This window comes from Streptomyces lycii (assembly GCF_009735685.1).
Lineage (GTDB): Bacteria > Actinomycetota > Actinomycetes > Streptomycetales > Streptomycetaceae > Streptomyces > Streptomyces lycii.
In genome coordinates this window covers 1-57308 of the sequence record NZ_WHPN01000275.1, presented here as the reverse complement: position 1 = coordinate 57308, position 57308 = coordinate 1, and the positions used below count along the sequence as shown (strand labels likewise).

General features: G+C 73.7%; 47 protein-coding genes, 3 pseudogenes and 1 riboswitch. Of the genes and pseudogenes, 36 read left to right on the top strand and 14 right to left on the bottom strand.

Annotated features, from left to right (window positions below; genetic code table 11):
• Positions 1–836: 836 nt before the first annotated feature.
• Together GCU69_RS34735 and GCU69_RS14375 are read left to right on the top strand one after the other, a co-directional pair.
• Positions 837–1466 carry a sensor histidine kinase gene (locus GCU69_RS34735; RefSeq protein ID WP_408055803.1) on the top strand — a complete coding sequence of 210 codons (630 nt, stop codon included), beginning with the start codon at positions 837–839 and terminating at the stop codon, positions 1464–1466.
• Positions 1457–2101 carry a response regulator transcription factor gene (locus GCU69_RS14375; protein WP_170315850.1) on the top strand — a complete coding sequence of 215 codons (645 nt, stop codon included), beginning with the start codon at positions 1457–1459 and terminating at the stop codon, positions 2099–2101. The genes GCU69_RS34735 and GCU69_RS14375 overlap by 10 nt, the downstream gene beginning before the upstream one ends.
• A 436-nt stretch (positions 2102–2537) precedes the next feature.
• Here the strand turns inward: GCU69_RS14375 and GCU69_RS14365 are convergent, their stop codons facing one another.
• Entirely contained in the window at positions 2538–3446 is a 909-nt protein-coding gene (locus GCU69_RS14365; RefSeq protein ID WP_235978475.1) for an aminoglycoside phosphotransferase family protein, read from the bottom strand.
• Positions 3447–3651: 205 nt separating this feature from the next.
• Here GCU69_RS14365 and GCU69_RS14360 point away from each other — a divergent pair, with 205 nt between their 5' ends.
• The 4 genes and pseudogenes from GCU69_RS14360 to GCU69_RS33715 all read left to right on the top strand — a co-directional run.
• On the top strand, positions 3652–4818 hold the full coding sequence (locus GCU69_RS14360) for a 2-deoxy-scyllo-inosose synthase (protein WP_098749658.1): 1167 nt from the start codon (positions 3652–3654) through the stop codon (positions 4816–4818).
• On the top strand, positions 4818–5558 hold the full coding sequence (locus tag GCU69_RS14355; protein ID WP_156206274.1) for a cupin domain-containing protein: 741 nt from the start codon (positions 4818–4820) through the stop codon (positions 5556–5558). Before GCU69_RS14360 ends, GCU69_RS14355 begins: the two co-directional genes overlap by 1 nt.
• A complete protein-coding gene (locus tag GCU69_RS14350) occupies positions 5555–6355 on the top strand; it encodes an SDR family NAD(P)-dependent oxidoreductase (RefSeq protein ID WP_098749660.1) in 801 nt (266 codons plus the stop codon). The genes GCU69_RS14355 and GCU69_RS14350 overlap by 4 nt, the downstream gene beginning before the upstream one ends.
• A 252-nt stretch (positions 6356–6607) precedes the next feature.
• Positions 6608–7006: pseudogene (locus GCU69_RS33715) on the top strand (DegT/DnrJ/EryC1/StrS family aminotransferase); the annotation flags it as partial.
• On the opposite strand, the gene GCU69_RS33710 reads toward GCU69_RS33715, so the two are convergent.
• Together GCU69_RS33710 and GCU69_RS33705 are read right to left on the bottom strand one after the other, a co-directional pair.
• A complete protein-coding gene (locus GCU69_RS33710) occupies positions 6910–7530 on the bottom strand; it encodes a hypothetical protein (protein ID WP_235978474.1) in 621 nt (206 codons plus the stop codon). The pseudogene GCU69_RS33715 and the gene GCU69_RS33710 overlap by 97 nt on opposite strands.
• Positions 7530–8744 carry a hypothetical protein gene (locus GCU69_RS33705; protein ID WP_235978473.1) on the bottom strand — a complete coding sequence of 405 codons (1215 nt, stop codon included), beginning with the start codon at positions 8742–8744 and terminating at the stop codon, positions 7530–7532. The genes GCU69_RS33710 and GCU69_RS33705 overlap by 1 nt, the downstream gene beginning before the upstream one ends.
• A gap of 154 nt (positions 8745–8898) precedes the next feature.
• On the opposite strand from GCU69_RS33705, the gene murC reads away from it, so the two are divergent.
• On the top strand, positions 8899–10449 hold the full coding sequence (murC, locus tag GCU69_RS14335) for a UDP-N-acetylmuramate--L-alanine ligase (RefSeq protein WP_098749661.1): 1551 nt from the start codon (positions 8899–8901) through the stop codon (positions 10447–10449).
• On the top strand, positions 10439–11737 hold the full coding sequence (locus GCU69_RS14330; RefSeq protein WP_156206272.1) for an MFS transporter: 1299 nt from the start codon (positions 10439–10441) through the stop codon (positions 11735–11737). The genes murC and GCU69_RS14330 overlap by 11 nt, the downstream gene beginning before the upstream one ends.
• 29 nt (positions 11738–11766) lie before the next feature.
• Here the strand turns inward: GCU69_RS14330 and GCU69_RS14325 are convergent, their stop codons facing one another.
• Positions 11767–12678: an alpha/beta fold hydrolase gene (locus GCU69_RS14325; protein WP_156206271.1), complete on the bottom strand. Its 912-nt coding sequence runs from the start codon at positions 12676–12678 to the stop codon at positions 11767–11769.
• 134 nt (positions 12679–12812) lie between these two features.
• Here GCU69_RS14325 and GCU69_RS14320 point away from each other — a divergent pair, with 134 nt between their 5' ends.
• The 3 genes from GCU69_RS14320 (at position 12813) to GCU69_RS14310 (ending at position 15129) form a co-directional block, all read left to right on the top strand.
• Complete coding sequence (locus tag GCU69_RS14320) at positions 12813–13421, top strand: TetR/AcrR family transcriptional regulator (protein ID WP_098749694.1); 609 nt, start codon at positions 12813–12815, stop codon at positions 13419–13421.
• A gap of 395 nt (positions 13422–13816) precedes the next feature.
• Positions 13817–14911: a baeRF2 domain-containing protein gene (locus tag GCU69_RS14315; protein WP_098749695.1), complete on the top strand. Its 1095-nt coding sequence runs from the start codon at positions 13817–13819 to the stop codon at positions 14909–14911.
• A gap of 14 nt (positions 14912–14925) precedes the next feature.
• Complete coding sequence (locus GCU69_RS14310; protein ID WP_098749664.1) at positions 14926–15129, top strand: hypothetical protein; 204 nt, start codon at positions 14926–14928, stop codon at positions 15127–15129.
• Positions 15130–15401: 272 nt separating this feature from the next.
• On the opposite strand, the gene GCU69_RS14305 is transcribed toward GCU69_RS14310, so the two are convergent.
• The 6 genes and pseudogenes from GCU69_RS14305 to gcvT form a co-directional block, all read right to left on the bottom strand.
• Complete coding sequence (locus GCU69_RS14305) at positions 15402–16538, bottom strand: zinc metalloprotease (protein WP_143671052.1); 1137 nt, start codon at positions 16536–16538, stop codon at positions 15402–15404.
• A gap of 351 nt (positions 16539–16889) precedes the next feature.
• Positions 16890–17783 (bottom strand): annotated as a pseudogene (locus tag GCU69_RS34560) (L-serine ammonia-lyase); the annotation flags it as partial.
• Between the two features lie 195 nt (positions 17784–17978).
• Positions 17979–18470: pseudogene (locus GCU69_RS34555) on the bottom strand (serine dehydratase beta chain); the annotation flags it as partial.
• Between the two features lie 177 nt (positions 18471–18647).
• On the bottom strand, positions 18648–19910 hold the full coding sequence (gene glyA, locus GCU69_RS14290) for a serine hydroxymethyltransferase (protein ID WP_098749666.1): 1263 nt from the start codon (positions 19908–19910) through the stop codon (positions 18648–18650).
• A 49-nt stretch (positions 19911–19959) separates the two neighbouring features.
• The gene (gene gcvH, locus GCU69_RS14285; RefSeq protein ID WP_098749667.1) at positions 19960–20343 is read right to left on the bottom strand and encodes a glycine cleavage system protein GcvH; all 384 of its coding nucleotides are present in this window, start codon (positions 20341–20343) and stop codon (positions 19960–19962) included.
• 153 nt (positions 20344–20496) lie between these two features.
• Positions 20497–21627 (bottom strand): glycine cleavage system aminomethyltransferase GcvT, encoded by a 1131-nt coding sequence (gene gcvT, locus GCU69_RS14280; protein ID WP_156206270.1) that lies wholly within the window; start codon positions 21625–21627, stop codon positions 20497–20499.
• Positions 21628–21788: 161 nt separating this feature from the next.
• Positions 21789–21897: riboswitch (glycine riboswitch) on the bottom strand.
• A 159-nt stretch (positions 21898–22056) separates the two neighbouring features.
• On the opposite strand from gcvT, the gene GCU69_RS14275 reads away from it, so the two are divergent.
• The 11 genes from GCU69_RS14275 to GCU69_RS14225 all read left to right on the top strand — a co-directional run bounded on the left by GCU69_RS14275 (position 22057) and on the right by GCU69_RS14225 (position 34118).
• Entirely contained in the window at positions 22057–22812 is a 756-nt protein-coding gene (locus GCU69_RS14275) for an AAA family ATPase (RefSeq protein ID WP_408055804.1), read from the top strand.
• A 134-nt stretch (positions 22813–22946) separates the two neighbouring features.
• Entirely contained in the window at positions 22947–23765 is an 819-nt protein-coding gene (locus GCU69_RS14270) for an enhanced serine sensitivity protein SseB (protein WP_098749669.1), read from the top strand.
• 188 nt (positions 23766–23953) lie between these two features.
• Positions 23954–24760, top strand: a complete 807-nt coding sequence (locus GCU69_RS14265) for an enhanced serine sensitivity protein SseB C-terminal domain-containing protein (protein ID WP_235978470.1) — start codon at positions 23954–23956, stop codon at positions 24758–24760.
• A gap of 196 nt (positions 24761–24956) precedes the next feature.
• Positions 24957–26624 carry an ABC transporter substrate-binding protein gene (locus GCU69_RS14260; protein WP_098749670.1) on the top strand — a complete coding sequence of 556 codons (1668 nt, stop codon included), beginning with the start codon at positions 24957–24959 and terminating at the stop codon, positions 26622–26624.
• A 133-nt stretch (positions 26625–26757) separates the two neighbouring features.
• The gene (locus GCU69_RS14255) at positions 26758–27762 is read left to right on the top strand and encodes an ABC transporter permease (RefSeq protein WP_098749671.1); all 1005 of its coding nucleotides are present in this window, start codon (positions 26758–26760) and stop codon (positions 27760–27762) included.
• Complete coding sequence (locus tag GCU69_RS14250) at positions 27762–28715, top strand: ABC transporter permease (RefSeq protein ID WP_098749672.1); 954 nt, start codon at positions 27762–27764, stop codon at positions 28713–28715. Before GCU69_RS14255 ends, GCU69_RS14250 begins: the two co-directional genes overlap by 1 nt.
• Before the next feature lie 4 nt (positions 28716–28719).
• Positions 28720–29769, top strand: a complete 1050-nt coding sequence (locus tag GCU69_RS14245; RefSeq protein WP_156206269.1) for an ABC transporter ATP-binding protein — start codon at positions 28720–28722, stop codon at positions 29767–29769.
• A complete protein-coding gene (locus tag GCU69_RS14240; RefSeq protein WP_156206268.1) occupies positions 29766–31196 on the top strand; it encodes an ABC transporter ATP-binding protein in 1431 nt (476 codons plus the stop codon). The genes GCU69_RS14245 and GCU69_RS14240 overlap by 4 nt, the downstream gene beginning before the upstream one ends.
• Before the next feature lie 73 nt (positions 31197–31269).
• Positions 31270–31929: a trimeric intracellular cation channel family protein gene (locus GCU69_RS14235; protein WP_098749675.1), complete on the top strand. Its 660-nt coding sequence runs from the start codon at positions 31270–31272 to the stop codon at positions 31927–31929.
• A gap of 59 nt (positions 31930–31988) precedes the next feature.
• Positions 31989–32855 carry a thioesterase family protein gene (locus GCU69_RS14230; protein ID WP_098749676.1) on the top strand — a complete coding sequence of 289 codons (867 nt, stop codon included), beginning with the start codon at positions 31989–31991 and terminating at the stop codon, positions 32853–32855.
• 93 nt (positions 32856–32948) lie between these two features.
• A complete protein-coding gene (locus GCU69_RS14225; RefSeq protein ID WP_098749677.1) occupies positions 32949–34118 on the top strand; it encodes a cysteine desulfurase family protein in 1170 nt (389 codons plus the stop codon).
• 9 nt (positions 34119–34127) lie between these two features.
• Here the strand turns inward: GCU69_RS14225 and GCU69_RS14220 are convergent, their stop codons facing one another.
• On the bottom strand, positions 34128–34871 hold the full coding sequence (locus GCU69_RS14220) for an N-acetylmuramoyl-L-alanine amidase (RefSeq protein WP_098749678.1): 744 nt from the start codon (positions 34869–34871) through the stop codon (positions 34128–34130).
• Between the two features lie 245 nt (positions 34872–35116).
• Here GCU69_RS14220 and mnmA point away from each other — a divergent pair, with 245 nt between their 5' ends.
• Positions 35117–36286, top strand: a complete 1170-nt coding sequence (mnmA, locus tag GCU69_RS14215; RefSeq protein ID WP_098749679.1) for a tRNA 2-thiouridine(34) synthase MnmA — start codon at positions 35117–35119, stop codon at positions 36284–36286.
• Between the two features lie 239 nt (positions 36287–36525).
• Here the strand turns inward: mnmA and GCU69_RS14210 are convergent, their stop codons facing one another.
• Positions 36526–37008, bottom strand: a complete 483-nt coding sequence (locus GCU69_RS14210; protein ID WP_156206267.1) for a VOC family protein — start codon at positions 37006–37008, stop codon at positions 36526–36528.
• A 112-nt stretch (positions 37009–37120) separates the two neighbouring features.
• Between GCU69_RS14210 and GCU69_RS14205 the strand changes: the two genes are divergently transcribed.
• Together GCU69_RS14205 and GCU69_RS14200 are read left to right on the top strand one after the other, a co-directional pair.
• Positions 37121–37660, top strand: coding sequence for an LOG family protein (locus GCU69_RS14205; protein WP_098749681.1), 540 nt, complete (start codon positions 37121–37123; stop codon positions 37658–37660).
• A gap of 115 nt (positions 37661–37775) precedes the next feature.
• A complete protein-coding gene (locus tag GCU69_RS14200; protein WP_098749682.1) occupies positions 37776–38468 on the top strand; it encodes an SDR family oxidoreductase in 693 nt (230 codons plus the stop codon).
• A gap of 39 nt (positions 38469–38507) precedes the next feature.
• On the opposite strand, the gene GCU69_RS14195 is transcribed toward GCU69_RS14200, so the two are convergent.
• Together GCU69_RS14195 and GCU69_RS14190 are read right to left on the bottom strand one after the other, a co-directional pair.
• Positions 38508–38711, bottom strand: a complete 204-nt coding sequence (locus GCU69_RS14195) for a DUF397 domain-containing protein (RefSeq protein WP_156206266.1) — start codon at positions 38709–38711, stop codon at positions 38508–38510.
• 11 nt (positions 38712–38722) lie between these two features.
• A complete protein-coding gene (locus tag GCU69_RS14190; RefSeq protein WP_156206265.1) occupies positions 38723–39574 on the bottom strand; it encodes a helix-turn-helix domain-containing protein in 852 nt (283 codons plus the stop codon).
• 327 nt (positions 39575–39901) lie between these two features.
• Here GCU69_RS14190 and GCU69_RS14185 point away from each other — a divergent pair, with 327 nt between their 5' ends.
• The 11 genes from GCU69_RS14185 to GCU69_RS14135 all read left to right on the top strand — a co-directional run.
• Positions 39902–40447: an ATP-binding protein gene (locus GCU69_RS14185; RefSeq protein ID WP_235978469.1), complete on the top strand. Its 546-nt coding sequence runs from the start codon at positions 39902–39904 to the stop codon at positions 40445–40447.
• Positions 40448–40767: 320 nt separating this feature from the next.
• Complete coding sequence (locus GCU69_RS14180; RefSeq protein WP_156206283.1) at positions 40768–41724, top strand: methionine synthase; 957 nt, start codon at positions 40768–40770, stop codon at positions 41722–41724.
• 21 nt (positions 41725–41745) lie between these two features.
• Entirely contained in the window at positions 41746–43941 is a 2196-nt protein-coding gene (gene ligA, locus GCU69_RS14175) for an NAD-dependent DNA ligase LigA (RefSeq protein ID WP_156206264.1), read from the top strand.
• 258 nt (positions 43942–44199) lie between these two features.
• Entirely contained in the window at positions 44200–46434 is a 2235-nt protein-coding gene (locus GCU69_RS14170) for a putative bifunctional diguanylate cyclase/phosphodiesterase (RefSeq protein ID WP_156206263.1), read from the top strand.
• A 514-nt stretch (positions 46435–46948) separates the two neighbouring features.
• Positions 46949–47245, top strand: coding sequence for an Asp-tRNA(Asn)/Glu-tRNA(Gln) amidotransferase subunit GatC (gene gatC / locus GCU69_RS14165; RefSeq protein ID WP_098749699.1), 297 nt, complete (start codon positions 46949–46951; stop codon positions 47243–47245).
• 1 nt (position 47246) lies between these two features.
• Positions 47247–48743 (top strand): Asp-tRNA(Asn)/Glu-tRNA(Gln) amidotransferase subunit GatA, encoded by a 1497-nt coding sequence (gatA, locus tag GCU69_RS14160; RefSeq protein WP_098749700.1) that lies wholly within the window; start codon positions 47247–47249, stop codon positions 48741–48743.
• Positions 48740–48979 (top strand): hypothetical protein, encoded by a 240-nt coding sequence (locus GCU69_RS14155; protein WP_098749701.1) that lies wholly within the window; start codon positions 48740–48742, stop codon positions 48977–48979. The genes gatA and GCU69_RS14155 overlap by 4 nt, the downstream gene beginning before the upstream one ends.
• A gap of 14 nt (positions 48980–48993) precedes the next feature.
• Complete coding sequence (gene gatB, locus GCU69_RS14150; protein WP_098749702.1) at positions 48994–50502, top strand: Asp-tRNA(Asn)/Glu-tRNA(Gln) amidotransferase subunit GatB; 1509 nt, start codon at positions 48994–48996, stop codon at positions 50500–50502.
• A 551-nt stretch (positions 50503–51053) separates the two neighbouring features.
• Positions 51054–53480: an MMPL family transporter gene (locus GCU69_RS14145; RefSeq protein WP_156206262.1), complete on the top strand. Its 2427-nt coding sequence runs from the start codon at positions 51054–51056 to the stop codon at positions 53478–53480.
• Positions 53481–54132: 652 nt separating this feature from the next.
• Positions 54133–54336, top strand: a complete 204-nt coding sequence (locus GCU69_RS14140; RefSeq protein WP_156206261.1) for a hypothetical protein — start codon at positions 54133–54135, stop codon at positions 54334–54336.
• A gap of 268 nt (positions 54337–54604) precedes the next feature.
• A partial coding sequence (locus GCU69_RS14135; protein ID WP_235978468.1) for an ATP-binding protein occupies positions 54605–57308 on the top strand: 2704 nt, incomplete at its 3' end.

Here is a 57308-nt window from a genome sequence, read left to right as displayed (position 1 = left end):
CGCGATCCGGGCCGCGATCCGGGCCGCGCGCCGGGTGGCGGGGCCGGGCGCAGGCCGGGCCGGAGGTCGGCGCGTCACCGGGGCCGTTCGTGAGCGGTGCCGCGTCCCCGGCGCGCCCCGCGTCCCCAGCCGGGCCCGCCACCGGCCCGGCCGCGCGCCGGGCCGCCGGGGTGCTCGCCGGAATCGGCACCGGCCTCGCCTCGCTGCTGTACCTCGCGGTCGCCGGCGGCGCGCTGGGCCTGTTCCTGCTGTGGCCGCGCACCCGGGCCGCCGCGCTGCGGCTGCTGACCGCGGGGGCCCGCCGGCTGGTCGCGCTGGAACTCCGGCGCCGCGCCGCGTTCTTCGGCGACCGCTTCCCGCACGAGCGTGACGTGCCGCACGGGTCAGCTTCCCCGTACGGGCCCGCCTTCCCGTACGGCCCGGGCGCTCCGCACGACGGGGCTTCCCCGGACGCCCGCGCCCTCCGGCACGCCCGCGCCTTCCCGTACGAGCCCGCCTCCCCGTACGGGCCCGCCTCCTCCCACGACCGCGGCTCCCCGTACGACCGCGGCTCCCCGTACGACCGCGCCGCGGGCACCCGGCTTCTCGCCCATCTCGCCGCGCGGGCGGGCACCGGCGTGCTGACCGGTGTGGTCGCCGGTCTGCTGGTCCTCGGCGCCGTGCTGGCCGGGGTGCTGGTGGCGGGACTGCTGCTGGGCAGCGTGAGCTGGGCGGAGCTGCTGGGCCAGACGGTGCTCGGCGGCGTACTGCTGTTCCTCGACGTACAGGGGCTGATCGCCCTCGCCGCCCTCGACGACCGGCTGGCCCGGATGCACTTCGGCCCCTCCGAGCGGGAGTTGCTGGAGCGCCGTATCGACGAGCTGGCCGCGAGCCGTGCCGGAATCCTCGAAGCCGTCGACGCCGAACGCCGCCGGATCGAGCGGGACGTTCACGACGGGGTGCAGCAGCGGCTGGTGGCGCTGGCCATGCTGCTCGGCCGGGCCCGCCGCAGCAAGGACCCGGAGCACGGCGCGGAACTGCTCCGGCAGGCGCACGAGGCCTCCCGCGAGGTCCTCGGCGAACTGCGCGAGGTCATCTGGCGGGTGTACCCGACGGCGCTGGACAGCCTCGGCCTGAAGGAAGCCCTGGCCGGGGTCGCCGAGCGGTGCTCGCTGCCGCTGCGGATGGACTGTTCCGTACCGCCCGGGCTGCCGGGACCCGTCGAGACCGCCGCCTACTTCGTCGTCTCCGAGTCGGTCACCAATGCCGCCAAGCACTCCGGCGCCCGCCGGGTCACCGTCACCGTCGGGCAGCACGGCGCCGTGCTGCGGGTGACGGTCGAGGACGACGGGACCGGCGGCGCTGACCCGTCCGGCAGCGGCCTCTCCGGGCTCCGGCAGCGGGTCGCCGCGCTGGACGGGGCCTTCACCGTCAGCAGCCCGCCCGGCGGGCCCACCACGATCACCGCGGAGTTGCCGTGCGCGTAATCCTCGCCGAGGACTCGACCCTGCTGCGGGAGGGACTCGTCCGGCTGCTGGCCGAGGAGGGCCACGAGGTGCTCGCGGCGGTCGGCGACGGCACGGCGCTGGTACGGGAGACCGAACGGCACCGGCCGGATCTGATCGTCGTGGACATCCGGATGCCGCCCACCCACACCGACGAGGGCCTGCGGGCCGCGCTGGACATCCGTGAACGCCTGCCGGAGACCGGTGTGCTCGTGCTGTCCCAGCATGTCGAGAAGGACTATGCCGTGCGGCTGCTCACCGCCGACACCGCCCGGATCGGCTATCTGCTGAAGGACCGGGTCGCCGAGGTCGACGAATTCCTGGACGCCCTGGAGCGGGTGCACGCGGGCGGCACGGCCATCGACCCGGAAGTCGTACGACAGCTGCTCGCCCGCACCACCCACACCGACCCGCTCGCCCGGCTGACGCCACGGGAGCGGACGGTGCTGGACGCGATGGCGCAGGGCCACACCAACACCGGCATCGCGGAGAAGCTGCACATCTCCCGGAGCGCGGTGGAGAAGAACGTCAACGCGGTGTTCGACAAGCTCGAACTGCCCCACACCGCGGCGTACAGCCGCCGGGTGCTGGCCGTGCTCCGCTATCTGGAGACCTGACCGTCCGGACCCCGGGGGCGACGGCCCCGGGGTCCGGCACCCGACTCCCGGCTCCCGGCTCCCGGCTCCCGGCTCCCGGCTCCCGGCTCCCGGCTCCCGGCTCCCGGCACCCGACTCCCGGCACCCGGCACCCGACTCCTGGCTCCCGGCACCGACTCAAGGCTCCGACTCCGACTCCGGCATCGACTCAAGGCTCCGACTCCGACTCCGGCTACGACTCCGACTCAAGGCTCCGGCTCCGGCTTCGGGTTCCTGCTTCGGAACGCCCGGCTCCCGGCCCGGGGCTGCGGGTTCCGGGGTCCCGAGCCGTCGGCTCCCGGGGACGGCCGCGCTCCCGGGCCGGCCTGATCCCGGACGTCCGCGCCCCCGGACCGGCCTGCCCCCGGCCACCCGTGCTGCCGGCCGCCCGCGCAGTCCGCGCGGCCCGCCTCCCGGGCTATCCCGCCAGTGCCTGGTTGATCTGCCGGGTGGTCTGTTCGGCGATCCGGGCGTCGACGTCCGCGTAGGCGGTGTAGGCGGTGAGACCCGTGGTCAGCGCCCAGCCGCGGCCGCGCAGCCAGGTGGCGTCGTCGCTTCCCAGGGCGCTGCGGAAGACGTCCCTGCTGGCGGGCGTCATCAGCGTGTACGCGATCTCCAGGTCGCCGGCCGGGTCGCCGATCGCCAGGCCGCCGAAGTCGATGACGGCGCTGAGCCGGCCGTCGCGGGTCAGCAGATTGCCGGTGTGGAAGTCCCCGTGGATCCACACCGGGGGACGGTCCCAGGCGGGAGCGCCGAGGGCCGCGTCCCACAGCCGGGTCATGGCCGCGCCGTCGAACACGCCGTCGACTCGCGCGATGGCCGCGCGCGTCACCTCGTCCCGGTCGGCGAGGGTGCCGGGGACCAGGTCCTCGGGGAAGCCGCCCGCGGACAGGGCCGTCGGCTCCTCCGGTTCGTAGCGCTGGAGGGCCAGCAGGAACCGCGCCAGTTCGCGCGCGACCGCGGGCGAGTCGCCCAGCGCCTCGGCGGTCGCCACCTCCCCGTCGATCCAGCGGGCCACCGCCCACCGCCAGGGGTAACCGAAGCCGGGCTCGCCCACCGCCACCGGCACCGGGACGGTGAGGGGGAGATGCGGGGCCAGCCGGGGAAGCCACTCGTACTCCTTCCTGGCCTGGCCGATCGCCCCGGCGTGCCGGGGCAGCCGCACGGAGAGCCGGTCCCCCAGCCGGTGGATGACGTGGTCCGAGCCGGCGGGGTCGACGAGCGTCAGGGGCAGTCCGGCCCACTGCGGGAACTGGCTGTCGACCAGGCGCCGGACCAGAGCGGTGTCGATGGCGGGCCTGGTGTCCTCGGTGTACCCGGTCGTCAAGAGCTGCTCCTGGAGTCGGTCGGGAGGGCGGCCGGACAGCCGTCGGCGGTTGCCGGCCGCGTCAGCATAGCACCCAGGAGGCAAGTTTGTTGGCATGATCGGAGCTGTCCGTGAAGTCAAGACTTTTGCCTCATTGAGGCAAAGTATTGCCAGGTGCTCCGCGGGTCGACTACGTTGCTCCCGCCCCCGACTCCCTGGAGTAGACGTGACCACCTCGGCAAGAAGCACTGCCGGACTCGACCGCACGGTCCGTTTCGGCGACGTCAGCTACGACTTCCACGTGCGGCACGGCCACGGCGCGTGGCACGACATGGGCCAGCGGTTCGCCCGGCTCGACGCCGACCGCTTCGTCGTGGTCGCCGACACCGGCGTTCCGGCCGGCCTGGTCGCCGAGACGGAGGCGCACCTCTCCGCGCTGGCCCCGGTCCACCTGCTGCCCGTACAGGCCGCGGAGACCGAGAAGAACCTCGTCGCGCTCGACCGGATCGCCGAACGCGCCCTGCGCGGCGGCATCACCCGCCGCTCCGTCGTCGTCGCGCTGGGCGGCGGCCTCGTCGGCAATCTCGCCGGGCTGCTGGCCGCGCTCGTCTTCCGCGGCGTCCGCCTGGTCCACATGCCCACCACCCTGCTGGCCATGAGCGATTCGGTGCTGTCCCTGAAGCAGGCCGTCAACTCCCGCTGCGGCAAGAACCACCTGGGCACCTTCCACGCCCCCGCCCTGGTCTGGAACCACCTCGACTTCCTCAAGTCGCTGCCCGCCGACGAGATCCGCTCCGCGCTCTGCGAGCTGGTCAAGAACGTCCTCGGGATCGTCCCCGAGCGCTTCGACGAGACCGCCCGGCTGCTCCGCCCCGACGCCCGCTACACACCGGACGCCCTGATCTCCTTCATCGAGCTGTGCCTGGACGCCAAGACCTCCGTGATGCGGGAGGACGCCACCGAGAAGCAGCAGGCCCTGGTGCTGGAGTACGGGCACACCGTCGGCCACGCCGCCGAACTCCTCAGCGAGGGACGCCTGCGGCACGGGTACGCCATCGGGCTCGGCATGCTGGCCGCCGCCCGCGTCTCGGGCGAACTCGGACTGCTGGACCGCTCCGACGAGGCGGCACACCACGTGCTGCTCACCCGCAACGGCGCGCCGACGACCCTGCCCGACGGCCTCGACCCCGACGCCCTGCTCGGCATCGTCCGCCTGGACAACAAGCGCGGCTACGTCGCGGCCCGCCCCGGCAGCTGCGACCTGATCCTGCTGGAGGGCCTGGGCCGCCCGCACCGCCCCGGCGGCGGCATGATCACACAGGTGGACGAGGACGTCCTGCGCACCGGGATCGAGTCCGTGCTCGCCGCCCGCCCCGCCCTGGTGCGTGCGTGATGGCCACCGTCGTGCGCGGCGAGCGCCGCCCCTTCGGGCCGATAGCGAACGACACGTCCGGCGCGGCGGTCACCTACCGCCAGGTCGGGGGCGAGGGCGTGTGCCGCTGGAAGACGCTGATGAACGGCATGCACCTGGAAGGCATGTGGAACTGCGTGGAGTACGTGGTGATCGAGCCCGGCGCCTGGGTGGGCGAGCACGTCCACCTGCGCACCGAGGAGATCTACCACATCGTCTCCGGGCGCGCCGTCGTCACCATGGACGGTGTGGAGTCCGAGGCCGTCGCGGGCGACCTCGTCACCACGCCGATCGGTTCCTCGCACTCCATCGCCAACCGCGGGACGAGTGACATGCACTTCTTCGTCACCGAGGTCTTCCCCGGCGAGGGACCGGCCGCCGCGCCCGCGCAGCTCCACGTGCCGGACCTGCTGACCGCCGGCGCGGAGCCCGGGCACCGCAGCGCCGAGGTGGACCTGACCCCGCACTTCACCGGCGACTGGCGGTGCTTCCGGCTGGTCGAGGTCCCGGCCGGGGGCGCGCTCCGGGAGCGGGTGCCCGCCGGCCGCAGCATCGTCCTGCATGTGCTGGAGGGCCGCGCGGTGGTCGCCGTCGACGGAACCGAGCACAGCGGGGAGCCCGGCCTGTCCGTGGCCGTACCGCCCGGTTACGCCTACGAGCTGAGCGGTCCCGCGGACGGCGGGCCGGTCCGGTTCGTCGTCACGGAGGTGGGGGTGGCATGAAACTCGGCCTTGCGGAACGCAGTGCCCTGGTCACCGGTGCCGCGAGCGGGATCGGGGCCGAGACCGCGCGCGTGCTCGCCGCGGAGGGCGTCCGGCTGGGGCTCGTGGACCGCGACGAGGAGGAACTCGCCCGGCTGGCCAAGGAACTGTCGGCGGTCACCGAGGTGACGGCGGTCACCGCGGACCTCGGCGACGGCCCCGGCGTGGCCCGGGGCGTCACCGCCGTGCTCGACGCCTTCGGCGGGCACACGGACGTGCTCGTCAACAACGTCGGGCAGTGCCGGGCCCGTGCCTTCGGCGAGCTGTCCGACGAGGACTGGCTGCACACCTTCGAGGTCAACTTCCTCAGCGCCGTCCGCGCGGTACGGCTCGTGCTCCCCGGCATGCGCGACCGCGGCCGCGGCAGCATCGTCACCAACGCCTCCGACCTGGCCCGGCAGCCGGAGGCGGGACCGGCCGACTACCAGGTCTCCAAGGTCGCCCTGCTCAGCCTGACCAAGAGCCTGGCGCTGTCCGAGGGGCCCGCGGTACGGGTCAACGCCGTGGCCCCCGGCCCGGTGTGGACCCCGCTGTGGACCCGCCCCGGCGGCTTCGCCGAGACCCTGGGGGACGTCCACGGCAGGGACGCCAGGGAGGCGGTGGAGTACGAGATGAGCAAGCGCCAGCTGCCGCTCGGGCGGATGGGCGCGCCCGAGGAGGTGGCCCGCGTCATCGCGTTCCTGGCCTCCGACGCGGCGTCCTTCGTCACGGGATCGGTCTGGGGCGTCGACGGCGGAACCATCCGCGGTCTGCTCTAGGGGGTTCGACGGGCACCGCACTCGCCCTGCACGGCGGCACCCCGGTCCGCGCCGGCCGGCCCTGGCCCCGCTGGCCGCGCCCCGCTCCGGGCGCGGCCGCCGCGCTGACCGAGGTGCTGCACGCGGGCCGGTGGTCCGTGGCCGCCCCGTACACCGGCGGGCCGGCGCGGGACCGGCGGTTCGCGGAGTGCTTCGCCGCGTATCTCGGCGTGCGGCACTGCGTACCGACGGCCAGTGGCACCGCGGCCGGTGATGACGGCCCTGGAGGCGTGCGGTGTCGGCGCGGGCGACGAGGTCGTGGTGCCCGCCCTGTCCTGGTCCGCGGCCGCGTCCACCGTGCCCGGCGTCAACGCGGTGCCGGTCTTCGCCGACGTCGACCCGCGCACGCTGTGTCTCGACCCGGCCGCGGCCGAGGCGGCGATCACGCCCGCGACGAGGGCCCTGGTGGTGGTGCACCTGTACTCGGCGCCGGCCGATCTCGATGCGCTGCGGGCGGTCGCGGACCGGCACGGACTGCCGTTGATCGAGGACAGCGCGCAGGCCCACGGCGCCGGCTACCGCGGCAGGGCGGCGGGCACGACCGGCGACGTCGGGACGTTCAGCATGCACCACACCAAGGTGCTCAGCAGCGGTGAGGGCGGGGCGGCCGTCACCGACGACGCGTACCTGGCCCGGCGCATCGAGCAGCTGCGCGCGGACGGCCGCTGCCGCGCGGAGAGCCCGCCCGAGTCCGGCGTGCCGGAACTCGTGGAGACCGGCGAGCTGATGGGCAGCAACCGCTGCCTGTCGGAGCGGCTCTGGGGCTGCGCCCCCAGGAGACCTCGGAGGGCACCACCGGCCGGACGTACTTCGGGTACGCCGTCGCCCTGCCCGAGGAGGAGTTCGCGGGCGTCCCACCGGAGGCCGTGGCCCGCGCGCTCACCGCCGAACTCGGGCCAGCCGTGCGGCAGATCTACCGGCCGCTGTACGACAGCCCGCTCCACGTCGCGGCGTTCCGGCGCCGTTTCGACCCGGCGCCCGGTCATCTGGAGCGGCTCGACCCGGGCCGGTACGACCTTCCCGTCAGCCACCGGGCCGCCCGGTTCTTCCTCACCTTCCACCACGCGGCGCTGCTGGGCTGCGAGGACGACATGCGCGACATCGCCGAGGCGTTCCGGCGGGTCCGCGACGCCCATCACCGGCTGGTCGGCCGACCGGCCGGGGAGCCTCCGGCGGCCTCCGGGGCCTCCCGGCCCTCCGCGGACGCCGCCACGGAGGCCGCCGGAGGCACCGCCTCCGTCACTCCGGTCCCCGTCACTCCGGTCCCCGTCACTCCGGTCTCCGTCACTCCGGTCTCCGTCGCTGGGGTCTCCGTCGGTCCGGCCTTTGCAGCTCCCCCATCCGCCGCGGCACCCGCGGGGGCGGCCGCCGCGCACAGCCTGCGGAGGGAGCGGACCGCTGACCGGATCTCCAGCAGGAAGTCGGCCGCCGCCGGAGGCCGGGCCAGCGCGGCCGGCGCGGCGTCGGGCGGGCTGCCGACCGTGTCGACCTCGGCGCCGTGCGGCAGGGTGAGCATCCGCACCGCGGCGGCGTGCTGCGCGGGCACGTTGACGGCGCTGGTCACCGCGAGCACCCGGTCGCCCGGGCCCAGCTCCGCCAGGTGCCGGGCGAAGAAGGCGTACGTGTCGGCCGTATGGGCGCGCCGCCGGCCGGGCTCGCCGGACGGTGCCGCCGCGACGCGGACGGGTGTTCCCCGGGCGGTCCGGTAGTGCCGCACCCCCCAGGTGCCGCCGACGAGCGGCGAGCGTTCGCCCTCCACCCGGGCCGCCGCGCCGGCGCCGCCCAGCCGGAAGGCGGAGCGGGTGACGAAGTCCAGTGCCGCGTACTCCTCGTCGAGGTGCGGGGCGCCCACCGCCGCGGCCACCTCCCGTTCGTCACCGCTGAACGGCCGGTGGCCGCCCAGCGCGGTGACGCGGTCCGCGGTCACCCGCCCGGAGTCCAGCAGCCGGGCCGCGTGGGCGGTGCGCAGCAGGCAGCCGCGGACGGTGCCGCCGAGAATCAGCAGGTGGTCGTAGCGGCCGTGCCGGGGGCCCGTTCCGCCGCAGAGGCCCAGCGCGCGGGCGGCGGCCAGGGCCAGCCGCTCCTGCTCCCCGGTCAGCGTCAGCGGTAGGGCCTGGTGCCGCTCCCGACCCCGCCGGGTGTCCCAGCGGTCCGTGAACGCGTCGAGCCGTGCCAGGCGTGCCGTCACGCCGCCCGAGCGCCGTTCCAGGTCGCGGACCAGCGCGTGGTCCGCCGCGTCCCGGGCGAAGGCCGCGACGAGCGCCGGCAGCGCCGGGGTGGCCAGCCAGCTCCCGGCGTCCGCCACGGCGCTCGCGGCCCTGCTCGCCGCGGCTTTCGCGTCCCGATCCACGCTGTCCCCTTCTTGCCTCGGATGACCCGGCCCCGTAGCGGTACGGGCACATGGAGACCGTATCGTTCGCAGCTTCTATTGCCAATGATGGGCAATATATGGCAACGTCGGTCTCCCCCGGCACGGATCCGCTTCACGGAAGGCCCGGAGCAGCATGACGAAGCCTCAGTCCCCGGCACGTCCCACCGGCACCGGGCCGCTGCCCGGTTCCCCGGCCGCCCTCGCACGGGCGGCGGTCTCCCGTCCCCGCCCGGCCTCCGCCGGGGAGGCCGGGTTCGCGCGGGCCCACTTCGTCGGCATCGGCGGCGCCGGCATGAGCGGCGTCGCCCGCATCCTGCTGGCCGCCGGTGTGCCCGTCTCCGGCAGTGACACCAAGGAGTCCCGCAACGTGGAGGCGCTGCGCTCGCTCGGGGCGGTGGTGCACATCGGCCACGATGCGGCGCACGTGCGGGGCGCGAGCCGGGTCGTCACGTCCAACGCCCTGCGCGACGACAACCCCGAGGTGCGCGCGGCCCGGGAGCTGGGCCTCCCGGTGGTGCACCGCGCCGGGGCCCTCGCGGCCGTGATGGCCGGCGGGCACCGCGTCGCCGTCGCCGGGACGGCGGGCAAGACCTCCACCACCGGCATGCTGACCGTGATCGCCCGTCAGTGCGGGACCGACCCGTCCTTCGCCGCCGGCGCGAACCTCGGCGGCGCCGGGACCAATGCCCACCGCGGGAACAGCCCCCTGTTCATCGCCGAGTCCGACGAGAGCGACAGCTCCTTCCTGCTGCTCGAGCCGGACACGGCCATCGTCACCAATGTCGGCGACGACGACCACATCGACCTGCACGGAACCGCCGAGGACTACGCCCGCGCCTTCGAGCGCTTCGTGGAGAGGCTCCCCGCGGACGGGCTGCTCGTCGCGGGCGTGGACGACCCCGGGGCCGCCCGCCTGGCCGACCACGCCCGCGGCCGGGTGCGGGTCCGCACCTACGGCGAGTCGCCCGGCGCCGATCTGCGGCTGTCCGGCCTCACCGTCGGCCCCGAGGGCACGGTCTGGGATGCCGCGCTCGACGGCGTACCGCTGCCGCCCGTACGGCTGCGGGTCCCCGGCCGGCACATGGCGCTGAACTCGGCCGCGGCCCTGCTCACCGCCGTCGAACTGGGCTTCTCCGCCCGGGACGCGATCGGCGGGCTGGCGGCCTACCAGGGGGTCGCGCGGCGCTTCGAGTTCAAGGGCGAGGCCGCCGGTGTCCGGGTGTACGACGACTACGCCCACAACCCCACCAAGGTCCGCGAACAGCTGCGCGCCGCGCGTTTCGTGGCGGGGGAGGGGCGCCTGGTCGTCGCGTTCCAGCCGCCGCTGTTCACCACCACCCGGCGCTTCCCCGCGGAGTTCGGCGCCGCGCTGGGGCTGGCCGACGAGGTGGTCGTCTCGGACGTCTCGCGGGCCCGGGAGGAGCCGCTGCCCGGCGTCACCGGGGAACTGATCGCCCGCCGGATACCGCTGCCGGGCGGCCACGTGACCTACTGCCCCGAGGCGGAGCGGTTCCTGCCCGTGCTGCGGGACCTGGTCCGGCCCGGGGATCTCGTGCTGACCATGGGCACCGGTGACATCACCACGGTGGGGCCGCGGCTCCTCGACGAACTGGCCCGCCGCGGGCCGGCCGTCGCTGAGGCCGCGCGGATCCCGGCCCCCGCGGCGGCCGGTGATGGCGGCTGACCCCGTAGCGGACACGGACCGGGAGCGGCGGCCCGCCGGCCGCCGGCCGCCGGAGGAACCGCCCGGCGAGGCGCGGGAGGCGGCGGGAGGGGCGGGCCGGCACGCGCTCTGGAACCGGGACTTCGGGCTGTTCTTCGGCGCCCGTACGATCGCCAAGTTCGGCGACGGCATGGTGCCCGTGGCCCTGGCGACCGGACTGGTGGGGGCCGGGGAGGGCACCTTCGCGGTGTCGTTCGCCCTCGGGGCCTGGACCGCCTGCTTCGCCGGCTTCGTCCTCTTCGGCGGTGTGCTCGCCGACCGCTTCTCCGCCCGGCGCATGATGGTGCTGGCCGACCTGCTCCGGCTCGTCGTCACCACGGCGCTCGTGTTCGTCTTCGCGGCGGGGCAGCCGGTCCTGTGGCTGGTCTACGTGCTCAGCGCGGTCAACGGCGTCGGCACCGGTCTCTTCCAGCCCGGCATCGCCAGTACGATCCCCGCCGTCACGACCGAGGTGCAGCGCGCCAACGCCGTGGTCCGCGTCTCCGAGTCGCTGATGGCCATGGCCGGCCCGGCGGCGGCCGGCGTACTGGCGGGCCTCGGCGGAGCCTCCGCGCTCTTCGCCGTCAACGCCGCGACCTTCGGCGTCAGCGGGGTGTGCCTGTTCCTCATGCGGCGCGCGCCGGCCGCCCACGGCGACGGGCGGTCCATGCTGCGGGATCTCGTGGACGGCTGGCGGGGCTTCCGCTCCCGGACCTGGCTGTGGTCCGTCATCGCCGTCTGGACGGCCTACTCCCTGGTCGTCCTCGGCCCCATGCTGCCCCTCCAGGCCGTCCTCATCACCCGGGACCACGGGGCGTCCGCGCTGGGCACCATGCTGGCCGTGCAGGGGGCGGGCAACGCCGCGGGCGGTCTGCTCGCCATGCGGCTCCGCCCCCGGAAACCCCTGGCGGCCGGGGCGCTCGCCCTGCTCGGCCTCACCGCCAACGTCGCGGCTCTCGCCCTGGGCGCGCCGCTGCCGCTCCTCGGTGCGGCCTTCTTCGCCGGCGGGGCGGGACTGGCGTTCTGGGTCGTCATGTGGTCGACCGCGGTCCAGACGCATGTCCCGGCGCACGAGCTGAACCGGGTGCACGCGTACGACGTCGCCGGGTCCGTGGCCATGCTCGCCGCCGGGCGCGCCCTGGCCACCCCGGCGGCGCACTGGCTCGGCGCCCGCGAACTCCTGCTGGGCGCCGCCGCGCTCAACGTCGGGGTGGTCGCGGTGCTGCTGCTGGTCCCGGCCGTCCGCGGGCTCCGCCGGGCGGACGGCTGAGCCTGCGGACGGCGGGACCTGCCGGGCCGTCAGCCGACGGAGTCCATGAAGTCCAGCATCCGGCGGTTGACCTCCGCCGCGTGGTCGATCTGCGGTCCGTGGCCGGTGTCCGAGACGATCTCCGCCCGGGCGCCCGGCACCAGACGCGGAACGCGCTCCGCCTGCCGCCGCGGGTGCACGAGGAGGCTGCGCCTGCCGAGCACCAGATAGAGCGGGGTGCGGATGCCGGCCAGCTCCTCCTCGGACAGCGGGAGAGGGGCCGGGCGCCGGACGCGGTGGGCGCGGACGCCCTCCCGGATCATCGTGCGCAGCTCCGGCATGACGAGCACCGGCTGCTCCAGCCAGGCCGCCAGCCGCGGGCGCAGCGCCCGCGGGGCGAAGGTGGCGAAGTAACCGGCGAAGATCCACACGAAGAAGCGCAGTCCCACCTTCTCCAGGCCGCCGGGGTCGAGGAGGGTGACCGAGGCGAGGCGGCCGGGCCCGCGGTGCGCCTGGTTGAGGGCGAGCCATCCGCCGTAGGAGGAGCCGACCAGGTGCACGCGGTCGAGCCCGAGCCCGGCCAGTGTCTCGTCCAGCCACCGTGCGGCGTCTTCGGGCCGGTGGAGAGGGGTGCGCTGCACGCTGCGGCCGGGGTCGCCCGGTGTGTCGATCGCGTAGACCGGGCGGCCGGCGCTGAGGGCGGGGGTGTTCGGGTACCACATGGCGGAGCAGGAGCCCGCGCCGTGCACCAGGACGACGGGGGTGCGGGAGCGGCCGGCCGGGTCCGCGGGGCCGTACCGGTAGACGTGCGTGGTGCCGAAGGACGTCTCCACGTCCTCCTCCGCGAGCGCGGGCGCCCCGAGGGCGTAGACCGCGTCGCACGCGGCGAAGTAGCGGTCACGCCGGTCATCGCTCACATAGCGGCCGACATCGGTCCGGGCGCGGGCAACGGATGCGGGCACGCGGCCACCTCCGGGATCGTACGGATTTTCGTGATACGAACGTACCACGATGTTGGTACAGCTGTATCATCGACGGCCGCGGCAGCCCGTGACAGGGCCCGGACCAGCCGAAACGACGAATGGAGCAGCGGTCGATGCCCAAACGCGTGGACCATGCCGAACGGCGTACCGCGATCGCCGAAGCGCTCGTCCGGGTCGCCGGCCGGCGCGGGCTGCACGCTGTGGGGATGCGCGACGTGGCCGCGGAGGCGGGCGTGTCGCTGCGGCTGGTGCAGTACTACTTCGAGACCAAGGAGAAGTTGCTGCTCTTCGGGCTGGAGCATCTCGCGCAACGGTTCGGGCAGCGGTTCGCCGCCCGGGCCGGGGCCGCCGGGGACGACCCGGGACCGCGCGCGACGGCGGAGGCGCTGCTGATGGCGGCGCTGCCCACCGACGAGGAGAGCCGCACCTTCCACCACCTCTACACCTCGTACGCCGTTCTCGCCGTGCACGACCGGGCCCTCGCCGCCCAGCCCTTCATCAAGAACCCCGACGCCGCCGAGGACATCCTGACCGGGCTCATCCGGGAGGCGCAGGAGGCGGACCAGGCGCCGCCCGGTGTGGACGCGCGGCTGGAGGCGGTCGGCCTGCTCGCCATGTCCGCGGGGCTCGGCACCAGCGTTCTCGTCGGCCAGCGCAGCCCCGAGTCGGCCGGCGCGGTCCTGACCCACCAGCTGGACCGGATCTTCCGGGGCCGCCACTGACCGCGGGCCTGCCGCGGGGGCCGCGCCCGGCGGCGGCGTCCGGTGACCGTGCCCGGCGGGCCCCCGGTGGTGGCGTGCGGAAGCTGCCGCGGGGGCCGCAGTCGGCGGCGTGCGGAAGACGGGCGGAACGCCGACGGGCGCACGGATCCGCCCGCACGCGTCTCCCGGGCCTGGCCGCCCGCACGGGTCTCCCGGCCCTGCGGCGGCCGCATGCGCCCCCCGGGCCTGCGGCGGCCGTCGCCGCGGGGCGTCGCCCGTCTGGTCCATTCCCCGCTCCGGCAGCGAGCGCAGCGGAGGCGCGGACGCCTCTCATGCCGTCCAATGGGAGATGGCGGGCCGATGCGCTGCTCGCGTCCGGACTCCGAAAGGTGGAAGGGCTGATCAGCCCGTCGATCATGGATCTTGGGTTCCTTCAGACCCTGTACGAGGGTGACGCTCCTGTCGTGTCGGTCCACCTGGACACGACGCGTACGACGCACGACGCCGACAAGCAGATCGAGCTGCGCCGGCGGGCGGCGCGCCGGTCGCTGGGCGAGCAGGGCGCGGACGAGGAGACCCTGCGCGTGCTGGACGACGTGATCGGCGGCGTCGCCGAGGTTCCCGGGCCCCAGGGCGAGGCGCTGTTCGCCTCGGCCGGGAAGCTGCTGGGGGCCTTCACGCTGGCGGAACCGCCCGCTGCCGACAGCGCGCGGCTGCTGCCGGTGCCCGACCCGCTGGGGCTGGCGATCGACAGGGACCACCAGCTTCCGCACGTCGTCGTCGCCGTGGACCGCGAGGGAGCGGACGTCGAGGCGTACCCGGCGGCGGCGCACGAGCCGTCCTTCCAGCGCACCTTCAACGGCAGCACGCTCCACATCAGCCGGGTGAAGGCCGGCGCCGAGGCGAAGGCGTCCTTCCACCGGCGGTCGGTCAATCTGTGGACCGAGAACACCGGGCAGGCGGCGGCCGACGTGCGGCAGGCGGCGGCCGACGTGGACGCCGCCGTGATCCTGGTCGCCGGAGACCCCAAGGCGGTGGGGCTGCTGCGCGAGCACCTGACGGCACAGCCCCCGGCCGGTGAACTGGTCTACATCGAAGGGGGCCGCACCGACGCGTCGGCCCGGGAGGGTCTGCGGGAGAGCGTCGACGCCGCCGTGCGCGAGGCCATGACCGCCCGCCACCGGAGCGTGCTGAACATCCTGGAGGCGGAACTGGCCGGCGGCCGCGGGCTGCAGGGCATCCCCGCCGTGAAGGAAGCACTCGCGGAGGGGAAGGTGGAGACGCTGCTGCTGGCCGCCGACCGCTCCGCCGACCCCGAGCTGTACGGGTCCCGCCGCGACCCGCGCGTGGTGGGCACCGACCCGGCGGCGCTGGGGGACGACCCGACGGTGTTCAGCGCGCCCGCGGCGCCGCTGCTGTTGCGCTCGGCCGTCGCCGGCGGGGCCGCCTTCACGGAGATCCTGCCGCCCGCCCGCGCGACGGACGGCGTCGCCGCCCTGCTGCGCTACTAGCACGGAGGAATCCGATGGAACAGTCCAAGGTCCACCACTGGGTCGTGACCCTTCAGGCGGCAGCCGCCGGACCGCGCACCGTCGAGGGGACCGTGCTCATCGGTCCGGGGGAGACGCGGCAGCAGGTCTACCGCCGTGTGGTGTCCGCCGTGAGCGAGGAGACCGGCGTGGCGGAACCCGCGGTGATGTTCTTCGCCCTGGAGCCCGACGAGTTCTAGGGAACGGCCCGGGAGAGCCGCCCCGGCAGGCCGTGCCGGGACACCGCCCCGGGAAACCGCCCCGGGAGACCGCCCCGGGAGACCGCCGGGAAGGGCGTCCCGGCAAAGGGGGCGGGCCGGCGCGTCCGGCGCGTCGTCGCCCTCGTCGGTTCCCGTGGACGTGCCGCCGGCCCGCCCCCACGGGGCCGCGGTGCGGTGCGGCTCGCGGGAGCGGGTTCGGCACGGACACGGAGAGCGTCACCGGTGTCCGCCGGCCGGAGCGGCCCGGCTCGTCACCACCAGGTGGCGGTACAGCCGCTCTTCGCCGTGGCGTTGCCCTGGCAGAGCTTGACGTCGAGCACCGTGTCCATGTCGATGGTGACGTGGGCCGCCGAACCGCGGGGAACCCCGGCGGGCGGCACGTACCGGGTGCCGGCGCTGGTGCGCACCGCGAGCACGGACGAGTGGAACGGGCTGCCCGAGCTGGTCACGACCTTGGCCTTCGCGGTCCAGCCGGCCTCCGACTGGTACTTGGTCACGTACGCCGTCGCCCCGGCCCGCGCGGTGGCGACGGTCTTCTCCCCGGTGTAGAGCACGTGGTACTTCGTGGAGGTGGTCAGGAAGGGGCTCTTGGCGACGTTCGACCTCGGGTGGTCGGCCAGCCAGGTGCCGGCGGGGGGATGCGCGCTGAAGTAGTCGTCGCTGTTGCAGTCGATGTCGTCCCCGAACGCCTTGGGGCACAGGTCCTGCAGCGGATATGTGGCGGGCTTCCCGTCGTCGTCGTAGCACATGATGTCCGGGTCGTCCCAGCAGTGGCCCCCGGGCGTGCCGTGCGGTGCGTCCGGGTTCACGGCGCCCAGTGTGTGCAGCAGTTCGTGTCCGGCCGCGTTCCAGGACCAGCATCCCGTTCCGACCATGGCGTAGGAGGGTCCGGAGTCGAACGTTCCGCGGGCCGCCAGGCCGCAGAAGGCAGCCGTCTGTGCGAAGACCAGGTATTTGCGGTCGGTTCTGTCGTACCCCTTCGACTCCAGGTCCCGCACGATGGCGTCGAAGTCCATGATGTTGGTGGTGGAGGAGACGACCACGTTGCCGATGCCGACCGAGCAGTCGGCGTTCCTGGCGTAGCGGATGTTCAGCTCCCCGCCCGTCTTCAGCGCCGACTTGTTGACGACGTTGCCCACCTGGTTCGCCATCTGGTTGAAGTCGTCCGCCATCTCGGCGTAGCGGTCGGCGCCCGCGGGCGAACGCACGTACAGGACCTGGACCTTCTTCGTGCCGCCGTCGTCGCCGATACAGGCGGCGGCCGGTGACGCTGCCGCGCCGGCGGCGGCCGGCGGTGCCGCCGCGCTCGCGGTGGACGACGGGACGACGGTGCCGGCGAGTGCCAGCGCCGCCCCCAGCAGCCCCGACAGCACTCCTGCTCTCTTCATGCGGCCCTCCTCGGTGGGTTGTCGCGCGTGTGAAGTGACGAGCCCCCGTGCGGGGGTGTCCCACGGTGACGTCCCGACCTTGGGCAAACCTTTCGGAAGTCTTGAATCACCTCGCTCCGGGGTGTCCGGCGCCGCACGGATCCGGGGACGACACGAACCGGCCCGGAGGGCCGCGGCGGCTGTCCCGTACGCCGTGCCGGGCACCGTGGAGGCGGCTGCGGGCCCGGTCAGGGCGGGGACAGGTACCGGTTCGAGGAGGGTGCCGCCCCCGTGGGAGTGCGGACCCGAGGGGGTGCGGACCCGGAGCGGGGGCGGCCCGTGGTGGCGGCGCTGTGAGGGGCCGGGACCCCCTCAGCACTCGATGATGTTCACCGCGAGCCCGCCCCGCGCCGTCTCCTTGTACTTGACCTTCATGTCGGCGCCGGTGGCCTTCATGGTCCTGATCACCTTGTCGAGCGACACGTGGTGCCGGCCGTCGCCGCGCAGCGCCATGCGGGCCGCCGTGACGGCCTTCGCCGCCGCCATGCCGTTGCGCTCGATGCACGGGATCTGGACCAGGCCGCCGATCGGGTCACAGGTCAGGCCGAGATTGTGCTCCATGCCGATCTCGGCCGCGTTCTCGACCTGTTCCGGGCTGCCGCCGAGCACCTCCGCCAGGCCGCCCGCCGCCATCGAGCAGGCCGAGCCGACCTCGCCCTGGCAGCCGACCTCGGCGCCGGAGATCGAGGCGTTCTCCTTGAAGAGCATGCCGATGGCCCCGGCGGCGAGGAGGAAGCGGACCACCCCGTCGTCGTCGGCGCCGGGGACGAAGTTCACGTAGTAGTGGAGGACGGCGGGGATGATGCCCGCGGCTCCGTTCGTCGGGGCGGTGACGACCCGGCCGCCGGCCGCGTTCTCCTCGTTGACCGCCATCGCGTACAGGGTGATCCATTCCATCGCCCGGGCGGCCGGGTCGCCCTCGGCGCGCAGCTGCCGGGCCGAGTTGGCGGCGCGGCGGCGGACCTTGAGCCCGCCGGGGAGGACGCCCTCGCGGGCCAGGCCGCGGGCCACGCACTCCCGCATGACCTGCCAGATGTTGAGGAGGTCCGCCCGGATCTCGTCCTCGGTGCGCCAGGCCTTCTCGTTCTCCAGCATCAGGGCGGAGATGGACAGGCCCGTCTCCCGGGAGAGCCGCAGCAGCTCGTCGCCGGTGCGGAACGGATACGTCAGCGCGGTGTCGTCGGGCTTGATCCGGTCGGCGCCCGCACGGTCCGCGCCCGCACGGTCGGCGCCCGCACGGTCGGCGCCCGCACGGTCGGCGCCCGCACGGTCGGCGCCCGCACGGTCCCCGCCGAGGGCACGGTCCCCGCCGAGGGCACCATCCCCGCCGAGGGCGCCATCCCCGCCGAGGGCGCCATCCCCGCCGAAGGCACCATCCCCGCCGAAGGCACCATCCCCGCCGAAGGCGTCCTCGTCGACCACGAAGCCGCCGCCGACGGAGTAGTACGTCTTCTCCAGCAGCGGTATGCCGTCGGCGTCGTAGGCGAACAGCGTCATGCCGTTGGCGTGGTACGGCAGCGAGCGGCGCCGGTGCATGATCAGCTGGGCGGGCTCGTCGAAGGCGATCTCGTGGGCGTCGCCGACCTCCGTGGCGAGCAGCCGCAGCCGGCCCGTGCGGCGGATCCGGGCCACCTCCTCGTCGGCCCCCTCCACGTCCACCGTCTGGGGGGCGTGCCCCTCCAGGCCGAGCAGTACGGCCTTCGGGGTGCCGTGCCCGTGGCCGGTCGCGCCGAGGGAGCCGAACAGCTCCGCCCGGACCGAGGCCGTCTGGGCGAGCAGGCCGTCCTTCTTCAGCCGGCCCGCGAACATCCGCGCGGCGCGCATCGGGCCCACGGTGTGGGAGCTGGACGGGCCGATGCCGATCGAGAAGAGGTCGAACACGGAGATGGCCACGGTTGCGGACTCCTTTGTCTGCTCGTGGTGGTGTGCGGGGCGTGGTGGGCCCGTGGGGTGCGCGGGATGGGCGCGGGGCGTGCGGGAGAGCGTGCGGACGCGGCGACGGGGCACCGGCACACCTCGGATGTGCGTGCGCGCGGTGCCCCGTACCGCCGCGGGTGCGGCCGGCCGCGGTTACTTCAGGCCGGGGTACAGCGGGTGCGCGGCGGCCAGCGCGGAGACCCGGCCGCGGAGCGACTCGGCGTCGTACGAGGGCTTGAGGGCCTCCGCGATGATGTCCGCGACCTCGCGGAAGTCGGCCTCCTGGAAACCGCGGGTGGCCAGGGCCGGGGTGCCGATCCGCAGGCCCGAGGTGACCATCGGGGGCCGCGGGTCGTTCGGGATCGCGTTGCGGTTGACGGTGATGCCGACCTCGTGGAGGCGGTCCTCGGCCTGCCGGCCGTCCAGCTCGGAGTCGCGCAGGTCGACCAGCACCAGGTGCACGTCGGTGCCGCCGGACAGCACCGAGACGCCGTGCTCGGTGACGTCGGCGGCGGTCAGCCGCTCCGCGAGGATCCGCGAGCCGGCCAGGGTGCGCTGCTGGCGCTCCTTGAACTCCTCGCTCGCCGCGACCTTGAAGGACACCGCCTTCGCCGCGATGACGTGCTCCAGCGGTCCGCCCTGCTGGCCCGGGAAGACCGCCGAGTTGATCTTCTTGGCGAGTTCCTGGGTGGAGAGGATGACACCGCCGCGCGGGCCGCCGAGGGTCTTGTGCGTGGTGGTGGTGACGATGTGCGCGTGCGGCACCGGCGACGGGTGCAGGCCCGCGGCGACGAGCCCCGCGAAGTGCGCCATGTCGACCATCAGATACGCGCCGACCTCGTCGGCGATCCGCCGGAACGCCGCGAAGTCCAGCTGCCGCGGGTACGCCGACCAGCCCGCGATGATCAGCTTGGGCCGCTGCTCCTTGGCGAGCCGCTCGACCTCGTCCATGTCGACCCGGCCGGTCTCGGCGTCGACGTGGTAGGCGGCCACGTTGTAGAGCTTGCCGGAGAAGTTGATCTTCATGCCGTGGGTCAGATGACCACCGTGGGCCAGGTTCAGGCCCAGGATCGTGTCACCGGGGGACAGCACGGCGAACATGGCGGCGGCGTTGGCCTGCGCGCCCGAGTGCGGCTGGACGTTCGCGGCCTCGGCCCCGAACAGCTCCTTGATCCGCTCGATCGCGAGCCGCTCGATGACGTCGACGTGCTCGCAGCCGCCGTAGTAGCGGCGGCCGGGGTAGCCCTCGGCGTACTTGTTGGTGAGGACCGAGCCCTGCGCCTCCAGGACCGCGACGGGCGCGAAGTTCTCCGAGGCGATCATCTCGAGGGTGGACTGCTGGCGGTGGAGCTCGGCGTCGACGGCGGCGGCGACATCGGGGTCGAGCTCGTGGAGGGAGGCGTTGAGAAGCGACATCAGGTCTTCCCGATCGGTGGCGGGTGGCGTTGGAGCCCGGGGCGTTGCGTCAGTTGCCGGTGAAGGCGGTGTACTCGTCGGCGGTCAGGAGCTCCGGCTCGGGCGAGCCCTCGTCGACCTTCACCTTGAACAGCCAGCCGCCCTCGTACGGGGCGGAGTTCACCAGCGCGGGATCGTCCACGACGTCCTGGTTGACCTCGGTGATCTCGCCGGACACCGGCGCGTACAGATCGCTCACGGACTTGGTCGACTCCAGTTCGCCGCAGGGTTCGCCCGCGGTCACCGTGTCACCGACCTCCGGGAGCTGGACGAAGACGACGTCACCGAGCGCGTCGGCCGCGTGCCGGGTGATGCCCACCGTGGACACTCCGGACTCGGCGGCGGTCAGCCACTCGTGCTCCTTGCTGTAGCGCAGCTGCTGGGGGTTGCTCATGACCTGATTCTCCAAGATGAGAGGGGATGCTCGTGCGGGAGTCTTGACAGATGGGACGCGATGTGGCGAAACGCTCAGCGCCGCGGGGCGCCGGGGGCCGCCGCCCGCCCGGCCCGCCGCTGCCCCGGGAGGGGGACACCGGCGGGCGGAGGTTCAGCGCTGCCGCTTGTAGAACGGCAGGGCCACGACCTCGTACGGCTCACGGCTGCCGCGGATGTCCACGGCGACGCCGGGGGTGCCCGGCTCCGCGTACCCCGGGTCGACGTACGCCATGGCGACCGGCTTGCCGAGGGTGGGGGAGGGGGCGCCCGAGGTGACCTCGCCGATCAGCGTGCCGTCGCCGGCGGCCACGACCGGATAGCCTGCCCGCGGCACCCGGCGGCCCTCCGCGACCAGGCCCACGAGCCGGCGCGGCGGGGCGGCCCCGGCGCGCTCGGCGGCGGCGAGCAGCGCCTCGCGGCCGACGAAGCGGCCGCCGTTCGTGGTCTTCTCGAACTTCACGACCCGGCCGAGACCGGCGTCGAACGGGGTGGTGCCCGTCGTCAGCTCGTGCCCGTACAGCGGCATGCCCGCCTCCAGGCGCAGCGTGTCGCGGCAGGACAGCCCGCAGGGCACCAGCCCGGAGTCCCGGCCGGCCTCCGTGAGCGCGGTCCAGACGGTCTCCGCGTCGCCGGGGGCGGTGAACAGCTCGAAACCGTCCTCGCCGGTGTAGCCGGTACGGGCGATCAGCGCGGACACCCCGGCGACCGTGCCGGGCAGTCCGGCGTAGTACTTCAGCTCGTCCAGCCCGGCGTCGGTGAGGCCGCCCAGGATGCCGGCCGCCTCCGGGCCCTGGACGGCGATCAGCGCGTAGTTCTCGCGGTCGTCGGCCACCGCGGCGTCGAAGCCCTTGGCGCGCTCGGTCAGCGCGTCGAGCACCACCTGGGCGTTCGAGGCGTTGGCCACCACCAGGAACGACTCCTCGGCGAGCCGGTAGACGATCAGGTCGTCCAGGATGCCGCCGCGCTCGTCGCAGATCATGGTGTAGCGGGCGCGGCCGGGCTTCACCGCGGAGAGGTTGCCCACCAGGGCGAAGTCCAGCAGCTCGGCCGCCTGCGGGCCGGTCAGCGAGATCTCGCCCATGTGGGAGAGGTCGAAGAGGCCCGCGCGGGTGCGGACGGCCTGGTGCTCCTCGCGCTCGCTGCCGTAGCGCAGCGGCATGTCCCAGCCCGCGAAGTCGGTCATGGTGGCGCCGAGCGAGCGGTGCAGCGCGTCAAGCGGGGTGCGGCGTGGGGCTTCGGTCATGGGTCGGGCTCCCGGACGGAGGGGACGGAAATCTGCGGAACATCACAGTCTCCCCATCTGTCATCGGAACCTGAGAGGTTCGCCACAACCGTACGTACACACGGCTGACGGCTTGCACCTTGGGTGGGGCCGCCCGGGGGCTGCCCGCTTTTCAGATTTGCCTCGTCCGCGCGGTATCGGGGCCTGAGAGATTCCAGGGAGGGCTTGCTCCTTCGGCGCCCCGGGGACGCGGCACGGCGGCCGGACCGGGGACTCTCCCGCGCGGATTCGAACGGCGATATGGAGTTGGCGGCGTCATCATCGCACGGGAACCGCGCGTACGGACAGAGCGGTCCCCGAGGTAACGGGCCATGACGAGGGGTATCGAGGTTGTAGCTCATTGCCATTTCTTGACACGCTCGGTCCGAGGCGGCCGCACGGAGGGGGACGATCACGGTGCAGGCTCATGGGGCGTATCCGGTGACACCGGAGGCCGGGCCCGGCGAGGTGCCCGCGGGCACCGTCCCGGCGGCCCGGGGAGAGGCCCGGCCGGCGCGTCCCGCGGCCGGTTCCGATCTGCGCGGGCGCAGACCGGCGGAGCTGCGGCGTCCGGCCGGTGACGTCGTCGTGGTCTCCGGGCTGCCCGGCAGCGGCAAGAGCACCCTGATCCGGCGGGCCGCCGGTGCCGCCCCGGCGGACGGGCCGGACGGCGCGTCCGGGGAGCGGCCGGAGGCGGCAGCCGCCGCGGGCGTGCGGTGCGTGGACTCCCAGGACACCCGCGACCGCTGGGAGCGCAGGCTGCCCGCCGTCCTGCCGTACGGGCTCTACCGCCCGCTGGTCCGGGTCGCGCACTACGCGGGGCTGCGCCGCGCCCTCGCCTCCGGGGACAGCGTCGTGGTGCACGACTGCGGGACGCTGCCCTGGGTCCGCCGCTGGCTGGCGCGGGACGCCCGGCGCCGGGGCCGGGCGCTGCACATGGTGCTGCTCGACGTACCGCCCGAAGTGGCCCTGGAGGGCCAGGCGGTGCGCGGCCGGGGCGTCTCCGGCTACGCCTTCGCCCGGCACCGGCGCGCGGTGGCGCGGCTGGTGGCGGAGGCGGAGCGGGGCAGGCCGCCGGCGGGCTGCGCCTCGGTGGTGCTGCTGGACCGGACGGCGGCGAGCGCGCTGGAGGTCATCGCTTTCGACCGGCCGGACCGGCCCGGCTGACCGCGCGCCGGGGGCTACGGGCCGCTCCGGGGAGGGGAATTCCGTACGAACCGGGGCGGCCCGGCCCCTGGCGGGGGAGGGGTGCCCCGGCGCTAAGGTTCGGGTGCGACGAGTTCGAGACGTGGTTGGACGAGATGAGCATCCCGGAGCAGCACGAGCACGCCCTGGCCCCCGGCGGTTTCCCCGGGACCTTCCCCGGCGGCCTTCCGCGCCGCGCGTTCCCCCGCAACGAGCTGGAGGAAGCACTCGCGGCGTCCGTCGGTGTGCCCGGCGCGGGCCCCCGGCTGGTCGAGGTGCTCGGCCGCAGCCGGGTGTGGGTGCCGCTGCCGAACGGCGGCGGCCCGCAGAGCCGGGACCTGGACCTGCCGACCATGGACGTCGGCGGGATGGCCTGTGTCCCGGTGTTCAGCTCCGAGGAGGAGTTCCTGGCCGTCGTCGGCTCCCACATGTCCTTCACCGTCGCCCCGGCCCGCGAGTTCGCCCGCGGGCTGCCGCCCCAGCTCGGCATCGTGGTGAATCCGGACGGTGCCGTCGGTGTCCCGGTGCCGCCGCAGGCCGTGGCCGATCTGTGCCGGACGCGCCCGGAGGGTCCCGGGCCCGCCGGAGCGGGGCCCTCCGGCGGGCGGGTGCGGATGTTCGAGCCGGACTGGCAGGAGGAGCCGGTCGACTTCCTCGCCGCCGCGGCCGGGGAGTTCACCACGACCGGTGTCGTGCTGACCGCCCGCCGGGCCCTCGCCAGCGTCGAGGGCGATCCGCCGGCCCTCTTCATCGGCGTCGAGGCCGCCCGGCTGGAGCCGGACGACCGGACCCGGATCCTGGACGCGCTCGGCCGGGCGCTGGGCGCGGTGCCCGTCCGCTGGCCGGTGCAGCTCGTGCTCCTCGACGTCGCCCAGGACCCCGTCGGCGACTGGATGCGGGAACGGATCCGGCCCTTCCACACGGCGGACCGCTGAGCGGGCCGGGCCCCGGGGCGGCTGTGCGGCTGCCGTGCGGCCCGGGCGCGGCCGCCGCGCGGCGCGCCGAACGACCGGCGAGCGCCGGTGGGACTGCCGGATCCGGTCCGTAAGCTGGTTGGATGACCACCACGGGGCGCGGGGACGTCCCGGATGGTGCCGAGAGGTGAGACGAAGGGGCGAGCCAGGTGAGCGCGGGCGGGGACAGGGAGCAGGTCGAGCAGCTGCTGCCGCAGGTGACGCCCGGGCGGTACGACACCTATGAGGCGCTGCTGCGCGCGCTGGCCGCGGGCCGGGTCTGGATGCTGCTGTGGCACGGCGCCCCCGGGTCACCGGACGCGCAGTACGGGAACATGGAGGTCGACGGCCTCGGCTACGCCCCCTGTGTGACCTCCGCCCGGGAGCTGGCGGCCAGCGGATGGGAGCGGGCCCACGAGGTCGTCGGCGGCCGGGACGTCGCCGGTGCCCTCTACCCCGGACGCTGGGGCCTGTGGCTCAACCCGCACGCCCCCGGCGGCGGCGTCGGCGTCCCGTGGCCGGACCTGCGCCGCATCGCCGCCGGACTGGACCGGCTGCCCGCCGGGCCGCTGCGGCTGTCCGAGCCCGCGATCGAGGTTCCGCAGTTCTACGCCCTGCTGACGCAGAACGCGCACCGCACCCCCGTCGTCCGCGCGCTGCGCCGCGCCTGGGTGCAGCCCGCGGTCGGCGCGCCGTATCTGGCCATCGGCCTGGACCTGTACGACGAGGGGCCGCAGGCGCTGGATGCCGTACAGCGGATGATGCGGCAGTCGCTCGGCGTGCTGCCGGACGGGCTGCCCGTCCAGACGGTCTCGCTGGCGGACGGCTACGACCCGGTCGCGCTGTGGATGCGCGCGGGTGCCCGTCCGTTCTTCGACCGCGAGGGGTACGGCGCGGGCGGTCCTCCGCCGGCGGCCCCGGCCGGTTACGGATATCCGCCGCCGCACGGCATGCAGCCGGGCGCCGCCCCGCGCTGAAAGGCTCTCCGCACGGGAGGAGTTGCCGGGGCGTCACGGGGAGTACGGAAGGCGCGACCCGGGCATGTCCGCATTTATGCACTGTCCGGGTCTCAGGTATGTATCACCGCTATGCGGACTGTTCACCGGCGCGTTCGTCGTCTGTAGTGTTCGGCCGGTCAGCGCCTCTCAATACCTTTCATCCCCGGGGTGGAGTATGCAAATAAGAAGATCCGGAGCGGCTAAGGCGCTCATGGCTGCGCTGGCGGTCGGTCTGATCGCCACCGGCTGCTCCAGTGAGCGCGACACCGGCAAGGGCGGAGAGGGAGGGGACACCTTCATCTTCGGCGGGGCGGGAGACCCGACGTCCCTGGACCCGGCGCTGGCGAGCGACGGCGAGACGTTCCGCGTCACCCGTCAGGCATTCGAGGCCCTCATCGAGCACGAGCCCGGCGGTACCGAACTCGTGGGCGGCCTGGCCGAGTCGTGGGACAGCAACGAGGCCGGCACCGAGTGGACCTTCAACCTGCGCAAGGGCGTGAAGTTCCACGACGGCGAGACGTTCGACGCCGAGGCCGTCTGCGCGAACTACGACTACTGGTTCAACTGGACGGGCGCCTACCAGAGCAGCGCGGTCTCCTACTACTGGCAGACCATCATGGGCGGCTTCGCGAAGAACGAGGACAAGGAAACGCCGAAGGCGAACTACAAGTCCTGCACCGCGAAGGACGAGTCGACCGCCGTCATCGAGGTGAACGAGCCGTCCGCGAACCTGCCCGGCGGCTTCTCCCTCCAGGCGCTGGCCATTCACTCCCCGAAGGCCATCGAGGCCTACAAGAAGGAGAAGGCCTCCGGCGAGGGCGACGCGATCAGCTACCCCAAGTACAGCCAGGAGGCCGGCACCGTGGCCGGCACCGGCCCCTTCAAGATCACGAAGTGGAACAAGGGCAACAAGGAAGTCACCCTTGAGCGCTTCGACGACTACTGGGGCGAGAAGGCCGGTGTGAAGACGCTCGTCTTCCGCACCATCGACACCGAGGAAGGCCGCCGCCAGGCGCTTCAGGCCGGGGACATCCACGGCTACGACCTGGTCGCGCCCTCCGACGTGAAGACGCTGGAGAACGAGGGCTTCCAGGTCCCGACCCGCGATGTCTTCAACATCTTCTATCTGGGCTTCAACCAGGAGAAGAGCAAGGTCCTGCAGAAGAAGGAGGTCCGGGAGGCGATCGCCCACGCGATCGACCGGGACCACATCGTCAAGACGCAGCTGCCCGAGGGCGGGGTCAAGGCGACCCAGTTCATGCCGGACACCGTCGCGGGCTACTCGGACAAGGTCAAGACGTACGACTTCGACCCCGCCAAGTCCAAGGACCTGCTCGCCGACGCCGGCGAGGAGAAGCTGACCCTGGACTTCTGCTACCCGACCGAGGTCACCCGCCCGTACATGCCGGCCCCCGCCGACATGTTCGAGCTGATGAAGGCCGACCTGGAGAAGGCCGGCATCAAGGTCAAGCCGCGCGCCATGAAGTGGAACCCGGACTACGTGGACTCCACGCAGAGCGGCAGCTGCAGCCTGTACCTGATGGGCTGGACCGGTGACTTCAACGACGGCTACAACTTCATCGGCACCTGGTTCGGCGGCTACGACACGCAGTGGGGCTTCAAGAACGACAAGGTCTTCGACGCCATGAAGGCGGCCGAGACCGAGCCGGACGTGAAGAAGCGCACCGCGCTGTACGAGAAGGCCAACGAGGTCATCATGGACTTCCTCCCGGGCGTCCCGGTCTCCTCGTCGCCGCCGGCGATCGCGTTCGCCAAGGACGTCAACCCGCCGAAGGTCTCCCCGCTGACGCAGGAGAACTTCGCGGAGGTCTCCCTCAAGTAACCACGAGCGACCACTCACAGGTCCAGGTCCGCCCGGCCACGCGCACACGGTGGCCGGGCGGACCTGGATCCGCAACCCGTCAGAAGCGTCACACACGCTGGAATCGCCAGAAACCAGAAAGGGGTATCGCGGGGTGTTGCGTCTTGTCGTACGCAGACTGCTGCAGCTCATACCCACACTGCTCGGCCTGTCGGTACTCCTGTTCGTCTGGCTCAACCGGCTGCCCGGCGGCCCCGCGGCCGCCATGCTCGGAGAGCGGGCCACCGAGGCGGACCGGATCCGGATCGAGGCGGCCCTGGGGCTCGACCAGCCGCTGTACGTCCAGTACGGCCGCTTCATCAAGCGGCTGTTCGAGCTGGACCTGGGCACGTCGTCGCAGACCGGCCAGCCGGTGTGGGAGGAGTTCACCCAGCGGTTCCCGGCCACGGTGGAGCTGGCTCTCTTCGCCATTCTGATCGCCGTCGCGGTGGGCATCCCGCTGGGCTACTTCGCGGCCCGCCGCCGCGGCAGCTGGCTGGACGTGGCCGCCGTGTCCGGCTCGCTCCTGGGCATCTGCATCCCGGTCTTCTTCCTGGCCTTCCTGCTCCGTGCCGTGTTCGCCGTGCAGCTCGGCTGGTTCCCGAGCTTCGGCCGGCAGACCACCGGCATCAACGCGACGGAGGTGACGGGCTTCTTCGTCCTCGACGGGGTCCTCACCGGCGAGTGGGACGCGTCCTGGGACGCCGTGATGCACCTGATCCTGCCCGCCCTGGCGCTGGCGTCGATCCCGCTCGCCACCATCGTCCGGATGACCCGTGCCAGCGTGCTGGAGGTGCTCGGCGAGGACTACGTCCGCACCGCCGAGTCCAAGGGCCTGGACCGGCGGGTGATCCGCGGCCGGCACGTGCTGCGCAACGCGATGCTGCCGGTCGTCACCGCCGTCGGCCTGCTCACCGGAAGCCTGCTGTCGGGCGCGGTGCTCACCGAGTCCGTGTTCGCCTTCGGCGGCATCGGCTCCTTCCTCCGTACCGCCATCGACGGCCGCGACTATCCGGTGCTCGTGGGATTCATCCTGTTCATCGCGCTGACCTACGTGATCATCAATTTGCTGGTCGACCTGGCCTACAACCTCATTGACCCGAGAGTGCGGGTGCACTGATGAGCACCAAGACCGAGAAGATCGACCGGCTCGCGGAGCTGACCGCACAGACCGAGACGAGTTCCGGCTCCAGCCTGTGGGTGGAGGCCTTCCGCCGGCTGCGGGCCAGCAAGATGGCCGTCATCGGCGCCTGCATCATCGCGGCCTTCGTGGTGATCGCCGTCATCGGCCCGTGGATCGCGCCGCACTCGCCGATCGCGCAGACCTGGCGCGGCGACGTGCTCCCCAACCAGAACGTCTTCGTGGGGCCCCGCGGCGGCAACTGGCTCGGCCTGGACCACCTCGGCCGCGACGAGTTCTCCCGGATGCTGGAGGGCGCCCGGCAGACGCTGCTGGTCGGCGTCGTCTCCACGGCGCTCGGCTTCGCCGTCGGAGCCGCCGTGGGCGTCGCCGCCGGTGCCGCCAGCACCTTGGGCGGCCGGGCCGGACGACGGTTCGACTCCGTCGTCATGCGGTTCATCGACATGATGCTGGCCATCCCGTCGCTGCTGCTCGCCGTGAGCGTCGCGGCGGTGCTCGGGCAGAGCCTCACCACCGTCATGATCGCCGTCGGAGTCGTACAGATCCCCATCTTCGCCCGGCTGCTGCGCGGTTCGATGCTCGCCCAGGGCGGCTCGGAGTACGTGCTCGCCTCCCGGGCGCTCGGGGTGCGCAAGCGCCGCATCGTGCTCGGGCACATCGTGCCGAACTCGCTGAGCCCGGTGATCGTGCAGGCCACGCTGAGCCTGGCGACCGCCATCATCGAGGCCGCGGCGCTCTCCTACCTCGGCCTCGGCAACCCGGACGCGTCCGTGCCCGAGTGGGGCGTCATGCTGGCGCAGGCGCAGAGCTACTTCGACGCCGCGCCGTCGCTCGCGGTCTACCCCGCGGTGGCGATCATCATCACGGCTCTCGGCTTCACCCTGCTCGGCGAGGCCATGCGCGAAGCCCTCGACCCGAAACTGCGAGGTTGACGACATGACGCAGCCGTTGCTTTCCGTGGACGAACTGACCGTCACCTTCACCGGACGCGGACGCCGCGACGTCCAAGCCGTGTCCGGGGTCTCCTTCTCCGTCGACCAGGGACAGGTCGTGGGCCTGGTCGGCGAGTCCGGCTGTGGCAAGAGCGTCACCTCGCTCGCGCTGATGGGCCTGCTGCCGGACCGCGGCGTACGGGTCGGCGGCCGTGCCGAGTACGACGGTACGGACCTGTTCGGCCTGAGCCCGTCGCGCCGGCGGGCCCTCCGCGGCTCCCAGCTCGCGATGATCTTCCAGGACCCGCTGTCCTCGCTGAACCCGGTCGTGCCGATCGGTGTCCAGGTCACGGAGATCCTCGCCCGGCACCGCGGGATGAAGGGCGAGGCCGCCCGCAAGGAGGCCGCGAGCCTGCTCGACCGGGTCGGCATCCCCGACCCGCGCCGGCGGCTCAAGGAGTACCCGCACCAGCTCTCCGGCGGCATGCGGCAGCGTGCCCTCATCGCGATGGCCGTGGCCTGCGCGCCGCGGCTGCTCATCGCCGACGAGCCGACCACCGCGCTGGACGTGACCATCCAGGCGCAGATCCTGGAACTCCTCAAGGAACTGGTCGACCAGGAGGGCACCGCCCTGCTGATGATCACCCACGATCTCGGCGTGGTCGCCGGGCTCTGCGACGAGGTCAACGTCCTCTACGCCGGCAAGGTGGTCGAGTCGGCGGGCCGGCGCGACCTGTTCGCGGCGCCCACGCACCCGTACACGCACGGGCTGCTGAACTCCATCCCGCGGCTCGACGCGCCGCGCGGCGAGCCGCTGCACCCGATCCGCGGCTCCATCAACGACAACATCGCCTGGGCGGACGGCTGCGCCTTCGCGCCGCGCTGCGACTTCTACACCCTCGAGTGCCTGGCCGGCACCCCCGGGCTGTCGGAGCCGCGGGCGGCCGGCCACCAGGTCCGCTGCGTCAACCCGGTGCTGCCCGGCAGTGCCGGTGCCACCGGCGGCACCACCGGCGGCACCGCCGGGCTCGAGAAGACGGAGGCCACCTCATGAGCCTGCTCGAACTGGACGGGGTGAAGGTCCACTTCCCGGTCAAGAAGGGCGTCCTCTTCGACCGCACGGTCGGCCACGTCTACGCGGTCGACGGGGTCTCGCTCTCCGTCGAGGCCGGGCAGACCTACGGCCTGGTCGGCGAGTCCGGCTGCGGCAAGACGACGCTCGGCCGCGCCATCCTGCGGCTGGTCGACATCACCGAGGGCGACGTGGTCCTCGACGGCACCAACCTCGCCGAACTCCCCGGCGAGGAGATGCGCGGGATGCGGCGCCGTCTCCAGATGGTCTTCCAGGACCCGCTGGGCTCCCTCGACCCGCGGCAGAACATCGAGTCGATCCTCTCCGAGGGCATGGCCGCGCACGGCATCGGGGCGGACCGCGAGGAGCGCCGCACCAGGATCCGGGAGATCCTGGCCAAGGTGGGCCTGCCCACCGGCGCCCTCTCCCGCTATCCGCACGAGTTCTCCGGCGGCCAGCGGCAGCGCATCGGCATCGCCCGCGCGCTCGTCCTGGAACCGGACGTGATCATTTGCGACGAGCCGGTGTCCGCGCTCGATGTCTCCATCCAGGCCCAGGTGATCAACCTGCTGGAGGAACTCCAGGAGCAGATGGGCCTGACGTACGTCGTCATCGCCCACGACCTGGCCGTCGTCCGGCACATCTCCGACGTCATCGGGGTGATGTATCTGGGCGGGCTGGTCGAGGAGGGCCCCAGCGACACGCTGTACGCGGAGCCGCTGCACCCGTACACCAAGGCGCTGATGTCCGCGGTGCCGATCCCGGACCCGGCGGTCGAGGACACCCGGGAGCGGATCCTGCTCACCGGCGATCTGCCGTCGCCGTCGAAGCCGCCCACCGGCTGCCGGTTCCACACCCGCTGCCCGTGGAAGCAGGACACCCTGTGTGCCACCGAGCGCCCGGAGCTGAAGGACGCCGGCAACGGGCACAAGGTGGCCTGCCACTACGCGGCGGAGATCGCGGCCGGCACGGTCCGGCAGACGGTGCCGGGAGCGGTCAGGCCGCCGGAGGCGGAGACGGCCCCGGCTGAGGTCCCCGCGCCCGCGAAGCCGGCCGACGACGGGAGGACGGCGGACCCGGGCGGCCGGGCCGGCCGGGCCGCGGAGCCGGGGAAGACAGCGGAGCCCGGCGGGACGGCCGGGACCGGCGGGACGGGCGGCAAGTCCGCGGAGTCCGCGGAGTCCGCGGAGACGGCTCAGGGCGGCGGAACCGCCGGGACCGGCACCACGCCGGAGGCCGGTGGAACCCCGGAGGCCGGGGACGCCGTGCAGGCCGATGAAGCCGCGGACGCCGACGAAGCCACGGACGCGGGCGAAGCCCCGAAGACCGGCGAAGCCCCGAAGACCGGCGAAGCCGCGGAGACCGTCGAAGCCGCGGAGGCGGCCGAGTCGGCGGTCACCAAGGACTGACCCGGCCGGGCGGGGCCGGCGGGGCGCGACCGCGCCGAACGGGCTCACGGTGAGCACCCGGCAGAATTGCCGGGTGCTCACCGATCTGTTCACGCCCTCCCTGCTGCACACGCTCGACATCGCCGGCGTCTTCGTCTTCGCGATCTCCGGCGCGCTGCTCGCCGTACGGAAGAACTTCGACGTCTTCGGCATCGTCGTGCTCGCCGAGGCCACCGCGACCGGCGGCGGCCTGGTCCGGGATGTGATCATCGGCGCAGTGCCGCCCGCCGCGTTCACCGATCTCGCCTATCTGATCACTCCGCTGACGGCCGCCGTGCTGGTGTTCTTCCTGCACCCGGAGGTGGAGCGGATCAACCGTGCGGTCGGGGTGTTCGACGCCGCCGGGCTCGGGCTGTTCTGCGTCGTCGGCACCACCAAGGCGTACGACCACGGGCTGGCGCTGCCGTTCGCGGCGCTGCTCGGCGTCGTCACCGCGGCGGGCGGAGGTGTGCTGCGGGACGTGCTGGCGAACGAGGTGCCCTCGCTGCTGCGCTGGGACCGGGAGATCTACGCGGTGCCGGCGATCGTGGGCGCGGGCATGTGCGCGCTGCTCATCCAGTTCGGCGCGCTGAATCCGGTGACCAGCGCCCTGTCGGCGGCGACGGCCTTCGTGCTGCGGCTGTGCGCGATGCGCTTCGGCTGGCGGGCCCCGAGGGCGTGGAACCGCAGTTCGACGCGGGCGGAACGGGAGTGAGACGGGGGCGGCCCCTGCTGGCTACCCGCCAGTAACAATTTCCGTGTAGCGTGCACCCCATGTCAGAGGCAAGGGCAGAGACGACCATCGGGAACAGTGAGTTCGACCGGGACACCGCGCTGGTCCCGCGCGGACCGGGGGTGCACGACGCGGAACTCTCCGCGGGCTGGACGATCTTCGGCGCCGTCAACGGCGGCTATCTGCTGGCGCTGGCCGGGCGGGCCCTCGCCGAGGCCCTGCCGCACCCCGACCCGTTCACCGTCACCGCGCACTACCTCACCGCCTCCCGTCCCGGCCCCGCCCGGATCCGCACCGATGTGGTGCGCACCGGCCGCACCATGTCCACCGGCCAGGCCTCGCTCGTGCAGTTCGCCGAGGACGGCAGCGAGGTCGAGCGGCTGCGGGTGATCGCCGGATACGGCGACCTCGGTGCCCTGCCCGGCGACGTCCGCACCTCCGCGAAGCCGCCGTCGATGCCCCCGTACGAGGAATGCCTCGGCACCCGTGACGCCTCCGGCGCCTCCGACGAGGTGGCGGCCATGCTCGGCACCACGGAGATCGCCGGCCGGCTCGACGTGCGGCTCGACCCGGAGACCTCCGGCTGGGCGCTCGGCAAGCCGTCCGGGCGGGGCGGGATGCGCGGCTGGCTCGGCCTCGCCGACGGCCGCGCGCCCGACCCGCTGGCCCTGCTGCTGGCCGTCGACGCGCTGCCGCCGACCGCCTTCGACCTGGGCCTGTCCGGCTGGGTTCCCACGATCGAACTCACCGCGCACATACGCGCCCGGCCCGCGCCCGGGCCGCTGCGCGTCGCCATCACCACCCGCAACCTCGCCGGCGGCTTCCTGGAGGAGGACGCCGAGGTCTGGGACAGCGCGGACCGCCTCGTCGCGCAGTCCCGGCAACTGGCCCGCGCGCCGCGCGGCTGAGACCCCGCCGAGCGTGCTGCCCGGCGTGCGCCCCCGCGCGCCGGGTACGCGCCGCCGACGGCGCCCCGCCCGGCTCGTAGAATTGCCCCCACCATGGCTTACCTCGACCACGCCGCCACCACCCCCATGCTGCCGGAGGCGGTCCGGGCGATGACCGCCCAGCTCGCCGTCACCGGCAACGCCTCCTCCCTCCACGCGGCCGGGCGGCGGGCCCGGCGCACCGTCGAGGAGTCCCGGGAGACGCTCGCCGCTGCGCTCGGCGCCCGCCCCAGCGAGGTGGTGTTCACCGCGGGCGGCACGGAGTCCGACAACCTCGCGGTGAAGGGCCTCTACTGGGCCCGCCGGGACGCCGACCCGCGCCGCACCCGGATCCTCACCAGCCCCGTCGAACACCACGCGGTGCTCGACGCCGTCGACTGGCTCGCCGAGCACGAGGGGGCCCGGGTCGAACACCTCCCCGTCGACTCCTTCGGCCGCGTGCACCCGGACGCGCTGCGCGAGGCGGTCGAACGGGACCCCGGCGACGTCGCGCTCGTCACCGTCATGTGGGCCAACAACGAGATCGGCACGGTCATGCCGGTCCGCGAGCTGGCCGCCGTCGCCCGCGAGCACGGCATCCCGATGCACGCCGACGCCGTCCAGGCCTTCGGCCAGACCGAGGTCTCCTTCGCCGGCTCCGGGCTCGCGGCGCTCACCGTCTCCGGCCACAAGATCGGCGGCCCGTACGGCATCGGGGCCCTGCTGCTCGGCCGCGACCACGCCCCCGTACCGCTGCTGCACGGCGGCGGGCAGGAGCGGCAGGTGCGCTCCGGCACCCTGGACGTCCCGGCGACGGCGGCGTTCGCGGCGGCCGGGAAGTACGCCGCGGAGCACCGCGAGGAGTTCGCCCGCGAGGTCGGCGCGCTGCGCGACGAGCTGGTGGCGGCCGTCCGCGAGGCGGTGCCCGACGCGATCCTCGGCGGCGACCCGGACCCGGCGGGGCGGCTCCCCGCCAACGCGCACTTCTCCTTCCCCGGCTGCGAGGGCGACTCCCTGCTGCTGCTCCTCGACGCGCAGGGCATCGAGTGCTCCACGGGCTCGGCGTGCACGGCCGGGGTCGCCCAGCCCAGCCATGTCGTCCTCGCCACCGGCACGGGGCCGGACCTGGCGCGGGGCACGCTGCGCTTCTCGCTCGGCCACACCTCCACGAAGGCGGACGTGGCGGCCCTGGCGGAGGCCATCGGCCCGGCGGTGGACCGGGCCCGGACGGCGGGGCTGAGCTAGCGGGCGTCCTCAGCGGGCGGGCCGCTCCCGGCCCGTCCCGCCCGGCTCCGACGGAGACGGTTCCGGCGCCTTCGCGTCGCGCAGCATCCTCATGTAGCGGTCCCAGTCCCAGTGCGGGCCCGGGTCGGTGTGGTCGGTGCCCGGCACCTCGACGTGGCCGACGATGTGCTCGCGGTCGCGCGGGATGTCGTAGCGGGCGCAGATCCCGGCGACCAGCCGCGCCGAGGCCTCGTACATCGTGTCGGTCAGATACCCCGGCCGGTCGACCCAGCCCTCGTGCTCTATGCCGACGCTGCGCTCGTTGAAGCCGCGGTTGCCCGCGTGGTACGCGACGTCCAGCTCGCGGATCATCTGCGCGACGTGCCCGTCCTCCGACCGCACCACGTAGTGCGAGGCCGCCCCGTGCCCGGGGTCCCTGAAGACCTTCAGCGTGATCGCGTACGTCGCCTGCGGGACATGGACGACGACCCGGTCTATGCCGTAGTCGTACGGCCGGTCGGCGCGCCGCCAGTTCTCCTCCGAGGCCGGTATCCACTCGGCGCCGGGGTGGTCGACCGCGCCCTCCTCCCGCGGCCGGTCGACGCCGGGCACCCGGTAGCGCAGCCGGTCGGGGGCGTTCTCCCAGCCGAGGTAGCCGGCGACGCCCAGGCCCACCGCCCCGCCGCCCAGCAGCAGGGCACGCCGGCTGACGCCCCCGCCGGGTCGCTGCCCCCGCTGCCCCGGCCCGGCCGGGCGGGTCTGCTGTGCCACCATCGTCGAACCCCTGTGCGCTCGTTCCCGGGGCGCGAGGGCTCGCCGGGGTGCCTGTGCTCCGTCTGCTGCCGTGTGCCGGCTGTCTGCTGCACACAACGTGCGACCGGGCACGGCTGTTCCGCTCCCGGCCGGGACTGCGCTCCCGGCCCCCCGGCCCGGGGACGCCCGGCTCCGCCGCCGTGGCCGTCCGGGCATCCGGCATCGCGTTGGGGAACACGGCCCCCGGCCCGTACGCTGGTACCGCTATGAACGACTTCCCCGGCGCACCCGCCACTCCCCGCGACGGCACCCGGCTGCGCGTCCTCGCCGCCATGTCCGGCGGTGTCGACTCCGCCGTCGCCGCCGCCCGCGCCGCCGAGGCCGGGCACGACGTCACCGGGGTCCATCTCGCCCTCTCCGCGAACCCGAAGTCCTTCCGCACCGGCGCGCGCGGCTGCTGCACGATCGAGGACAGCCACGACGCGCGCCGCGCCGCCGACGTGATCGGCATCCCCTTCTACGTGTGGGACCTCGCCGAGCGCTTCCGCGAGGACGTCGTCGAGGACTTCGTCGCGGAGTACGCCGCCGGGCGCACCCCGAACCCCTGCCTGCGCTGCAACGAGAAGATCAAGTTCGCGGCGCTGCTGGACAAGGCCCTGGCGCTCGGCTTCGACGCGGTCTGCACCGGGCACTACGCGACGGTGGTCGTCAAGGACGACGGCAGCCGCGAGCTGCACCGCGCCTCGGACGCGGCGAAGGACCAGAGCTACGTCCTCGGAGTCCTCGACGAGCGCCAGCTCGCGCACGCGATGTTCCCGCTCGGGGACACCCTCACCACCAAGGACGAGATCCGCGCCGAGGCCGAACGGCGCGGCCTGGCCGTCGCGAGCAAGCCCGACAGCCACGACATCTGCTTCATCGCCGACGGCGACACCCAGGGCTTCCTGGCGAAGCACCTCGGCACGGCGGAGGGCGACATCGTCGACGAGTCGGGCGCGCGGCTCGGCAGCCACGAGGGCGCGTACGGCTTCACCATCGGCCAGCGCAAGGGCCTGCGCATCGGCCACCCGGCCCCCGACGGCAAGCCGCGCTACGTCCTGGACATCTCCCCGGTCGACAACACCGTCACGGTCGGCCCGCAGGAGGCCCTGGACGTCACGGCCCTCACCGCGATCAGGCCCCGCTGGTGCGGCACGCCGCCGGCCGGCCCCGGCACGTACACGGCGCAACTGCGCGCGCACGGCGGCGAGACGGAGGTCCGCGCCGAGCCGGTGGAGTCGCCCGACGGCAGCGGTCTGCACGTGACGTTCACGGAGCCGGTGCGCGGCGTGGCCCCGGGCCAGGCGGTCGTGCTCTACGACGGCACGCGCGTCGTGGGCTCGGCGACGATCGCGACGACGGAGCGCGCCCGGCCGGCGGAGGCCCGCCCCGCCTGAGAGCGTGCCGCCCGCGGACCCGTGGGTCCGCCCCGGCACCGCGGACCCGGTCCCTCACGGGTGCGGCCGGGGAGCACGGCGAGGCGCCCCTTTGTGATCCCCGGACCGGAAGCCTCCGTGAACCCCGGAGCGGAAGCGGCCCTGCGTGACCCCCGGACCGGAAGCCGCCCCACCGTGAACCCCGGCCGGTGAGACCCGGCCTCCCGGGGGCGCAGGCGTGCTCCCGGGCCCCGTACGCCTCACTCCCCGGCGTGCGCCCTGCGGACCGCCGCCAGGTCGAGCTTCTTCATGCTCATCATCGCCTCGGTCGCCCGCTTGGCCTTCTCCGGGTCCGGGTCCTGCACCAGCTCGACGAACCCGGACGGAATGACCTGCCAGGACACCCCGTACTTGTCCTTCACCCAGCCGCACTGGACCTCCTGGCCGCCGTCGGCGGTGAGCGCGTCCCAGTAGTAGTCCACCTCGTCCTGGTCGTCGCAGAAGATCTGGAACGAGATGGCCTCGGTGAAGCTGAACTCGGGTCCGCCGTTCAGCGCGACGAACTTCTGGCCGTTGATCTCGAACTCGGCCGTGATCACCGAACCGGCGGGCCCGGGGCCCGCCTCGGTGTAACGGGCGATCCCGCCGAGCTTCGAGTCCTTGAAGACCGACACGTAGTAGTTCGCGGCCTCCTCCGCCCGGCCGTCGAACCACAGACAGGTGGTGAATCCCTTGGTGGCCATGTTTGCCTCCTCGTCGTTGGGCTTCCTGCCCGTACTGACGACGGCGGCCGCGGAATCTCATCGGTCCCCGGGCCGGATTCCGAAAGCGCGGGCCGGTCCGTAGGCTGCGGCCATGAACATCACCGTCTTCTGCTCCGCCGCCGAACTCGACGAGCGCTACACCGCCCCGGCCCGGGAATTCGCCGCACTGCTCGGCCGCGGCGGCCACACCATGGTGTGGGGCGGCTCGGACGTCGGGCTGATGAAGGTGATGGCGGACGGCGTGGAGCAGGCCGGCGGACGGCTGTCCGGGGTGTCCGTGGAGTTCCTGTCGCACGCGGCACGGCACGGCGTGGACGAGATGATCGTCGCCCGGGATCTCGCGGAGCGGAAGGCCGAGATGCTGGCCCGGGGCGACGCGATAGTCGTCATGGTCGGCGGCACCGGCACCATGGACGAGGCGACCGAGATCATGGAGCTGAAGAAGCACGGCCTGCACGACAAGCCGGTGGTGCTGCTGAACGCCGACGGCTTCTACGACGGACTGAAGATCCAGCTCCAGCGCATGGACAAGGAGGGCTTCCTGCACCGCCCGCTCGCGGAGCTGGTGTACTTCGCGGAGGACGGGGCCTCGGCGCTGGCCTATCTGGAGGAGAACGCCCCCGGCCGCTGAGCCGGGCCCGGCACGTGCGGGTCGCCGTGGCTCCGGGCTCCGGGCCCGGCCGGGTCGCCGTGGCGCACGGGCACGCCGAAGCCGGCGCCTCACCGGGATGAGGCAAGCTGGGCCCATGACTGCCGTACATCTGATCACCGGTGCCGGTTCCGGCATCGGGACCGCGCTCGCCCGCCGGCTCGACGAGCGCGGGGACGAGCTGTGGCTGCTCGCGCGGGACGCGGGCCGGGCGAAGGAACTGGGCCGGGCGTACCCCGGGGCGCGGACCCTCGTCGGCGACCTCTGCGCCCCCGAGAAGCTGTCCTGGGCGCTCAGCCACCAGGAACTCCCCGAGCGGCTCGACTCGGTCGTGCACTGCGCGGGCGTGGTCGACCTCGGCGGGGTCGGCCAGCTGACACCGAAGGACTGGAACCGGCAGCTCGCGGCCAACCTCGTCTCGCCCGCCGAGCTGACCCGGCTGCTGCTGCCGCAGCTCAGGGCGGCGCGCGGGCACGTCCTCTTCGTGAACTCCGGCGCGGGGCTGCGCGCCAGCCCGCAGTGGTCGGCGTACGCGGCGAGCAAGCACGGACTCAGGGCGCTGGCCGACTCCCTGCGCGCGGAGGAGCACGAGAACGGTGTCCGGGTCACCTCGGTCTACCCCGGCCGGACGGCGACCCCGATGCAGGCGAAGGTGCACCAGCAGGAGGGCAAGGAGTACGACCCGAAGCGCTGGGCCAGTCCCGAGTCGGTGGCGACGACGATCCTGACGGCGCTGGACCTGCCGCGCGACGCGGAGATCACCGACCTGTCGGTGCGGCCGGGCGGCTGAGCACCGTGCTCCGGCCCGGGCCGGGCGACCGGCCCGGGCTCAGCCCGGCAGCCGTCCGGACCGCCCGTCCCGCACCCCGGCGACCAGGGCGGCGAGGCCCGCTCTGCTGGTCCGCAGGACCCGCTCGGGAAAGACGCTGTCCCGTATCGCTATGCCGTCGTCCTCGCGGACGGCGACCTCCACGCAGGCGTTCCCCGCGGCCTCGGAGTACGAGGACTTGAACCAGTTCAGCTCGGCCGGCACAGGGCTACCTCTTACAGGTCTCCGACGATGTCGAGGATGAGGTCTCTCGACGCCTTCGGATTCAACGCCACCTGTTCGACCAAGTCCAGCCGCCGACGGAAGTTGGCCAGTTGGGTGGGGGAGTCGAAGAAGACCGCCCCGGTCGGCGAGTCCACCTCGACGGTGTCCAGGTGCGGGTTCGCGGCCGACGCGTACATGACCGTGTCCCCGGCCATGGGGAACCCTTCGGCTGTGAACGGAACCACGAGGAGCCGGACGTTGGGCCGCTCGCTCTCTTCAAGGAGGCGCCCCAACTGATCCCGGGCGACGCGGCGTCCGCCGATCCGCATGCGCAGCGCCGCCTCGTGGACCAGGCCGACGTACGGTACGCCGGGCTCGCGGGTGATGACGCTGTGGCGTTCCAGGCGCTGGGCGACCCGCAGTTCCACCTCCAGACGGGGCAGGGCGGGCACGAAGAGGTCGAACAGGGCGCGGGCGTGGTCCTCCGTCTGGAAGAGGCCCGGCATGTGTGCGGTCTGGAGCGTCCGAAGTCCGGCGGCGTGGTGCTCGAGTTCCGCGACGTCCAGGAAGTCCGGCGGAATCCTGCCCCGGTACTCCTCCCACCAGCCCTTCCCGCGTCCTCCGGTCAACGCGGCCAGCGCGTCGACGAGTCCGGGGTCGTTGCACTCGTAGATGCTGGCCAGCCGCCGCAGCCGCTCTTCGCTGATGCCGAACCGGCCCGCCTCGATGTTGGAGATCACGGTTCGGTCCGCGCCCAGACGCTCCGCGGCCACGGGCGCCGAGAGCCCTGCGCCTTCGCGCAGGCGGCGGAGTTCGGCACCGAATCGTCGCTGCCGGATCGTGGGGTGGTGCCGCGGGGCCATGGGTCAACTCCTTGTGTGCCCGCACAGTTTGCCGAGGCTCGCGTCCGGCCGTCCAGCGCGGGCTCTTGGGTTAACTCGTTCAAGTGACTTCGGTAGCACGGGTTATAGAGCGGACGCTAGCGTGTGATCTGAGCCACTCGACAGCGGCGTATGAGCGGAAGCGCACCGCCGACCGAACAGGGCCTGTCGGCCCCGGTGCGGCGGCAATGCCACCGGCAGAGCTGCGGCGGCCGAAACGCCGTGGGTCGTGTGGCCGCTGCCGAACCCGGCAGCCCACCCGCCCGTGAGTCGTCACACGACCCACCACCCGCACCAGGAGGTGTCCGCGTGCAGAAGAGGACCGAGTCCCGGCACGTGCCCGGACAGGAGACCGCTCCAAGGCCGCAGTTCCCGCCCTCGCCCGAACCCATCGGCTTCCACGGCCCCTGGGAGTACGAACTCCGCTTCCCGAGGGATCCGCGGGGACCCGGCATCACCCGGACCACCCTGCGGGCCGTGCTCGGAGCGCACGGCCTGGGCGTGCTCGCCGACCGGGCCGAGCTGCTCGCCTCGGAGGTGACCACCAACGCCGTGCGCTACGCGGCCGGACCCGCCGTCGTACGGCTGCGCTGGCTGCACCCCGTGCTGAGGGTGAGCGTTCTGGACGACTGCGCCGGGCTGCCCGTGTGTCCGGCCGCCGGGCCGCCGGACGTGCCGGGTGCGGAGGCCGAGCGGGGGCGCGGGCTGCTGATCCTCGATCTGCTCGCGGACTCCTGGGGGGACGGCCCGCCGGAGGACACGCCTCCGGTGGGTGCGGTCGGCAAGAGCGTGTGGTTCGAACTCGTCCTGGGAGAGGAGCCCCCGCCGGCGGGCGTGCCCGCGCTGGCCGCCTGAGCCATCGGGAACGAGAGGAGCGGCCCACGGCCGGACAGGCGCCGGAGCCGGTCCGTCCGGCGGGCCGGAGCGCGGGCGGGAGCACAGGTACGGGGCGCGGCCCGGCCCAGCCGGGCAAGAGCGGCGCCGGGCAGTGACGGAGCGTGGCGGGCGCACACCGGGCAGGGAGCGGGCCGGGATGCGGCGGGCGCGGCCGGGCGCGGTCGGACGGGGCAGGGGGCGGGGCGCCCGGTCGCGGGGCGGGCGCCCCGTACGCTTTCCGCGTGAGCGAGAAGCAGAAGTTCAGCTGGGGCCCCGCCGCCGCGAGCGGGGTCGGTTCGATGCCCGGCGGGGACGCGCGGGAGGCGGCGAAGACCGTGACCGGTTCGCTGGAGCGGCTGCCGCACCTTCCCGAGCTGCCCGCGCGCGGGCCCGGCGCGGACATGATCGGCCGGACCACCGGGCTGCTGGTGGAGCTGTACGCGCATGTGGAGCCCAGCGGCTGGCGGCTGAGCGACCGGCCGGGGCGTGACACGCGCCGTGCGCGGTCGTGGCTCGGCGAGGACCTCGACGCCCTGGAGGAGTTCACGCAGGGGTACGAGGGCGCGCTGAAGGTGCAGGCCGCGGGCCCGTGGACGCTCGCCGCGGCGCTGGAGCGGCGCGGCGGCGAGGCGATGCTCGGCGACCCCGGCGCCTGCCGGGACCTGGCGGCGTCGCTGGCCGAGGGGGTGCGCGGGCATCTCGCGGAGGTGCGGCGGAGGGTGCCCGGAGCCGCTCCCGTGCTCCAGCTGGACGAGCCGTCGCTGACCGCCGTGCTCCTCGGCCGGGTGCCGACGGCCAGCGGCTACCGCACGCACCGGGCCGTCGACCGCGCGGTGGCCGAGGGCGCGCTGCGCGAGGTGATCGCCGCGGCGGACGGCGCCCCGGTCGTGGTGCACTCCTGCGCGCCGGACGTGCCGTTCGGGCTGCTGCGCCGGGCCGGGGCCGCAGGGATCTCGTTCGACTTCTCGCTGCTCACGGAGCGTGACGACGAGCAGGTCGGGGAAGCCGTCGAGGGCGGTACGGCGCTGTTCGCCGGAATCGTGCCGGGGACGGACGCCCCGTTGTCGGACCCTGCCGGTAGCGTCATGGGTGTCAGGACGCTGTGGCGCAGGCTGGGGCTGGATCCGGGGACTCTCGCCGAGTCCGTGGTGATCACCCCGGCGTGCGGTCTCGCGGGCGCCTCCCCGGCCTACGCGCGGGATGTGCTGGCGCACGGTGCCCGGGCGGCGAGATCCCTCGCGGACAACCCTGAGTGACGGCGAACGGGAGGACAGACGGTGGCCGGTGAAGAGCAGGTGGCACAGACGGGGTCCGGCGTGCCCGCGGAGGCGCGGGAGGAGCACCGGCGGCTGGCCGAAGAGGTCGAGGGGCACCGCTTCCGGTATTACGTCAGGGACGCGCCGGTCGTCAGCGACGCCGAGTTCGACCGGCTGCTGCGCTCCCTCGAAGCCCTGGAGGAGGAGTACCCGGAGCTGCGGACGCTCGAGTCCCCCACCCAGAAGGTCGCCGGGTCGTACGAGACGGAGTTCACCGCAGTCGACCACCGCGAGCGGATGCTCAGCCTGGACAACGCCTTCGACGACGAGGAGCTGGAGGGCTGGGGCGACCGGATCGCGCGGGAGCTGGAGGGCAGCGACTACCACTTCCTGTGCGAGCTCAAGGTCGACGGCCTCGCGGTCAATCTGACGTACGAGAACGGCCGGCTCACCCGCGCCGCCACCCGCGGGGACGGCCGCACCGGCGAGGACATCACGCCGAACGTCCGCACGATCGCCGACATCCCCGAGCGGCTGACGGGGGAGAACATCCCGGCGCTGGTCGAGATCCGCGGCGAGGTCTTCTTCCCGATGGAGCGCTTCACCGAGCTGAACGCCGGCCTGGTCGAGGCCGGCAAGCCCCCCTTCGCCAATCCGCGGAACGCCGCCGCGGGATCCCTCCGGCAGAAGGACCCGAAGGTCACCGCCGGGCGCCCGCTCCGCATGGTGGTGCACGGGATCGGCGCCCGCGAGGGCTTCGACATCGACCGCCTGTCACACGCCTACGAGCTGCTGCGCGGCTGGGGCATGGCGACGACGCCGCACGCCCGCGTGGTCGACTCCCTGGCCGGGGTGCGGGAGTTCATCAACCACTACGGCGACAACCGCCACTCCGTCGAACACGAGATCGACGGCGTCGTGGTCAAGGTCGACGAGGTGCCGCTCCAGGGGCGGCTCGGCTCGACCTCCCGGGCGCCCCGCTGGGCCATCGCCTGGAAGTACGCCCCCGAAGAGGTGAACACCAAGCTGGTCGACATCCGGGTCGGCGTCGGACGCACCGGCCGCGTCACCCCGTACGCCGTCGTGGAGCCGGTCACCGTCGCCGGGTCCGAGGTCGAGTTCGCCACGCTGCACAACCAGGAGGTCGTGAAGGCCAAGGGCGTGCTGATCGGCGACACCGTGGTGCTGCGCAAGGCCGGGGACGTCATCCCGGAGATCCTGGGCCCGGTCGCGGACCTCCGGGACGGCGGCGAACGGGAGTTCGTGATGCCGGCGGACTGCCCCGACTGCGGCACGCCGCTGCGCCCCATGAAGGAGGGCGACATCGACCTGCGCTGCCCGAACGCCCGGGCCTGCCCGGCGCAGTTGCGGGAGCGCGTGTTCTATCTGGCCGGCCGCAAGGCGCTCGACATCGAGAATTTCGGCTATGTCGCCGCGACCGCGCTCACCCAGCCGCTGGAGCCCGCCGAGCCGCCGCTGCGCGACGAGGGGGACCTGTTCGACCTGACGCTGGAGCAGCTCCTCCCCATCAAGTCCTACGTCCTCGACCCCGACACGGGTCTGCCCAAGCGCGATCCGGAGACCGGCGAGGAAAAGGTCGTGACATTCTTCGCCAATCAGAAGGGCGAGCCCAAGAAGAACACCGTGGCCATGCTGGAGAACATCGCGGCGGCCCGGGAACGGCCGCTGGCCCGCGTCATCACCGGGCTGTCCATCCGCCATGTGGGGCCGGTCGCCGCCGAGGCGCTGGCCCGTGAGTTCCGTTCGCTGGACCGGATCGCCGAGGCGGACGAGGAGGAGCTGGCGGCCACCGAGGGCGTCGGCCCGACCATCGCGGCCTCGCTCAAGCAGTGGTTCGCGGAGGAGTGGCACCGCGAGATCGTGCGGAAGTGGCGCGCCGCCGGAGTCCGGATGGAAGAGGAAAGCGCTGGTGAGAGCGGTCCCCGGCCGCTGGAAGGGCTCACGGTCGTCGTCACCGGCACCCTCGCGTCGCACACCCGGGACGGCGCCAAGGAGGCGTTGCAGAGCCGCGGCGCCAAGGTCACCGGTTCCGTTTCCAAGAAGACGTCCTTCGTCGTCGTGGGGGACAACCCCGGATCCAAGTACGACAAGGCGGTCCAGGCGAAGGTGCCGGTGCTCGACGAGGACGGTTTCGCCGTGCTGCTCGAACAAGGTCCCGAAGCGGCGAGGGAAATCGCACTGGCGTCCCCCGAATAGCCGTCACATGCCGCTTCTTTTACGCATATCAGAGCGTTCAGGATGGCGGGATCGCATTCGGGCAACCACTTCGGATCGTTGTCCGTCTTCCTGCTGGGCAGCCTACTGTTGAGGGTGTGCGCCTGCCGTGCACAGCTGCGTGGTGGGATCTCGAACGCGGTGGCACCCCGACGGTGCCGCGCGGGGGCCCGGCCATGTTCCGCTCCGGTCCGGCGCCCCGACGGGGCACAGGCACCGCCGGCTGTGAGAGGGACGGGAATGAAACCGACCGACAGTGCCGATCCGGCGACACGGCTGCGCCGGTTCGCCGGGCCGGGGCCGCTGCCGACGGCCGTTGTCGCCGCGGCCGGCCTCGTGCTGGCCGCCGGCGTCTTCCATGTGCTCGTCAGCGGCCGGGCGCTCTTCCCGACCGGGACCGTCGGCTGGTCGCTGGCGATCCTCACCGGGATCATCGTCGGCCATCTGGTGGCGCTCGGCCGGGACCGCTGGTGGGGCGGTACGGGCTCCGGCGCCGCCCTGACCCTGGCCGTGCTGCTCCTCTACGGCTGGGTCCCGGCCGTTCTGGTCAGCCTCGCCGTCGTGGTGCTGGTGAGCGCCGCGAGACATCAGCGCTGGCGGCTCGGACTGCTGCACGGCGCGGTGGACATCCACGGCATCGCGGCCGCGGCGCTCGTGCTCTCCCTCTGCGGGGAGGCCCCGTCCGTCGAGCACCCGTGGAAGCCGGAGAGCTGGGACCTGCTCGTGCTCCCCGAGCTGTTCGCCGCGGCCCTCACCTATCTGCTGGTGACCCGGCTGCTGCTCTGGTATTGCTTCGCGCCGCGCGCGGGCAGCCTGCCCAGCGTCGCCCGCACCGCGATGCTGCGGCAGGCCCTCGTCGGGGTCGCGCTGCTCGGCATCGCCCCGCTCATCTGCGTGGTCGCCATCGACCTCCCGGTGCTGCTGCCGCTGTTCGCCGTGCCGCTGATCGCCCTCGACTCCACCCTGTGGATCGCCCGGGCCCGCGCCGAGGAGCAGCTGCGCGACCCGCTGACCGGGCTGCCGAACCGGCAGTGGCTGCTGGAGCGCGCCTGGACCACGCTGGACGACGCCGAGCGGGTCGGCGGCCGGGCGGCGCTCGTCCTGATCGACCTCGACCGCTTCCGTTCGGTCAACGACACCCTCGGCCATCTCGCCGGTGACCGGCTGCTGTTGCAGATCGCAGACCGGCTCCGGCTCGCCCTGCCGAGCGGCGCCGAGGCCGCTCGGCTCGGCGGTGACGAGTTCGCCGTACTGCTGCCCGCCACCGACTCCATCACCAGTGCCCAGCGCATGGCCCGCGAACTCGCCACCTCCCTCAGCACCCCGCTCGACCTGGACGGGCTCAACCTGGTGCTGGAGGCCAGCGCCGGGGTCGCCGTGTTCCCCGACCACGCGCTGGACGCCGAGGACCTGCTGCGCCGGGCGGACGTCGCCATGTACCAGGCCAAGCGGGACCGCAGCGGCTGCGAGGTCTACGAGGCGAAGCGCGACGGCAACACGCCCGACCGGCTCGGGCTGCTGGGCGATCTGCGCCGGGCCCTGGACGCGGGTGACGTCGAGCTGCACTACCAGCCCAAGGTCGGGTTCGACGGCCGGGTGCGCGGGCTGGAGGCGCTGGTGCGCTGGGTGCATCCGGAGCGCGGCCGGGTCAGCCCGGACGAGTTCATCGCCATCGCCGAGTCCTCCGGCCTGATGCCGCATCTCACGGAGTACGTCCTGGAGACGGCCCTCGCGCAGGTCGCCGTCTGGCGGGCCGCGGGGCTGATGGCGCCGGTGGCCGTCAACGTCTCGCCGCGCGACGTCCACACGCCCGGGTTCGCCGGATCGGTGGCCGCCCGGCTCGCCCGGCACGGCGTACCGCCCGGCGCCCTCCAGCTGGAGATCACCGAGCATGTGCTGCTGGAGGACCCGCAGCGCGCCGCCGACACCCTCGCCGCGCTGACCGGGCACGGCGTGAAGATGTCGCTCGACGACTTCGGCACCGGCTATTCCTCGCTCGTCCATCTGCGGCGGCTGCCGGTCAGCGAGCTGAAGATCGACCGTTCCTTCGTGGCCCGGCTCGCGATCGACGCCGAGGACGCCGAGATCGTCCGCTGCACCGTGGACCTGGCGCACTCGCTGGGCCTGCTCGTCGTCGCGGAGGGAGTCGAGGACGACGAGACCTGGGAGCGGCTGCGGGACCTGCGCTGCGACGCCGTGCAGGGATGGCTGGTCGCCGCGGCGATGCCGCCGGACGAGACGACCGCGTGGCTCCGGCTGCGGGAGGCGGCCGCCGGGCCGGGGCAGGCGGCGGCCGCGGCGGCCCCCGCGCGCCTGGAGCGTGCGGTCCGGCCGGAACTCGGCCCGGCCGCGGGCCCCGCTCCCGCGAACGGGCACGGCAACGGGAACACGCACGGCAGCGCGCACGGCGGCACGCACGGCGGCACGAAGGGCAACGCCGACCGGCCGCGGTCCTCGGGCCAGCCCGTCAACTAACCGCCCGGCGGATCCGGCGCCCGCGCCCCCGGGCGTGAGCCGTGGCGCGCACCGCCGCGATCCCGGACCCCGGACCCCGGACCCCGGACCCCGGACCGGGGACTCCTGAGCCGGCCCGCGGACCCGGTCTCCGGCGCCGATTTTGCCCGCGCCTCCGTATCTCTGCATCTCCGTATCTCCGTATCTCCGCACCCCGGACCCGACCCGTGCCCCGCCCCCGGGACTCCGGAGCCGACCCGCGGACCCGCACTCTGAAGCCGACCTCGCCCCGGGCCCCGTACCCCGCGCTCCCGTACCCCCCGTCCCCACACCCCGGACCCGCCCCGCCCGGAATCCCGGACCGACCCGCCCCCGCCGCCGCGGGCCGCGGTACGCGCGCGCCCGCGAGAGGCGCGCCCGGGAGCAGCCGGTCCGCCGCAGGTCCCGGGCCGCCGCCGGAACCCTTTCGTCTCGGGGTGGGCGTCGGCCATAGGATTGGGCCGGACACCCACACACTCACCCTGAGGATCGCTGAATGCCTGGCATCACGCGCGAGGAGGTCGCCCACCTCGCCCGGCTGTCACGTCTTGAGCTGAAGGCCGAAGAGCTCGACCACTTCGCCGAACAGCTCGACGTGATCATCGGCGCGGTCGCCCGCGTTTCCGATGTGGCCGACGAGGACGTACCGCCGACCTCGCACCCCCTGCCGCTGACCAATGTCATGCGACAGGACGAGGTCCGTCCGTCACTGACCCCCGAGCAGGCGCTCTCCGGGGCCCCCGCGCAGGAGCAGCAGCGTTTCAAGGTGCCGCAGATCCTGGGGGAGGACTGACATGGCCGAGAACCTGATCAGGCTGACCGCGGCCGAGACCGCCGCGCTGATCGCCTCCGGCGAGGTCACCGCCGTGGAGGTCACCGAGGCGCACCTGGCGCGGATCGAGGCGGTGGACGAGAAGGTCAACGCCTTCCTGCACGTGGACCGCGAGGGCGCGCTCGCCCAGGCGCGCGCCGTCGACGAGAAGCGGGCGCGGGGCGAGCAGCTGGGCCCGCTGGCCGGTGTGCCGCTCGCGCTGAAGGACATCTTCACCACCGAGGGCGTCCCCACCACGGTCGGCTCCAAGATCCTCGAAGGCTGGCTGCCGCCGTACGACGCGACGGTGACGAAGCGGCTCAAGGCGGCCGACGTCGTCATCCTGGGCAAGACCAACATGGACGAGTTCGCGATGGGCTCCTCCACGGAGAACAGCGCGTTCGGCCCGACCGGCAACCCCTGGGACCTGACCCGTATCCCGGGCGGTTCCGGCGGCGGTTCGGCGGCCGCGCTCGCCGCGTACGAGGCGCCGCTCGCGATCGGCACGGACACCGGCGGCTCCATCCGCCAGCCCGCGGCCGTCACCGGCACGGTCGGTGTCAAGCCGACCTACGGCGGCGTCTCCCGTTACGGCATGGTCGCCTTCTCCTCGTCCCTCGACCAGGGCGGCCCCTGTGCCCGTACGGTGCTCGACGCGGCCCTGCTGCACGAGGTGATCGCCGGGCACGACCCGCTGGACTCCACGTCCATCGACCGCCCGGTGCCGCCGGTCGTCGAGGCGGCGCGGAACGGCGACGTGAAGGGCCTGCGCGTCGGCGTCGTCAAGGAGTTCGCCGGCGAGGGCTACCAGGCCGGCGTGATGCAGCGGTTCAACGAGTCCGTGGACCTGCTGCGTTCGCTGGGCGCGGAGGTCACCGAGATCTCCTGCCCGTCCTTCGACCTGGCGCTCGCCGCGTACTACCTGATCGCCCCGTCCGAGTGCTCCTCGAACCTGGCCCGCTTCGACGCCATGCGCTACGGCCTGCGGGTCGGCGACGACGGCACGCGGTCCGCCGAGGACGTCACGGCCCTCACCCGAGAGGCCGGTTTCGGCCCCGAGGTGAAGCGCCGCATCATGCTCGGCACGTACGCGCTCAGCTCCGGCTACTACGACGCGTACTACGGCTCGGCGCAGAAGGTCCGCACGCTCATCTCGAAGGACTTCGAGAAGGCCTTCGAGCAGGTCGACGTGATCGTCTCGCCGACCACCCCGACCACGGCGTTCCCGATCGGCGAGCGCGCGGACGACCCGCTGGCGATGTACCTCGCCGACCTGTGCACCATCCCGGCCAACCTGGCGGGGAACGCCGCCATGTCGCTGCCCTGCGGCCTGGCACCCGAGGACGGCCTGCCGGTGGGGCTCCAGATCATCGCCCCCGCCATGGCCGACGACCGGCTCTACCGGGTCGGTGCCGCGGTCGAGGCCGCGTACACCGCACGCTGGGGGCACCCGCTGCTCGAGGAGGCACCGTCGCTGTGAGCAACTTTTCCAAGGCCAAGGGGTTCAAGAAGTCCAAGGCCGGCACGTATCTGTCCATCGGCACCACGATCTTCGGTGCGATGGGCGTGGTGAAGCAGGCGAGGAAGGCGCGCAGCGAGAACGACCTGCTGATGCTGGCCGACGCCGCGGTCTCCGCCGCCGCCATCGTCACCGGCGTGGCCGTCCTCGTCCGCGAACTGCGCCGCCTCGGCGACGACGACGTCCTGCTGGGCTGAGAGGGAAGTTCGAAGTGACCGTCACTGAACTGGTGTCGTACGAGGACGCGCTCGCGGCCTACGACCCCGTCATGGGCCTGGAGGTCCATGTCGAGCTGGGCACCAAGACCAAGATGTTCTGCGGCTGCTCCACCGCCCTGGGCGCCGAGCCGAACGCGCAGACCTGCCCGACCTGCCTCGGACTCCCCGGCTCGCTGCCGGTCGTCAACGCGACCGGTGTCGAGTCCGCGATCCGCATCGGCCTCGCGCTGAACTGCGAGATCGCCTCCTGGTGCCGCTTCGCCCGGAAGAACTACTTCTATCCGGACATGCCGAAGAACTTCCAGACCTCGCAGTACGACGAGCCGATCGCCTTCAACGGCTGTCTGGACGTCCAGCTGGAGGACGGCGAGGTCTTCCGCGTCGAGATCGAGCGCGCCCACATGGAGGAGGACACCGGCAAGTCCCTGCACGTCGGCGGCGCCACCGGCCGCATCCACGGCGCCTCGCACTCGCTGCTCGACTACAACCGGGCCGGCATCCCGCTCATCGAGATCGTCACCAAGCCGATCGAGGGCGCGGGCGAGCGGGCCCCGGAGGTCGCCAAGGCCTACGTCGCGGAGCTGCGTGAGCTGATCAAGGCGCTGGGCGTCTCCGAGGCCCGCATGGAGCAGGGCCAGATGCGCTGCGACGTCAACCTCTCGCTGCGGCCGCACGGCACGGCGAAGTTCGGCACCCGCTCCGAGACGAAGAACGTCAACTCGCTGCGCAGCGTCGAGCGCGCCGCACGCTTCGAGATCCAGCGGCACGCGGCCGTCCTCTCCGGCGGCGGCGTGATCGTCCAGGAGACCCGCCACTTCCACGAGGAGGACGGCTCCACCACCTCCGGCCGGGTCAAGGAGGAGGCGGAGGACTACCGCTACTTCCCCGAGCCGGACCTGGTGCCGGTCGCCCCGTCCCGGGAGTGGGTCGAGGAGCTGCGGGAGACCCTGCCGGAGCTGCCGCGTGTGAGGCGGCAGCGGCTCCAGGCGGAGTGGGGCATCTCGGACCACGAGATGCAGTCGGTGCTCAACGCCGGCGCCATCCCGCCGATCCTCGCCACGATCGAGGCGGGCGCGCCCGCCGACCAGGCCCGCAAGTGGTGGATGGGCGAGCTGGCGCGGCGCGCCAACGAGGACGGCACCGAGCTGTCCGCGCTGCCGATCACCCCGGAGCAGGTCGCCCGGGTCTCGGCGCTGGTCGCCGAGGGCTCGCTCAACGACAAGCTGGCCCGCCAGGTGATCGAGGGCGTGCTCGCGGGTGAGGGCGACCCGGACACGGTCGTGGAGAAGCGCGGCCTGAAGGTCGTCTCGGACGAGGGCGCGCTGACCGCGGCCGTCGACGAGGCCATCGCGGGCAACGCCGCGGTCGCCGACAAGATCCGCGGCGGCAAGGTCGCGGCGGCGGGCGCGCTGGTCGGCGCGGTCATGAAGGCGACCCGCGGCCAGGCGGACGCGGCGCGGGTCCGGGAGCTGATCCTGGAGCGGCTCGCTCCGCAGGACTGACCGCCGTCCCCGGCGTCCGTCCCCGGCCGCTGTCACCGGAGTCCGTCACCGGGTCCGTCACGTTCGGCCGTCCCCGACGGCGGGCGCGGACAGGCGTCGTCCGGCAGGCGTCCGGAGGTCGTCACCCGGGGGCGTCGTCCGGCGGTCGTCACCCGGCGGTCGTCACCCGGCGATCGTGATCCGACAGCAGTCACCGACAGCAGTCACCGACAGCAGTCACCGACAGCAGTCACCGACAGCAGTCACCGACAGCCGTCTCCCCGGTGGGAGGCAGCGGTCACCGACAGCCGTCTCCCCGGTGGGAGGCAGCGGTCACCGACAGCCGTCCCCCACCGGGGCCGGCGCGGCCGTACGCCGATACGGACGCGCCGGCCCCGTGGTGTTCCCGCGGTGCCGGTGAGCGCCCCGTGTGAGGAAACCCACGAAAAGTCCTGTCGATCACCATATGGTGTCAAAGTGGACAGCGTTGCTCGCGTTCTTTGAGGGCCGCTGCCACCGTCGGCCGCACTCCCGAGGAGAGCCACGCCACGTGACTCAGGGAGTCCCCGTTCATGGCAGCACTCGCCCGCTGGTGCGTCCGCCACCGCCTTCTCGTCGTCCTGCTCTGGCTCGCCGCTCTGGGCGGCACCGCCGCGGCCTCCGCCGTCGCGGGCTCCGCGTACTCCGACGACTACGGCGTCCCCGGCACCGAATCGGGCCGGGCCGCCGATCTCGTCCAGGAGGCATTCCCCGGCCAGGACGGCGGGCGCGACACCGTCGTCTGGCACACCGACCGGGGCACCGTCGAGGCCGCCGGGGTCGAGCAGCGCATGACGCAGACCCTGGAGGAGGCCGCGGAACTCCCCGGCGTCGGCTCCGTCACCGGGCCGTACGGGGCCGCGGACACCGGCCGGATCAGCCCCGACGGGCACACCGCCTACGCCACCGTGGCCTTCACCGCGCCGTCCGGCGAGGTCGCCCCTGAGGACGTCGAGCGGCTCGTGCACACCGTGCAGGAAGCCGAGGGCGACGGGCTCCGCGTCGAGGTCGGCGGCTCCTCCGTGGAGCAGACCGGCAAGCCCTCCGGACACACCAGCGAGATCGTCGGCGTGCTGGCCGCGGCCGTGGTTCTCTTCCTCGCGTTCGGCTCCCTCGCCGCCATGGCCCTGCCCATCGCCACCGCTCTCGTCGCCACCGGAACCGGCACCCTCGCCATCGGGCTGCTCGGCCACACCATGACCGTGGCGGACTTCGCCCCCATGCTCGGGGCACTGATCGGACTCGGCGTGGGCATCGACTACGCCCTGTTCATCGTCACCCGGCACCGCCGGGGCCTCCGCGAGGGGCTGTCGGTCGGCCGGGCCGCCGAGCGCGCCGTCGCCACCTCCGGCCGGGCCGTCGCCTTCGCCGGTGCCACCGTCTGCATCGCGCTGCTCGGCATGCTCGTGCTGCGCCTCGACTTCCTCAACGGCGTGGCGATCGCCGCGTCGCTGACCGTCCTGCTCACCGTTGCCGCCTCGGTCACCCTGCTGCCCGCCCTGCTCGGAGTGATCGGGCGGCGCGCGCTGGGCCGCCGGGAGCGCCGCCGGCTCGCCGAGCACGGCCCGCGCCGGGAACGGCACCACGGGGCCGCCGCCCGCTGGTCCCACTTCGTCGAACGCCACCCCAAGCTGCTGGGCGTCGTCGCCGTCGCCGTCATGGTCGTCCTCGCGCTGCCCACCTTCGGCCTCCGGCTCGGCACCGCCGACCAGGGCAACCACCCGCCCTCCTCGACCACCCGGCAGGCGTACGACCTGCTCGCCGAGGGCTTCGGCCCCGGCGCCAACGGCCCGCTGACCCTGGTCTCCGAGATCGGCGGCGCCGCGGACCGGCAGGCCTTCGACGAACTGTCCGGCACGCTGCGCGACACCGACGGCGTCGCGCGGGTGACCGGCGCGGCCGTCGACCCCGGCGGCGGCACCGGCGTCCTCACCGTCGTCCCGGAGTCCGCCCCGCAGGACCCGGAGACCTCCGAACTGGTCGAGCGGCTGCGGACCGACGTGCTCCCCGCCGCGCAGGACGGCACCTCGCTGGACACCCACGTCGGCGGCGTCACCGCGGGCTACGACGACTTCGCCGACGTCGTCACCGGCAAGCTGCCGCTGTTCGTCGCGACCGTCATCGGCTGCGGCAGCGTGCTGCTGCTCCTCGCCTTCCGCAGCGTCGGCATCCCGCTCAAGGCCGCCGTCATGAACGTCCTGGCCGTCGCCTCGTCCTTCGGTGTCGTCGTCGCCGTCTTCCAGTGGGGCTGGGGGCTCGGGGCACTCGGACTGGGCAGCGGCGGGCCGATCGAACCGTTCCTGCCGGTGATCATGGTCTCGGTGCTCTTCGGGCTCTCCATGGACTACCAGGTCTTCCTGGTCAGCAGGATGTACGAGGAGTGGCGGCGGACCGGGGACAACGCCGTCGCGGTGCGCGTCGGGCTCGCCGAGACCGGCCGGGTGATCAACTCCGCAGCCGTCATCATGATCGCCGTGTTCGGGGCCTTCGTGCTCAGCGGTGACCGGATCATCGCGATGTTCGGCATCGGGCTCGCGGCCGCCGTCGCCCTCGACGCGTTCGTGCTCCGTACGCTGCTGGTGCCCGCGCTGATGCATCTGCTCGGCGGAGCCAACTGGTGGCTTCCGCGCCGGCTGGACGCGCTGCTGCCCCGGATCAGCATCGAACCGCCGGAGCCGGAGCCGGAGCCGCAGTTGAAGCCGGAGCGGAAGCCGGAGCGGAAGCCGGAGCCGGGCCCGGTGACCGAACCGGGGCCGGCCCGGGAGGCCGCACCGGCCCGGGAGGCCGCACCGGCCCGGGAGGCCGCACCGGCCCGGGAGGCCGCACCGGCCCGGGGGGCCGCGCCGGGGCTCGTGCCCGTGCCGGTACCCGCGTCCGGGGCGGAGCACGGTGCCGTACCGGAGCAGCGGGGTCCGGAGGACGGGGAGCCCGCGGCGGCCGGGAGCCGGACCCAGACCTGACGGTCGGCCGGCGGCCGCGGCCCGCGACCGGACGTGAGCCGCCGCCCGGCACCGGAACGTCCGGCACCGGGGAACGCCCGGAGCGGGACCGCGGGGGCGGGCCGCACCGCGACCGGTCGGCTCGCCCGCCGGTACGGCTGCTCGTTCCAGCCGTACGAGCCGTACGAGCCCCTGAAGCGCAACCCGATGCCGGGGAGCCTGGAGCCGGCCGGCCCAGGAGCCGGCCGGCTTGCCCCGGCACATGCCCGAGTCCACGCTCGTGCGGCCGATGACGGCGGCCCGCTTGCCGCCGTCCTCGGCCTCCTCGGCCTCCTCGGCGTCCTCGGCCTCCTCGCCGTTCTTGGGGTCCTCGCCGTTCTTGGGGTCCTCGCCGTTCTTGGGGTCCTCGGGCGTCCTTGGCGTCCTGCGGCAACAGGTACGCCCCGTCGAGTACCCGGCGCCCGCCTCCTGAGGGGTCCGGGGGCGCGGAACGGGCCTTCGCCACGGCATCCGGAGGCGGCACACGATGCCCCTAGGTATCCGGCGCCCGGACGGGTCCGCCGGTCTGAGGCCCCCGGCCCGGAGAAGATCGGGCGGTCTCCCGATGCCCCGGGACCACCCGGCGGACGAAGCTGGCAGCGCCGGAGAAACCTTCGTCCACCAGGAGACCACGATGTTCGAGTACGCACTGCACGAGATGCGCCGGGCCGAGCTGCTCCGGGAGGCCGGCGAACACCGGCTCGCCCGCGAGGTGGCCGCCGCCCGCCGCGCCGCCCGGTCCCGCGGTGGGCGGGGCGGGGAACGGGAAGGGCGGGTGAGCGCGCGGGGGTCCGGAGCCCGGACGGGAAGCGGGTCCGCCCGTGCCGCCCGGGCCTGAGACGGCCGGGCCGGTGCCGGACACGGCACCGGCCCCCGTCCCGCCGGTCTCCGCCCGTCCCGCCCCCGCCCCGATCGCCTCTTCCCGCCCCAGCTCCGCCCCGATCGCCTCTTCCAGCCGCGTTCCCCGCCCTGTCTCCCGACCTGTCTCCCGACCTGTCTCCGGCCCCGGCTCCCGGCCCGTCGCCGTCCCGCCCGCCCCCGCACCGCCGGCCGCCGCCGGGAAAAGCGGTGCCGCGCTGTCGTACCCCGATGGAATGCTGGGGGACGTGCAGAGCAGATCGGTCAGTCCCGTGTTCGTCGGCCGCGGCGAGGAGTTGGCGACCCTCACCGCGGCGCTCGCCCGTGCCACGACGGGGGAGCCGCAGGCCGTCCTCGTCGGCGGCGAGGCCGGTGTGGGCAAGACCCGCCTGCTGGACGAGTTCCTCGCCGTCGCCCGGCGGGACGGCGCGGCCGCCGCCGTCGGCGGCTGCCTCGAACTGGGCGCCGACGGCCTGCCGTTCGCCCCCTTCGCGACCGCCCTGCGCGCCCTGCACCGGCAGCTCGGCGGCGAGCTGGAGCAGGCGGCAGCGGGCCGCGAGGCCGACCTGGCCCGGCTGCTGCCCGACGTGGCCGGGCCGGACGCCCTGCCCGGGCCCGCCGCTCCGGGCGCGGGCGGCGCGGTGAGCGCCGCCGGGGATCCGTACGACCAGGGCGGCCGCGCCCGGCTCTTCGAGGTGACCGCCCGGCTGCTGGAGCGCCTCGCCGAGACCCGGACCCTGGTCCTCGTCATCGAGGACCTGCACTGGGCCGACCGCTCCACCCGCGAACTCCTCGGCTATCTCTTCCGGTCCCTCCAGAGCGCCCGCGTCGTGCTGCTCGCCAGCTACCGCGCCGACGACATCCACCGGCGGCATCCGCTGCGCCCGTTCCTCGCCGAACAGGACCGGCTGCGCACCGTCCGCCGGATCGAGCTGCCCCGGCTCAGCCGCGAGGAGGTGCGCCGCCAGCTCACCGGGATCCGGGGCGCCGAGCCGGACCCTGTCCTCGCCGACGGCATCTTCGAACGATCCGAGGGCAATCCCTTCTTCGTCGAGGAGCTGGCCACCAGCGGCCACGACACCTGCGGCCTCAGCGACTCGCTGCGCGACCTGCTGCTGGTCCGGGTCGAGGCGCTGCCCGAGCCCGCCCAGCGGATCGTCCGCACCGCGGCGCACGACGCCACCGTCGAGTACGACCTGCTCGCCGCCGTCACGGGCTGCGCGGACGACGAGCTGATCGCCGCACTGCGCGCGGCCGTCGGCGCCGCCGTCCTCGTGCCCACGGGCGACGGCGACGGCTACCGCTTCCGGCACGCCCTGCTCCGCGAGGCGGTCATGGACGACCTGCTGCCCGGCGAGCGCTCCCGGCTCAGCCGCCGGTACGCCGAGGCCCTGGAGGCCGACCCCGGCCTGGTCCGGGCCGAGCAGCGCGCCACCCGCCTCGCCAGCTACTGGTATTACGCCCACGACGCGGCCAAGGCGCTCCCGGCGGTGCTGGAGGCCGCCCGCGAGGCCTGGCGCCGGCATGCCTACGCCGAGCAGCTCAGACTGCTGGAGCGGGCCATGGAGCTGTGGGACGAGGTGCCGGAGGAGCGGCGTGAGCTGCTGCCGGACATCGGCCACGCCGACTCGTATCCGCCCTGCGGCTGCTGTCCGGACCGGCCGGGCCGCCATCTGCACTTCCTGGACCTGCTCGCCGAGGCCGTGGTGGCGGCCCGCTGGGACGGATCGCGGGAACGCTCGCTGGCCTTGTGCCGACAGGCGCTCAAGCTGATCGACGAACGGCAGGACCCGGTCCGCGCGGCCTGGTTCTGGATGGAGCGCTCCCGGCTGATGATCGGGCTCGGCCGCGGCGACGGCTGGGCGGAGATAGCCCGGGCCCAGGAACTGGTGCGCGGCCTTCCGCCGTCGGCCGTGCACGCCGACGTGCTGGCCGTCGCGGCCACCTGGCACGCCCTGCACGTCTCCGACGCCGAGACGCTGCCGATGGCGCAGCGGGCGGTGGAGCTGGCCGGGCTCGTCGGTGCCGAGGAGGTGGCCCTGTTCGCGCGGATCACGCTGGCGGGACTGCTGGTGGCCGCGGGCGAGGCCGACCGGGGCATCGACGAGCTGTACGCGGTGCGGCAGACGCTGGAGCGGGTCCGGGCGCCCCGCGCGCTCGGCCGGGTGCACTGCAACCTCGCCGACGCGCTGCACAAGACGGGCCGTACCGCCGAAGCCGTCGAGGTGGCCGAGCGGGGCATCGAGGTCCTCCGGCGGCACCGCATGGACAATTCCGTGGGCTTCACCGCCACGAACCTCGCGGAGGCACTGCTGGCGCTGGGGGAGTGGGAGCGGGCGGAGGCAGTGCTCGTGCGGTACCGCGACGGCTCCCGCAGCGCCGGCACGCTCGCGTCGTTCGAGCTGCACACCGCCACGCTGGCGCTGGACCGGGGACAGTTCGACCTGGTCCCCGGACTGGTCGCCGCGGGCCGCGGCCACCTCGGCAAGAACGACATGGAGCCGCAGTACGAACTCCCGCTGGCCGGCGCGGAGCTGCGCGCCGCCGCGGCGAGGGGCAGGTTCGACGAAGCCCTTGCGGTGCTGGACTGCGCGCTGGGCCTGCTGCCGCTGCTCGGCCAGGAGGCGTACGTCTGGCCGCTGTTGGTCCGCGGCGCCGAGCTGGCCGGGGACCTGCGCGGGCTGCCCGGTACCGACGAGCCCCGGCGGCAGGCACTGGTGGACCGGCTGCACGCGTCCGGACGCGGGCTGGCCTGCCGTGCGGGAATCTGGAGGGCCTGGTCGCTGCGGTTCGACGCCGAGCTGGCGCGGGCCCGCGGGGTGAACGACCCGGAGCGCTGGGCCGAGGCGGCCGCCGCCTTCGAACCGTACGGCTATCCGCATCTCTCGGCCGGAATCGCCCACCGCTGGGCGGAGGCACTGCTGATGGCCGGGGCGGCGACTACGGCCGGGG

What these genes read in the sequence shown, in the direction of transcription:
- GCU69_RS14355 (WP_156206274.1), top strand. Translation starts at nt 4,818, where the DNA reads ATGGCCACCGTCGTGCGCGGCGAGCGCCGCCCCTTCGGGCCGATAGCG.
- GCU69_RS14350 (WP_098749660.1), top strand. Translation starts at nt 5,555, where the DNA reads ATGAAACTCGGCCTTGCGGAACGCAGTGCCCTGGTCACCGGTGCCGCG.
- GCU69_RS33710 (WP_235978474.1), bottom strand. Translation starts at nt 7,530, where the DNA reads ATGGGCGTCGCGGACCCGCCGGAACGCCTCGGCGATGTCGCGCATGTC.
- murC (WP_098749661.1), top strand. Translation starts at nt 8,899, where the DNA reads ATGACGAAGCCTCAGTCCCCGGCACGTCCCACCGGCACCGGGCCGCTG.
- GCU69_RS14330 (WP_156206272.1), top strand. Translation starts at nt 10,439, where the DNA reads ATGGCGGCTGACCCCGTAGCGGACACGGACCGGGAGCGGCGGCCCGCC.
- GCU69_RS14320 (WP_098749694.1), top strand. Translation starts at nt 12,813, where the DNA reads ATGCCCAAACGCGTGGACCATGCCGAACGGCGTACCGCGATCGCCGAA.
- GCU69_RS14315 (WP_098749695.1), top strand. Translation starts at nt 13,817, where the DNA reads ATGGATCTTGGGTTCCTTCAGACCCTGTACGAGGGTGACGCTCCTGTC.
- GCU69_RS14310 (WP_098749664.1), top strand. Translation starts at nt 14,926, where the DNA reads ATGGAACAGTCCAAGGTCCACCACTGGGTCGTGACCCTTCAGGCGGCA.
- GCU69_RS14305 (WP_143671052.1), bottom strand. Translation starts at nt 16,538, where the DNA reads ATGAAGAGAGCAGGAGTGCTGTCGGGGCTGCTGGGGGCGGCGCTGGCA.
- glyA (WP_098749666.1), bottom strand. Translation starts at nt 19,910, where the DNA reads ATGTCGCTTCTCAACGCCTCCCTCCACGAGCTCGACCCCGATGTCGCC.
- gcvH (WP_098749667.1), bottom strand. Translation starts at nt 20,343, where the DNA reads ATGAGCAACCCCCAGCAGCTGCGCTACAGCAAGGAGCACGAGTGGCTG.
- gcvT (WP_156206270.1), bottom strand. Translation starts at nt 21,627, where the DNA reads ATGACCGAAGCCCCACGCCGCACCCCGCTTGACGCGCTGCACCGCTCG.
- GCU69_RS14270 (WP_098749669.1), top strand. Translation starts at nt 22,947, where the DNA reads ATGAGCATCCCGGAGCAGCACGAGCACGCCCTGGCCCCCGGCGGTTTC.
- GCU69_RS14260 (WP_098749670.1), top strand. Translation starts at nt 24,957, where the DNA reads ATGCAAATAAGAAGATCCGGAGCGGCTAAGGCGCTCATGGCTGCGCTG.
- GCU69_RS14250 (WP_098749672.1), top strand. Translation starts at nt 27,762, where the DNA reads ATGAGCACCAAGACCGAGAAGATCGACCGGCTCGCGGAGCTGACCGCA.
- GCU69_RS14245 (WP_156206269.1), top strand. Translation starts at nt 28,720, where the DNA reads ATGACGCAGCCGTTGCTTTCCGTGGACGAACTGACCGTCACCTTCACC.
- GCU69_RS14240 (WP_156206268.1), top strand. Translation starts at nt 29,766, where the DNA reads ATGAGCCTGCTCGAACTGGACGGGGTGAAGGTCCACTTCCCGGTCAAG.
- GCU69_RS14230 (WP_098749676.1), top strand. Translation starts at nt 31,989, where the DNA reads ATGTCAGAGGCAAGGGCAGAGACGACCATCGGGAACAGTGAGTTCGAC.
- GCU69_RS14225 (WP_098749677.1), top strand. Translation starts at nt 32,949, where the DNA reads ATGGCTTACCTCGACCACGCCGCCACCACCCCCATGCTGCCGGAGGCG.
- GCU69_RS14220 (WP_098749678.1), bottom strand. Translation starts at nt 34,871, where the DNA reads ATGGTGGCACAGCAGACCCGCCCGGCCGGGCCGGGGCAGCGGGGGCAG.
- mnmA (WP_098749679.1), top strand. Translation starts at nt 35,117, where the DNA reads ATGAACGACTTCCCCGGCGCACCCGCCACTCCCCGCGACGGCACCCGG.
- GCU69_RS14210 (WP_156206267.1), bottom strand. Translation starts at nt 37,008, where the DNA reads ATGGCCACCAAGGGATTCACCACCTGTCTGTGGTTCGACGGCCGGGCG.
- GCU69_RS14205 (WP_098749681.1), top strand. Translation starts at nt 37,121, where the DNA reads ATGAACATCACCGTCTTCTGCTCCGCCGCCGAACTCGACGAGCGCTAC.
- GCU69_RS14200 (WP_098749682.1), top strand. Translation starts at nt 37,776, where the DNA reads ATGACTGCCGTACATCTGATCACCGGTGCCGGTTCCGGCATCGGGACC.
- GCU69_RS14190 (WP_156206265.1), bottom strand. Translation starts at nt 39,574, where the DNA reads ATGGCCCCGCGGCACCACCCCACGATCCGGCAGCGACGATTCGGTGCC.
- GCU69_RS14180 (WP_156206283.1), top strand. Translation starts at nt 40,768, where the DNA reads ATGCCCGGCGGGGACGCGCGGGAGGCGGCGAAGACCGTGACCGGTTCG.
- GCU69_RS14170 (WP_156206263.1), top strand. Translation starts at nt 44,200, where the DNA reads ATGAAACCGACCGACAGTGCCGATCCGGCGACACGGCTGCGCCGGTTC.
- gatC (WP_098749699.1), top strand. Translation starts at nt 46,949, where the DNA reads ATGCCTGGCATCACGCGCGAGGAGGTCGCCCACCTCGCCCGGCTGTCA.
- gatA (WP_098749700.1), top strand. Translation starts at nt 47,247, where the DNA reads ATGGCCGAGAACCTGATCAGGCTGACCGCGGCCGAGACCGCCGCGCTG.
- GCU69_RS14145 (WP_156206262.1), top strand. Translation starts at nt 51,054, where the DNA reads ATGGCAGCACTCGCCCGCTGGTGCGTCCGCCACCGCCTTCTCGTCGTC.
- GCU69_RS14140 (WP_156206261.1), top strand. Translation starts at nt 54,133, where the DNA reads ATGTTCGAGTACGCACTGCACGAGATGCGCCGGGCCGAGCTGCTCCGG.